Below are 56,376 nucleotides of genomic sequence, written 5' to 3' on the forward strand. Positions count from 1 at the left end.
CATCCTGATCCATCGATAAAGCCGCGGGGCCGGTCTCGGCCCCGTCAGGCCTTTTCGACGAAGCCGTCGAGCACGCGCTTCTGGCCGGCACGGTCGAAATCGATTGTCAGCTTGTTGCCCTCGATCGATGCGATATTGCCGTTACCGAATTTGAGGTGGAAGACGCGGTCGCCGATGGCGAATTTCGACGGCTCGCTGGTCGCCGACTTGGCGATCAGTTCTCCTTCTATGGTGCGGCCGCGGGGGCCGCTTTCGCCGTAGCCGATACGTTCCACGGCGTGACCGGAGCGCGAGCCCCAGTTGTCGCGCGTCGCGTCGGTGCGGTTTGCCTGCGCACGCCGCCAGCCGGGCGTCGAATAGGCGTTCTGGAACGGCTCCTGCTTGTCGAAGCGGGACTGGCCATAGCCGCCGCCGCGGCCATAACCGCCATAGGACTGCTCGACCTCCGCAACCTCCACATGGCTGTCCGGCAGTTCGTCGAGGAAGCGGGATGGCAACGTCGATTGCCACAGGCCGTGAATACGCCTGTTGGAAACGAACCAGATGTGGCAGCGGCGCTTGGCGCGCGTGATGCCGACATAGGCGAGGCGGCGTTCTTCCTCGAGCCCGGAGCGGCCGCCCTCGTCGAGCGAACGCTGGTGCGGGAACAGACCTTCCTCCCAGCCTGGCAGGAACACAGTCTCGAATTCGAGGCCCTTGGCCGAGTGCAGCGTCATGATCGAGACGGCGTCGAGATCGGCATTCTGCTCTGCATCCATGACCAGCGAGACGTGATCGAGAAAGCCGCGCATGGATTCGAACGCTTCCATCGAGCGGATGAGTTCCTTGAGGTTGTCGAGGCGCCCCGGTCCTTCCGCCGACTTGTCGGCCTGCCACATCGCGGTATAGCCGCTCTCGTCGAGGATCTGCTCGGCAAGCTCGGTGTGCGGCATCGTCTCCAGCAGCGATTGCCAGCGGCGGAAATCGGTGACGACGTCGAACAGCGACTTGCGGGCCTTCGGTTTCAGCTCGTCGGTCTCGATGATATCGGCGGCGGCGGCAAGCATGGGGATGTCGCGGGCGCGGGCATAGTCATGAAGGTTGCGGATCGTCGTGTCGCCGAGGCCGCGTTTGGGCGTGTTGACAATGCGCTCGAAGGCGAGATCGTCTGCCGGCTGGCTGACAAGGCGGAAATAGGCGAGCGCATCGCGGATCTCGAGCCGCTCGTAGAAGCGCGGGCCGCCGATGACACGGTAGTTGAGGCCGAGCGTGACGAAACGATCTTCGAATTCGCGCATCTGGAAGGAGGCGCGCACGAGGATGGCCATGTCGTTCAGCTTGTGCTGCTTGCGTTGAAGCTGCTCGATTTCCTCGCCGACGGCGCGCGCCTCTTCCTCCGAATCCCAGGCCGCGTGGACCACGACCTTGTCGTCATCGGGGTCATGCCGGTCGGTGAAGAGGGTCTTGCCGAGCCGGTCCTCGTTATGGGCGATCAGGTGGCCGGCTGCACCGAGGATATGGGCGGTGGAGCGGTAGTTACGCTCCAGCTTGATGACCTTGGCGCCGGGGAAATCCTTCTCGAAGCGCAGGATGTTGTCCACCTCCGCGCCGCGCCAGCCATAGATCGACTGGTCGTCATCGCCCACGCAGCAGACATTCTGCGGCGTGCCTTTCGGGCGCTGGGCGAGCAGGCGCAGCCACATATATTGCGCCGTATTGGTGTCTTGGTATTCGTCAACGAGGATGTAGCGGAACTTCTGATGGTACTCCGCCAACACGTCCGGATTGGCGCGGAACATGCGGATCGGATGCAGGAGAAGGTCGCCGAAGTCGCAGGCGTTCAGCGTCTTCAGACGGTTCTGGTAAGCGGTGTAGAGTTCGCGGCCCTTGCCATTGGCGAAGGCGCGAGCGTCCCCTTCCGGGATCTGCGCGGGGTCGAGGCCCTTGTTCTTCCAGCCGTCGATCATGCCGGCGAACTGCTTGGCCGGCCAGCGTTTGTCGTCGATGTTCTCCGCCTGGAGCAGTTGCTTGATCAGCCGCACGACATCGTCGGTGTCGAGAATGGAAAAGTCCGAGCGCAGGCCGACGAGCTCGGCATGCCGGCGCAGCAGCTTCACGCCTATGGAGTGGAAGGTGCCGAGCCACGGCATGCCTTCCACGGCGCCGCCCACGAGCAGGCCGATACGTTCCTTCATCTCGCGCGCGGCCTTGTTGGTAAAGGTCACCGCCAGAAGCTGGCTCGGATAGGCGCGGCCGGTCGCAAGGATATGGGCGATGCGGGTCGTCAGCACCCGCGTCTTGCCGGTACCGGCACCCGCAAGCACCAGAACCGGCCCGTCGAGGGTCTCGACAGCTTCACGCTGTTCCGGGTTGAGGCCGGAGAGGTAATCGGGCGCACGGTTGGCGTCGCGCGCCGCCAGGGCGCGCGCGGCGATGCCAAGACCCGATCCGCCGCCGGCTTTCGGCGCGGGTGCGGCCGCAGAGGGGCCGAGCTGCGGGTCTTCATCGAAGAAGGGAATATCGTCGTAACCGCTCATCATGCGGCTCAATGTAGTGATTCGGGACCGAAAGGCCAGTTTTGCGTTCTGCTTTTATTCCGCGGGGAAAAAGATCGGCCCGAATATTGTGGAAATGGCGGCTGGTCAGGCTCTCGGAGCGTTTGCTTCGATTGGTGTATCCCCGCGGCTTATCGACCTGTCGCGGGCCCGCCGTTAACAAGGCCGTCGCGTGTTCACAGGAGGGCGCGCCACGTCCGTTCCGCAGTCCTGTCTTACGTTTCTGTAACGAACCGGCCGGGCAATCTTACAATTCCGTAATGATCGGATTCTTTCATTGCCGGTTCATTTCCAAACCGGGATACTCCCCCTATGTCGCGATGCAACATGTCGCGGTTTGCTTTTCATCGGAGAAAGAGTGCATGCGGGTTTGGAAACAGCTCCTTCTTGGCGTTGGCGTCATTTCGGCCGGCGTGCTGCTATGGGGCCGTTTCGTGCCGGGCGCGAACGGTGTTCTGGAGGCTGCCGGCCTGCCGGAGACGGTTGTCGCCGCGATTGCGCCGGCCGGTAATGGCAACGAGCAGGCTGGCGGCAACGGTGGTGGCGGGCGTGGCGGCTTCGGCGGCGGCCCGGCCCTCGTGGTGACCAAGCCCGTTTCCATGGCGCTCGTCAACGACCGGCTGAATGCGATCGGCGACGGCGAGGCGATCCGCTCGGTGACGGTGACGCCCTATGCCTCCGGCAATCTTACGGAGGTTCTCGTCCAGTCCGGCAGTCGCGTCGAGCAGGGGCAGGTTATCGCCCGCCTTGATAATGACGAGCAGAAGATCGCGGCCGATCAGGCGCGCGTGGCCCGTGAAAGTGCCGAGCAGAAGGTAACCCGTCTGACGAATCTGCGCTCCTCGACCAGCGCGGCCGATCTGCAGGACGCCGAGACGGCGCTGAAGGCGGCGGAGCTGGCCTTGCGCAATGCGGAACTGATGCTCAGCCGCCGCGATATCACCGCGCCCTTCGGCGGCACGGTCGGCATCATCTCCGTCAATCCCGGCGATTACGTCACGACCACCTCGGCGATCGCGCGTGTCGACGACCGTTCGAAGATCCTTGTCGACTATTGGGTGCCGGAGCGCTTTGCGACGAACATTCGCGTCGGCGGGGAAGTGACGGCCACCGCCGTCGCGCGTCCGGGTGAAACCTTCACCGGCACCATTCAGGCGATCGACAACCGCATCGACCAGGAGAGCCGCACATTGCGCGTGCGTGCCCAGATCGAAAACCCGCAGGACCTTTTGCGCGCGGGCATGTCCTTCCAGGTGACGATGCATTTTGCCGGCGACCGCTATCCGAGCGTGGATCCGCTTTCCGTGCAATGGAGTGCGGATGGGTCCTTCATCTGGCGCGTCAGCGGCGACAAGGTCGAGCGCGTGCCCGTGCATATCGTCCAGCGCAATCCCGATATGGTTCTCGTGAAGGCTGACCTTGCCGATGGCGATGCCGTTGTCGTCGAAGGCGTGCAGACGCTACGGCCGGGCGGGACGGTACGCACCGCCGCCGAGCGACAGGCCCCCGCCGGCGCGGAGGGCTCATAATGTCGGGTGATCCGGTGGAGGCCAACGGCGGCGGCAAGGCGGGCTTTACCGCGCTCTTCGTCCGCCGGCCGATCTTCGCGCTCGTTCTGAACACGCTGATCGTGGTCGCGGGTCTTGCCGCCTTCAACGGCGTTGAAATCCGCGAGCTGCCGTCGGTCGACCAGCCTGTCATCAGCGTCACCACCGATTTCGACGGCGCATCGCCCGAAACGGTCGACCGCGAACTGACCGATATCATCGAGGGCGCGGTCTCGCGCGTGCAGGGCATCAAGGATATTTCCTCGACGTCGTCCTTCGGCCGCAGTCGTGTCACCCTCCAGTTCTCCGACACCACGGATGTCAACCAGGCGGCAAACGACGTGCGCGATGCACTCGGTCGTGTGACGAACCGCCTTCCCGATGGCGCCGAGGAGCCGCGCGTCGTCAAGGCGGATGCGGACAGCCAGCCGATCATGCGGCTTGCGCTTACCTCCGACACTCAGTCGCTGGAAAACCTGACACTGCTCGCCAATAACGAGATCACAGACCGGCTCGCCTCCGTGGAAGGGGTTGCCGACGTTGTCGTCTACGGTGACCAGGAAAAAATCTTCCGCGTCGATGTGGACCAGTCGCGGCTTGCCGCGCGCGGCCTGACCGTGGCCGATCTGCGCAATGCGCTGGCGACGGCTGCCTTCGACGTGCCTGCCGGTTCGCTGAAAAGCCAGAGCCAGGACATCACGGTGCGGGCAACGGCAGACCTTGCCACCCCCGCCGATTTCGAGAACCTCATCCTGAAGAACAGGGTGCGCCTTGGCGATGTCGCAATGGTGACGCTCGGCCCAGACGATGGCTCCACTGCGCTGCGCTCGAACGGCCGCGCGGGCATCGGCCTCGGCATCATCCGCCAGGCGCAGTCCAACACGCTCGATATCTCCGTCGGCGTGAAGACCATGATCGGGCAGTTCGGTGATGTGCTGCCGCCGGGAACCGAACTCAAGGTGACGAGCGACGATGCTGTCTTCATCGACGGCGCCATCCACGAGGTCGAGATCGCACTGGTGGTCGCCGTCCTCATCGTGACGCTCGTGATCTATCTCTTCCTGCTCGACTGGCGCGCAACGCTGATCCCCACGATCAGCATGCCGATCGCATTGATCGGTACGATCGCGGCGATCTACATGGCCGGGTTCTCCGTCAACATCCTGACCCTGCTCGCCATCGTGCTGGCAACGGGACTGGTCGTGGATGACGCGATCGTGGTGCTGGAGAACATCGTGCGCCGCCGTGCCGAAGGCCTGAAGCCGCGCGCAGCGGCCGTTCTCGGCACGCTTGAAGTGTTCTTCGCCGTCATAGCGACCACGGCGACGCTCGCTGCCGTCTTCGTGCCCCTGTCATTCCTGCCCGGGCAGGCGGGCCGGCTGTTCCGCGAATTCGGCTTCGTGCTTGCGTTCGCTATTCTGCTCTCGTCGTTCGTCGCGCTCACGCTGTGCCCCATGCTTGCCTCGCGCATGCTGACGAAGGACATGACGCACGGGCACACGGGCCTGCTCGCGCGCATCGGCGGGGCTGCTTCGCGCTTCTATCGCTCCACGCTCGGTGCCTGTCTGAGCGCACCCGCCATCGTCTTCGTCGTCGCGCTGCTCTTCACGGCTGCGGGCGCCACGTCGTTCTTCACCATCAAGTCCGAACTCACGCCCACCGAGGACCGGTCCATGGTGATGCTGCGCGTGAACGCGCCACAGGGCGTGTCGCTGGAATATGCGCAGGACCAGATGCGGCGCATCGAGGGCAAGCTGCGCCCGCTCTACGACAAGGGCGAGATCGTCAACATCTTCTCCATCTCCGGCCAGGGCGGCTCGACCAACAGCGGCTTCATGGTGCTGACGCTGGCGCCGTGGAGTGAACGCGACCGCAGCCAGCAGCAGATCGTGCAGGACATCAACACGGCGGTCGCCGAGGTGCCGTCGGTCCGCACCTTCGTCATGCAGCCGAACAGCCTCGGCATCCGCGGCGCCGGCAACGGTCTTCAGGTCGCGCTCATTGGCAACGACTATACCAAGCTTGGCAATGCGGCAGCCGAACTGGTGCGCAAGATAGAGGACAGCGGGCGCTTCCAGAACGTTCGCCTCAACTACGAGGCCAACCAGGCGCAGCTCTCCGTGACCGTCGACCGCGAGCGTGCGGCCGATCTCGGTATCGAGATCACTGGCCTGTCCGCCGCCCTGCAGGCCATGCTGGAGGGCACCAGCGTTGTCGATGTCTATGTCGAGGGCCAGTCGTATCCGGTCAAGCTTTCCTCGACCACGACGCCGATCAACGATCCGATGGACCTGGAGAACATCTTCCTGAAGACCGCAGACGGAAAGATCGTTCCGATGTCGTCCATCGCCACGCTGGAGGAGAAAGCCGTCGCGCCGCAGCTTTCACGCGAGCAGCAGCTGCGCGCCGTGTCGCTTTCGGCCGGTTTGAAGGATGGCCTGGCACTCGGCGAGGCGCTCCAATTGGTGCGCGAGATGGCCGAGCCGCTGCTTCCGGAGGGTTCGCGCGTACTGCCGATGGCGGAAGCCGCCACGCTTCAGGAAAATTCCAACGGCCTCTTCATCACCTTCGGCTTCGCGCTGATCATCATCTTCCTCGTGCTGGCCGCGCAGTTCGAGAGCTTCGTGAGCGCCATCATCATCATGGTCACGGTGCCGCTCGGGCTCGCCTGTGCGGTGTTCGCGATGATCGCGACGGGTACGTCGCTCAACATCTACAGTCAGATCGGACTGGTGCTGCTTGTCGGCATCATGGCCAAGAACGGCATTCTCATCGTGGAATTCGCCAACCAACTGCGCGACCGCGGGCAGGATATCCGAAGCGCCATCGAGAATGCCTCGAACACCCGCCTGCGCCCGGTTCTTATGACGATGATCGCGACAGTCGTCGGTGCCGTGCCTCTCATTCTGGCGAGTGGAGCGGGCGCCGAGGCGCGCATCTCGCTCGGCTGGGTTCTGGTGGGCGGGCTTGGCCTTGCGACCGTTGTGACGCTCTATCTGACGCCGGTCGCCTATCTTGTCATCGCGCGGTTCACGAGCCCGCATGCGGACGAGGAGCGCCGCCTTTCCGCCGAGTTGCAGCATGCCGCCACGGTGGAGCGCCGCGAGGAGCCGCCATTGACGCAGGCGGCGGAATAGGCGCTGCGAAAGCCGTCGATGAGCCGCGATTGGCGCTGGACAGGGCAGCGGCAATTTGCACAGTAACGCCTCACGGATGTGAGGGCATATTATGGCACTGGCGGATATCAGGGGCGGCACACGCAACGACACGGGCATCGCCGCGGCGCTGTCGCAACTGGCGGCGCGCTTCGGCCAGCGCTTCCAGATGGGCGAGGCGATCCGCGCCCAGCATGCGCATACCACCACCTACATCCCGGCCCAGCTTCCTGATGGTGTGGTTTTTGTGGAAAATACCGAGGACGTGAAGGCAGTCGTGACGATCTGCGCGGCGCTGAAGGTGCCGGTCATTCCTTTCGGCACCGGCTCCTCGCTGGAAGGCCAGGTGAATGCGCCCGAGGGCGGCATCTCCATCGATTTCAGCAACATGAAGCGCGTGCTTTCGGTCAATGCCGAGGACCTCGACTGCACGGTCGAGCCCGGCATCACGCGCGAGGAACTGAACACGTATCTGCGCGATACCGGACTTTTCTTTCCAATCGATCCGGGCGCCAACGCCTCGATCGGCGGCATGGCCTCGACGCGTGCTTCCGGCACCAATGCGGTGCGCTACGGCACGATGAAGGACAATGTTCTGGCGGTTACGGCGGTGACGGCGACAGGTGAGGAAATCCGCACTGCACGGCGTGCCCGCAAGTCCTCGGCCGGTTACGACCTGACCCGGCTTTTCGTCGGTGCGGAAGGCACGCTAGGTGTGTTGACCTCAGTCACGTTGCGCCTCCAGGGCATTCCCGCCGTCATTGCCGGTGGGATCTGCGGCTTCCCGACATTGAAGGACGCCTGCAATGCGGTGATCATGACGATCCAGCTTGGCATTCCCGTGGCGCGTATTGAACTGCTGAACACCCTGCAAATCAAGGCCTGCAATGCCTATTCAGGCCTGAGCCTGCCCGAACAGCCCACCCTTTTCGTGGAGTTCCACGGCAATGAGGAGAGCGTGGGCCTGCAATCGGAAGAATTCGGCGCCATCGTCGCCGAGTGCGGCGGTGGAGCGTTCCAGTGGAGCGCCGATGCCGACGAGCGGGCGAAGCTGTGGAAGGCGCGGCACAACGTCTATTGGGCGTCGAAGGCGCTTCGGCCCGGCTATGAGGCGATTGCGACCGATGTCTGCGTGCCGATCTCCCGCTTGGCCGACTGCGTGGCGGAAACGGAGCGCGACATCGAGGATCATGGCTTGCTTGCGCCGATCGTCGGACATGCCGGGGACGGCAATTTCCATGTCTGCGTCGTGTTCGACGACAAGGATCCTGTGCATATCGAACGGGTCGAGGCCTTTGTCGACCGGCTTGCCGCACGCGCACTCTCCATGGATGGCACCTGCACGGGCGAGCATGGAATAGGGCAGGGCAAGCAACGCTTCCTGCCGCAAGAGCTTGGCGGCGCCGTCCACCTGATGCAGCAGATCAAGCACGCCCTCGATCCTGATAACATAATGAACCCCGGCAAGATTTTTTCGTCACCTCCGGCGATTTAGACGCTATCCTCTGCGCGATTGAAGGACATTCGAGGCATGCGGCGTGCTTTCTAGGATTGGGCTAATCGTTGGCGGCTTGGTGGTCGTGGCGCTCTTCGTGGCGCTTCTCGCGCCCCTGTTCGTCGACTGGACCAGCTTTCGGCAGGATTTCGAGCGTGAGGCGAGCCGCATCATGGGGCGGCCCGTCACCGTGCATGGCAGCGTCGATGCCCGGCTGATCCCCTTTCCATCCGTGACGCTCAACGACGTGCGGGTCGGCTCGCCCGAGGACGGCCAGCCGCTGGTGGAGGTCGCGCGCTTCTCGATGGATGCGGAACTTGCGCCGTTCCTGTCCGGCGAAGCGCTGATCTTCGACATGCGCATCGAGGAGCCGAAGGCGCGCATCAAGCTTTTCAAGGACGGCACGCTGGACTGGGCGCGTGGTCGCAAGTCGGATATCCCGGCCCGCACCGTCATTCTTGAAAATGTCTCCATTACCGATGGCGAGATCGAGTTTGTCGATGAGCAGACCGGCCGCACCCGCCATGTGACGGGCCTCGATGCGCAGATTTCCGCGAAGTCGCTCGGTGGCCCATGGCGTATCGACGGGCGCGGCGCGCTCGATGGCGAAGCCGGTGCCTTCCAGCTTTCAAGCGGTCAGGTGGAGGATGGCGCGCTCTCGCTGCGCACGCGCATCGTGCCCGACCGGTTGTCCTTCACAGCCGATCTGGACGGCGCCCTGAAACTCGTCGATTTCCGCCCGCAATACGCGGGCGGGTTCACCCTGTCGGAAAAGCCGCGCGCCAAGGGTGAGAAACCCGCCGATCCGATCCAGGTGGCCGGCAAGTTCGAGCTTTCCAACGAGCGCATCCGCGTGCCGGAATATCGTCTCGAGGCTGGCGCACAGGCTGATCCCTATGTGGTGACCGGCGAAGCGACGCTCGATACGGGCCGTGTGCCGGAATTCCTGCTTGTTGCCAATGGCCAGCAGATCGATGTCAACCGCATCGGCAACAGCGGCGAGGCGGGCAAGACGGGGCGAAATCCGCAAGTGTCCGCCCGCCAGCGGCTTCAGGCACTGCTGGCGATTGCCGCCGACATTCCCATCCCGCAGGTGCCGGGGCGCGCCAGCCTGCTGCTGCCGGCAATGGTCATCGGCGATACGACGGTGCGCGAAATCCGGCTTGACGTGAAGCCGGATGGCGATGGCTGGCTCATCGACCAGGCGAACGTGCTTCTGCCCGGCCGTACGACGCTGGAGGCCAAAGGACGGCTGACGCTCAAGGAAAACCGCGGCTTTGTCGGCGATCTGCTGGTCGCGTCTAACCAGCCGTCCGGGCTTGCAACGTGGCTCACGGGCTCCGTCGATCCCGAAATTCGCAAGTTGAAGACGGCCGGTTTTTCCGCTCGTGTGAACCTTGCCGACGAGTTGCAGCGGTTCGAAAACCTTGAAATCGCCATTGGCGGCGCGAGCCTGTTGGGGCGGATGGAGCGTGAATCGCGCGCGGATGCCGTGCCGGCGCTCTCGCTGCAACTGCAGGGCAACGAGGTGCGGCTGGAATCGCTTCAGGCGCTTGTCGGCCTCGTTGCTGGTGATGCCTCGCTTTCCAGCATCGCCAGCAACGCTATCGCGCTCGACCTCAAGGCTGACAGGCTCATTGCCTTCGGCGAGACAGCATCCGGCGTCAATGCCGTCCTCTCTGCCAAGGATGGAGAACTCACGCTCAACCGTTTCAACGTGGCCTCACTGGCGGGCGCGGCGATTTCGGCAAAAGGCACGCTCGGCGGATCGCTGGATGCGCCGGACGCCGGGCTCGACATGACCGTCAAGGTCGAAGCAATGGAACCGCTCGCGGCCCTGCTGGCGCGCCATCTGCCGGCGCATCCGCTGCTCTCGCGCTTTGCCGAGAATGCCGGCTATTACGACAACGCCGATCTTGCTGTGCGCATCGCCGCTTCTGTTCGGGAGGCGAGCCCTGCGACAGCCACCATTTCGGGGCCGGTCAATGATGGACGGGTCGATGTCACGCTGTCGGCCGCGAGCCTTTCGGACTTGCTGGCGGGTCGCAATTTCGAACTGAACGGCAGCCTGTCCAATCCGCGCACCGTGGTTCTCGCTGGCCAGGCGGGTCTCGTCCCGCTTCCGTTCGATGCCGATCCGGATGGTCGTATTACAGTCGATGCAAAGCAGCCCGCTGAGGGTCCTGCTGCCGTGTCCGCTACTTTCAAGGCTGGCAACACGACGGTATCCGCCAAGGGTACGGCGGCGCTTTCTGCGGCTGATTTCCTGAAGGGTTCACTCGAGCTTTCGGTCGCCAGCGATGACATCGAGCCCTATCTGATGATGAACGGCATCGCCATGCCGCAGGCGGGCACCGGGCTGCCGCTGACAGTGCAGGCCAAGCTGGACACCGGCGCTGAGAGCGTCGCGATCACCGATATTGCTGGCAAGGCCGACCGCAATGCATTTTCAGGCACCCTGGTCTTCGATCGCACAGCGGCCGCGCTGAAGGGCACGGGCTCGCTGCGTTTCGACACGGTTGATTTCGCTTTCCTCGCCGAGGCGGTGGGCGGGCCAGTGACGGATGTGGCCGATGGCGGTCTGAACAGCGCGCCGCTGACGCAGCCCTTGCTGGACAACGCCGATGTCGCGGTGGCGCTGGAAGCCGGTGCGTTCTGGCCAGGCCTTTATGGCGCCGTTGAAGGTTTCAAGGCAAACCTTGCCTGGAAGGGCAGCGAGTTCACGCTGACAGATATGGAGGGCGACTGGCTGGGTGGTCAGCTTTCCGGCCGCGTGAAGGTCTCTAATGCCGAGGAGAACGGCCTGTTCGAGGCGCGCATGGACCTTGCCGGTGTCGATGTCTCCAAGGCGGTCTGGGCCGGAGCCGACGGTGCGGTCGCAGATGGCAGGGCGGACGTGACACTGGCGGTCGATGCCTCGGGAAAGAGTGTGCGCGGCATGGTGGAGGGGGCCAGCGGCTCAGGCAAGGCGAATATCTCCGACCTCGTGCTGCAAGGCATCAACACCGCGGCCTTTCCCGCGCTGCTCGCTGCGGCCGACGCGATTGAGGGTGACATAACGCCGGAGCGGGTGGCGGGCTTTGCCGCCGATACGATCCTGAAGGGTGAGGCATCGCTCGGTGCGGTGCGCGTCCCGCTTGCGCTTGCCAGCGGCAGGCTGCGTGCGCAGAGCGTTGCCGCTGAAAACAGCGCCGCGGCGCTGTCCGCCGACGCGGATATCGATCTTGCCGGCGATGCGATGACGGGCCGCCTCTCCGTCACCTTCAAGGCGGGTGAGGATGCGCTGGCCGGTGCCGCGCCCGAGGTGTCGCTCGATTATCGCGGTCTTGTCGAGGCGCCCGGCGTCACATTCGATGCGCAGCCTCTGGCCAACTATCTCTCCCTGCGCCGTTTCGAGACGGAGCGCCGGCGCGTCGAGACACTTCAGGCCAATGTGCTGGAAAAACAGAGGTTGCGGCGCGAGGCGGCGCTTTACCGCGCACGCGCCGATGAACGCGCGGCCCGGGCCGAGGCCGAGCGCCTGCAGATGGAGGAAGAGCAGCGCCGCCGCGTCGAGGCCCAGGAGCGCGCCGAGCAGGAGCGTTCCACCCGGGCGGCAGCCGAAGAGGCCGAGCGGGCGCGGCGCAACGCGGAAGAGGACGCCCGGCGTATCCTTGCGGCGCAAGAAGAAGCGCGCAGGCTTGCCGAGCAGCGCGCCGCGCAGGAAGCCCGCAAGGCGGAGGAAGAGGCGCGCCGCCGCCGGCTGCCGGTCACGGGCGGGGAGGCGGTGGAGCGTGGCGGCGAGTTGCCGCCGGCCGGCGGCGGGCGCAGCCTGAACTTCGAAAGCCTGCCGGGCGTCAACTGATCGCGGCGTCCCGGACCTTCTTCTTCAGCCATTCCAGCACGTGAAGCCGCAGTGCGGACGACAGGTTGTCATCGACCGCACGCGCATCGTCGATCTCGCGGATCAGTGCGGCGACAGGCACCGCCCGTTCGTCTGCGATAGCTTTAAGCTCGTCGTGGAAAAGCGGCTCGAGCGAGAAGCTCGTACGGTGGCCATGTAGCGTGGTGGAGTATTTTCTGATCATACCGATCGTGATGTCTGGCAGGGGATTGGCAGATCGAATCCGGTTTTGACGGCAAGTCTTTGAAAGATCACTCTTTCGTCTCGTCGGGCCGCTCGATGCGGCCCTGATCGAGCGTGCGCCTCGCCTTGTCGTTGAGGGCATCCGTCAGCGTCTTCTCGGCCTTGGTGCGGCCGAAGGTCAACCGGTTCTGCTCGGCCTGCCGCTCCTTTTCGGAGCGGGCCTTCTGTTTGCGGAACTGGCGAAGGTTGACGACGTCGCCGCTCATGCCGCTGCTCAGTTCTTCTTGCGGAAGGAATCGAGCGAAACTACGGAGCCGCCCTTGTCGCCGCCACCGCCCGTGGGGGGCGTGGGTTCCTCGACGGGCTCCTCAGCCTTTTCCGCGACGGGGTAGGCGGTGATTTCGGCCGAGTGCTCGTCCTCGCCCTCTTCTTCAGCGGCGGGAACGTCGAATTCCAGCTCGAAGCTGACCGAGGGGTCATAGAAGCCGCGAATGGCGTTGAAGGGGATGACGAGCTTTTCCGGTGTGTCGGAGAAGGACAGACCGATCTCGAACAGGCTCTCGGTGACCTTGAGGTCCCAGAACTGGTGCTGCACGACGATGGTCATCTGCTCGGCATATTTCGCCTTGAGGTGCTGGGAGATGCGCACGCCGGGCGCATTGGTCAGGAAGGTAATGAAGAAATGGTGCTCGCCCGGCAGGTGGCCGGTGACCGCGACTTCGGACAAAACCTTGCGAATGACGCCGCGCAGAGCGTCCTGGGCGAGAATGTCGTAGCGAATGTGGTCTTGCGCCATCCGTTCCTGTCTTTCTTTCTGATGCCTTTGTCTTCAGGCATTGCACTTCTTCTCGTGCCTTCCGACGCGAGTCATCTGGGACAGCTATAGACCATTTCAAGAGATTGGAGAAGGTGAAGGCTTCTGTTGCCAGGTGCCTTCGGACCCCGCCTGCCGGTGCGACCCGTCAGGACTTTGAGTGAAGTGTCACACCGCCATTAGGCAGCGAGACGAGCTTCCGCATAGTTGTCGTTTGCAACTACAAGTTTAGCCCGATAACGGTGGTACAATGCCGAGCAAAAAGTCGATCTTTACGCCCTTGTCGATCCTATTTCGCCCCCATCAAAAGCCGGTCGGTCGCGTTTGACCGGTTTTTGGTGGAGGCGCCGGGTACCGCCCCCGGGTCCAATGGGTTTATTACACCGCTCATTTATTGCCATAGCTGCCGAAGCAGCACTTCACATATAGGCATTCCCTGCGCCCAAGGAAAGGGGTTTGTCGCAGGGATTCGACGGAAGGCGGATCAGGCGGATAGCGCAGCCGGTGCGACGGGATCGTTCGTCCACCGCGTCTGGAATTCGCCGAGCGGTACCGGGCGCCCGAAATAATAGCCCTGGAAGGCGGTGCAGTCGAAGGAGCGCAGGAGCCTCAGCTGCTCAAGCGTTTCCACCCCTTCGGCGACCACGACAAATTCCAGCATATGCGCCATGTCGAAAATGCTCTTGAGCAACACGCGGTTTCGTCGGTTCTCCACGATATCCTGCACGAAGGAGCGGTCGATCTTGATTTCCTGCACCGGCAACCGGCGAAGATGGCTGAGGGAGGAATAGCCGGTGCCGAAATCGTCGAGTGAGATGAACAGGCCGGCCGTCCGCAGGTCGCGCATCTTTTCGCTGATCGCATCGATATCGTTGGCCATCATGCTTTCGGTGAGTTCGAGCTTGAGGAGGGCGGGATCGATCTCAAGCGTGCGGAGGCAGTCCAGCACCGTCTCGACGAAATCGAGCTTCATGAAGTGGTCGGCGCTGACATTGATCGCCAGTTTCAGTCCGCTGGTCGCCGGGTCGTGGCGCCATGCCGCGAGCGTCTCGCAGGCCTGGGTTAGGACCCATTCGCCGATGGCCGGCATCAGTCCGGCCTGTTCTGCCGCGGGAATGAATTCGGCGGGCGGAACATGGGTTCCGTCGCCGCGTCGCCAGCGCAGCAGGGCTTCGGCGCCCGTCAGCCGGCCGGTCTCGTCGACCTGCGGCTGGTAGAACAGCTCGAATTCCCTGTTTCTCAGCGCTGCCTTGATGGCGCGTGCCTTGTCGAGATCGCGAGCCAATTCCAGCTGCATGACATAGACGCCGATGCAGAGCAGGCCGACGGCGACAATGGTGTTCACCCAGGAGCCATAGATCTGGAATGTCTCCGGTATCGGCTGAGCGAAGGAGGGTGCCGCTGTGGTGCTGGCGAAAACGACGAAGGCGATTACGCAGAGTGCAACGATCGCAAGCTGCGGCCTGGATTGCTCGCGCCGGTAATTGATGTAGCCGAGCAACGCCAGCACGAGCAGGAACAGATGCGATACCCTCGGCGCCGCCTCGCGCGGCACGTCGAAGATCAAGCAGAGGGTGGTGATGATGACCAGAAATGCCGATTGGGAAAACAGAAGCGCGGCCGAAAGCTGGTTGCGACGGGCGAGGACGAGGCTGAGGAATGCCACGAAAACCACCGCGACATCCATCGCCACCAGCGGCCATGCTCCCATGATCGCAAAGGCGATGCCCCATCCGCTGGCCGTCACGCCAACGGCAAGCGCCGCGAGGCCGTAGGTCAGCCGGAACCGGTTCGAGTAGTTTTCCTTCGGTTTCACGGATGACCCGCCCAGTGAGATGAGTGATCATGATCGCAGAAATTCGTTCAGAAATTGCAAAAGGCGTTCAGGTCCACCTTATGCAACCATGCGGATGGGGCGTGGGCCCTGTCGCACCGAAAGTCGGGGATATTCCATTTGCCGTTTGGCGGCTGCGGCGGCTGCCCGTAATATACCGCGCTGGACCAAGAATCGGCGGCGACCATGCAACAATATCTCGACCTTCTCGCTCATGTGATGGAAAACGGCAGCGACCGCGGCGATCGCACGGGCACCGGCACGCGCGGCGTCTTCGGCTATCAGATGCGCTTCGATCTTGAGGAAGGCTTCCCGGTGCTCACCACCAAGAAGCTGCACCTGCGGTCGATCATTCATGAACTCCTGTGGTTCCTGAAGGGCGAGACCAACATCGCCTATCTGCACGAAAACGGCGTCACCATCTGGGATGAGTGGGCCGACGAGAAGGGCGAACTCGGGCCGGTCTACGGCTACCAGTGGCGCTCGTGGCCGACATATGACGGCCGCCATCTCGACCAGATCGCTGCCGTCGTCGAGAGCATCCGACGCAATCCCAATTCGCGCCGCCATATCGTCTCCGCCTGGAACCCGGCGCTGGTCGATGAAATGGCGCTTCCGCCGTGCCACTGCCTGTTCCAGTTCTACGTGGCTTACGGCAAGCTCTCCTGCCAGCTCTACCAGCGCTCGGCGGATATTTTCCTCGGTGTGCCCTTCAACATCGCGTCCTACGCGCTGCTGACCATGATGGTCGCGCAGGTGACGGGACTGCGGCCGGGCGATTTCGTGCACACGCTGGGTGATGCGCATATCTATTCGAACCATTTCGAGCAGGTGCGCACCCAGATGACGCGCCGGCCCAAGCCCTTGCCCTTCATGAAGATCAACCCGGACGTGAAGGACCTTTTCTCCTTCAAATTCGAGGACTTCGAGCTTGTCGGCTACGAAGCCGATTCAACCATCAAGGCACCCATCGCCGTCTGATTTATCGAAAGCCTGTCCCGCATGAATGAACCCCGGATCGTGCTCGTCGTCGCCGTCGCAAGCAATGGGGTCATCGGCCGCGACGGTGACCTGCCGTGGCGGCTGCCGTCCGACCTCAAGCGCTTCAAGCAGCTGACCCTTGGAAAGCCGGTCGTGATGGGCCGCAGGACCTGGGATTCCATCGGCCGTCCGCTTCCGGGCCGCCCCAACATCGTCATTACCCGCGATCCGGCGTTTTCCGCGCCCGGCGCCTCGGTGGTTTCCTCGCTCGATGACGCACTGGTCGCCGCAGCACGCGAGGCGGAAACGCTTGGCGTGGACGAAATCTGCGTCATCGGCGGCGGGCAGATCTATGCGCAGGTCTTCGGCCGTGCGGATATCCTGCATGTCACCCATGTCGAAGCAGATGTGGAAGGCGATACGCGCTTCCCGGAAATCGACCCTGCCACCTTCGAAAAGGTCGAGGAGGAGGAGATTCCCCGCGGCGAGAAGGACAGCCATGCCATGCGCTTCGTCACCTGGCGTCGAAAATCGGCCGTTTAAGCCGTAAATCCCATCGATCACGAACTATTTTGCCGCAAGGGCACCCAAGCCGACCGGGATTTGTTGAAAGGTGTCGGTGGGATACCTATAACGGGTTCACATCGCGTTGCGCGGCGAAACAATCCGCGACATGCGCCTATGGGGATTTAAAGAAAGAGGTATTGATGCCCTGGAGCAATCAGAATGGCGGCGGCGGCCCTTGGGGCGGCGGCGGCGGTGGCGGAAACAATCAGGGGCCATGGGGGCAGGGACCGAACCGTCCTCGCGGCGGTGGCGGCAGCGGTAACGGTGGTCCGCCTGATATCGAGGACATCATCCGGCGCGGCCAGGACAAGCTGAAGACCGTCATGCCCGGCGGTTTCAACGGTGGCGTCGTCGTCATCGCGCTGCTTCTCGTCGGCGTCTTCTGGCTGATGAACTCCATCTATACCGTCCAGCCGGACGAGCGCGGCGTCGAACTGCGCTTCGGCAAGCCCAAGCAGGAAATCTCCATGCCGGGCCTGCACTTCCATCTCTGGCCTTTCGAGACGGTCGAGCTGGTCAAGATCACGGAGCAGCAGCGCAATATCGGCCGCCGTTCGGCCGCGTCGAACTCCGAAGCGTCGGGCCTGATGCTCACGGGCGACCAGAACATCGTCAACGTGCAGTTCTCCGTCCTCTACACGGTCACGGATCCGCAGTCTTACCTCTTCAACCTTGAAAACCCGGCCGAAACGCTGCAGCAGGTCGCCGAAAGCGCCATGCGCGAAGTCGTCGGTCGCCGTCCGGCACAGGATATCTTCCGCGATAACCGTCAGGCCATCGCCGAAGGCGTGAAGACGACGATCCAGGCGACCATGGATGCCTATGGTGCCGGCATCTCGATCAACACGGTCGCCATCGAGGATGCGGCTCCGCCGCGCGAAGTGGCCGATGCATTCGATGAAGTGCAGCGCGCCGAACAGGACGAAGACCGTTTCCTGGAAGAAGCCAACCAGTACGCCAACCAGAAGCTCGGTGCCGCACGTGGTCAGGCCGCGCAGATCCGCGAAGAGGCAGCCGCCTACAAGGATCGCGTCGTCAAGGAAGCGGAAGGTGAGGCGGCACGCTTCATCTCCATCTATGATCAGTACAAGATCGCGCCCGACGTGACGCGCAAGCGCCTCTTCCTTGAAACCATGGAAGGCGTGATGAAGAACTCCAAGAAAGTCATCATCGATGAAAAGCAGGGCGGACAGGGCGTCGTTCCCTTCCTTCCCCTTAATGAACTCGGTCGTACGACCGGTCAGCAGGCAGGAGGTTCGCAGTAATGGGTAACCGTTTGCCAGCCGTTTTGATCGCCCTCGGCGTTCTTCTCTTCATCGCCTATTCGTCGGTGTTCGTCGTCAACGAGCGCCAGCAGGCGATCGTCATCCGCTTCGGCCAGATCCAGGACGTGAAGACCGAGCCGGGCCTGTACTTCAAGCTGCCCTTCGGCTTCATGGATGCCGATAGCGTCCAGTATATCCAGGATCAGGCCCTGCGCTTCGATCTCGACGATATCCGTGTCCAGGTCTCGGGCGGCAAGTTCTACGAGGTTGACGCCTTCGTGGTCTACAAGATCACGGATGCCCGTCGCTTCCGCGAGGCCGTCTCGGGTGACCGGGAATCGGCCGAGGCCCGCCTCAGCACCCGTCTCGATTCGGCTCTGCGCCGCGTCTACGGTCTGCGCGGCTTCGAATCCGCTCTTTCCGAAGAGCGCGCATCGATGATGCGCGAAGTTCGCGGAGAACTGACCGCCGACGCCTCCAACCTCGGCCTTACCATCGAGGATGTCCGCATCCGTCGTACGGACCTCACGCAGGAAGTCTCGCAGCAGACCTACGAGCGCATGAAGGCCGAGCGTCTGGCGGAAGCCGAACTGATCCGCGCCCGCGGTAACGAGGCCGGACAGCGTCGCCGCGCCATCGCCGATCGTCAGGTCGTCGAGTTCATCGCCGCCGCCCAGCGTGATTCTGAAATCCTTCGCGGTGAAGGCGACGGTGAACGTAACCGCGTCTTCGGCGAAGCGTTCTCCCAGGATCCGGCCTTCTTCGACTTCTACCGGTCGATGAGCGCCTATCGGGACTCGATGGGCTCGTCGGATACGACGCTCGTGCTCTCGCCGCAGTCGGAGTTCTTCCGCTACTTCGAGGATGCGGCGGGCACACGACCGGCGCCCACGGGCAACGGCACGGGCACGGGCACGACGAACGGTGCGGCCACGACGCCGTCCACCGCAAACTGAGAACGCCATGTCCGATTTCCTGACGGGGATCGCGTTCTTCCTGATCATCGAGGGGCTGGTGTACGCACTGGCCCCTTCGGTTTTGAAGCGCATGGCGGAATTGCTGCCGCAGATTCCGGAGAACCAGCTCAGACTTTCGGGGCTGTTTGCCGTGGCGCTCGGCGTGCTGATGGTGTGGTTCCTCCGCACGGCCTGAAGGCTGCCCTTGCGAGTGGCGGCGAAGACAGGCAAAAGTTCAGACAAATCATCGTGGCAGACTGATTTTCGCCGTATCCGCGGCGAACACTCGCCGCAGCCGAACAGACCCGAGAGGATGCCGAATATGGCTTTGAAGATGAAGTCCAGCGTTGCCAACGCGGCGCTCACGCTTGCGATGAGCTTTTCGCTGGCCGCCGGCCCGCTCGCAGCACCAGCGATGGCTCAGGCGCGTCAGGCCGGACCGGAATCGGTGGCGGATCTTGCCGAGGGCCTGCTGGATGCCGTGGTCAACATCTCGACCTCGCAGAACGTGAAGAGCGAGGACAAGGCGCCCATGCCGCAGGTGCCGGAGGGCTCGCCTTTCCAGGACTTCTTCGATGAATTCTTCAAGGGTGACGGTGGCGAAGGCTCTAACCAGGGGCAGACGGTCAATTCGCTCGGCTCGGGCTTCGTCATCGATCCCGCGGGTTACATCGCCACGAACAATCACGTCATCGAAGGCGCCGACGATATCGAGGTGAATTTCGCCAACGGCTCCAAGCTGAAGGCCAAGCTCGTCGGAACCGACCCAAAGACCGACCTCGCGTTGCTGAAGGTGGAGCCGAAAGCGCCGTTGAAGGCCGTTCCGTTCGGCGATTCCCGCGTCATGCGCATCGGCGACTGGGTTATGGCCATCGGCAACCCCTTCGGGCTCGGCGGCTCCGTTACGGTCGGCATCATTTCCGCGCGCGGCCGCAATATCAATGCCGGCCCTTACGACAACTTCATTCAGACCGACGCGGCCATCAACCGCGGCAACTCGGGCGGCCCGCTTTTCAACATGAAGGGCGAGGTCATCGGTATCAACACGGCCATCATCTCGCCGTCCGGCGGTTCGATCGGCATCGGCTTCTCGGTTCCGACGGAGCTTGCGCAGAACATCTTCTCGCAGCTTCGCGAATTCGGCGAGACCCGCCGCGGCTGGCTTGGCGTGCGCATCCAGCCGGTTACTGACGATATCGCCGAAAGCCTCGGCATGAGCGAGGCCAAGGGCGCGCTCGTCGCCGGCATCATCAAGGGCGGTCCTGTCGATAACGGCGTGATCCAGACAGGCGATGTCGTCATCCGTTTCGACGGCAAGGATGTGCATGAAATGCGCGATCTCCCGCGCGTCGTCGCCGAAAGCCCCGTCGGAAAGGCCGTCGATGTCGTGCTGCTGCGCAACGGCAAGGAGATGACGGTGAAGGTCACCCTCGGCCGCCTCGAGGATGGCGAGAAGCAGGTCGATGCCGAGGATGCCGCAACGCCGGACGAAGGCACGACCGAAGAGGATACGACGACCGACAGCGAGGAGCAGGCCGAGCCGCAGAACACCGAGCTGGTACTCGGCATGGGCATCGGCGATCTCGACGAGACGGCCCGCAAAACTTTCGATATCGCGGAAAGCGTCAAGGGTGTCGTCATCACCGAGGTCACCCCTGACACGGCGGCCGCCGAGCGCGGCATTGTGCCGGGTGACGTGATCGTCGAGATCGGTCAGGAGGCGGTCACCACGGCCGAAGAGGTCAAGACCCGCGTTGCCAAGCTCAAGTCGGAAGATCGCCGCAACGCGCTCCTGATGATCGCAGACCGCACCGGCGCGCTGCGCTACATCACAGTGCGCATCGACTGAAATGCGAGTCCCGCCAGGGACTTGGCGACGTCAATGCAAAGATTGATTCAGGCCGCTGGAGCATTGCTTCAGCGGCTTTTCTACGCCGTGACGAAGTCGCTCTTGCGGTAGCCCTGCAGGTAGAGCAGCGCGGTGAGGTCGCCGTGGTCGATGCGGATCTTCGCTTCGGCCGCCACGGCGGGCTTGGCGTGCAGCGCGACACCGGCACCGGAAAGGTGCAGCATGCCGAGGTCGTTTGCGCCATCTCCGACGGCCATCGCCTCTTCGGGGGAAATGCCGAGGCGGGCGGCGATCTCGTTGAGGGCGTCGACCTTGGCCTGCTTTCCGAGGATGGGTTCGGCGACCTCGCCGGTCAGCCTGCCATCGGCGTCGAGAAGAATATTGGCGCGGTTCTCGTGGAAGCCGAGCGTGGCGGCGATGCGGCTGGTGAAGACGGTGAAACCGCCGGAGACGAGGGCGGTGTAGTAGCCCTTCGCCTTCATGGTGGCGATCAGCTCGCGACCGCCCGGCGTCAGCGTGATGCGCTTTTCGATCACCTCGTCGATGACGGAGACCGGCAGGCCCTTGAGCAGGGCGACACGCTCGCGAAGCGCGGGTTCGAAGGCGATCTCGCCGTTCATGGCACGGGCGGTGATGGTGGCAACCTTGTCCTTCAACCCGACTTCGGCGGCCAGCTCGTCGATGCACTCCTGGCCGATCATGGTGGAATCCATGTCGGCGATCAGCAGCTTCTTGCGCCGCGTTTCCGCCGCCTGCACGGCGAGGTCCACCGGCGCATCGCCGATGACCGTTCGTAGCGCCGCGCTCGCGGCCTCGATATCGCTGTCGTCGCGCAGGGCGATATCGCAGGCGATGCCGTCCGCCAGCCAGTAGAGACCGGAAGCCTTGACGGCATCCGCGGCCTTCTCGGCAAGCGATGGCGTCAGAACAGGATTTGACGGATTGGCGACAAGCGTGGCAACGAAAGCCATGATGAGAAACCTTGATCGAATGCAGGACGCGATCCTGATAACGGGCCCGACGGCGAGCGGCAAGTCCGCGTTGGCCATGCGCCTTGCCGCCGAACAGGACGGGGTCGTGATCAACGCCGACAGCATGCAGGTTTACGACACGCTAAGCATCCTCACGGCACGGCCGCAGCCGCAGGATCTGGAGGGCGTGGAGCATCGGCTTTACGGTCACGTGCCGGCCGCAGCCGCCTATTCGACGGGCGAATGGCTGCGCGAGGCGACCGCTCTTGTCGCCGAACTGCGCGAACGGCAGAAGCTGCCTGTCTTCGTCGGGGGCACCGGGCTTTATTTTCGCGCGCTGACCGGCGGTCTCTCGGATATGCCTGAAATCCCCGATGATGTGCGGGAGCGGCTGCGCGCGCGGTTGGCGGCGGAAGGGGCCGAAGCGCTGCACCGGGTGCTCGACGAGCGTGATCCCGAAACGGCCGCGCGCCTGATGCCCGGTGACGGCCAGCGCATCCTCCGCGCGCTGGAGGTGCTGGACGCGACGGGGCGCTCCATCTCCACATTCCAGGCGGGGTCGGGGCCGGCGGTGATCGATCCGGCGCGCGCGCGAAAGATCGTCGTCCTGCCGGACCGCGCCGTCCTTGCCGCCCGCATCAACCGGCGCTTCGGCGAGATGCTGAAGACCGGTGCGGTGGAGGAGGTGAAGGCGTTGATGGCGCTCGATCTTTCACCCGCCATGCCGGTTATGAAGGCGATCGGCGTGCCGCAGATCGCGGCCTTGCTGGCGGGCGAGTTGAGCGAGGCCGAGGTCATCGAGCGCGGCGCGGCCGCGACACGGCAATATGCCAAGCGTCAGATGACGTGGTTCCGCAACCAGCTCGATGAGAGCTGGCAACGCATCGATCCTAGCGCCTGATCAGGCTGCTCAGCGGCTTTTTCAAAAGCTGCTCGCGGATGGAGCCTTCGCGGCGCGGTTCCTGCTGTTCGCCGAAGGCGGGGCGCGGCGGTTGGCGGTAGAGATCGGCCTCCGGGCGGCGCGGTTCTGGCGCAAGTTCGCGGCGAATGGAATCGAAGCGCTCGTTTGCCGGCGGCTGGTATGCGCTTGCGGCACCGGGCAGCATATCAGGCCGATAGGGTTCGTGGGCTGCCGGTTGCGGCGCCTTCTGTGCCGCGGCTTGCAGCGTATCGATATAGTCTTCCTCGTCCTCGTAGGGCGCGTCCTCGTATCCGCTTGTTGCGGCAGCGCTTGTATTGCGCGCCGCGAGATATGAAGACTGGAAGCCGGAAATATCAGGACCTGCGACCGAGCGCATACGTGCCACGATGGAGCGAAGATCGACGCTTTGCGGCGTTTCCTCAGTGTGTATGTTGCCCGTGCCGTTGGCCTTGGGCAGGCGGTTCATATCGACGCGGGTGAAGCGCATGCGCATCGGCACCGCCACCGCCTCGCCGAAGGCGATCGCCTCGCCATTGCCGATCGAGGAGATGAAGCTCGTCGTGGAGGACGACGAATTGGGGATGGCCGAGCGGATGATGTCCTGGTCGCGATCGTTGGCAAGCCGCATGGCGAAGATCGTCGAGCATTGCGACAGGATCGTCGGATCGAGTTCGCCCGGGCGCTGCGTGATGATGCCGAGCGAGACGCCGTATTTGCGGCCTTCCTTGGCGATGCGGGCAATGGCCTGCCGCGTCGGCGTAAAGCCGAGATTGGGATCGGCCGGCACGTAACGGTGCGCTTCCTCGCACACGACGAGCATGTGCACGCCGCCGTGGCTCCACAGGCCGATCTCGAAGGCCATGCGGCAAAGAACCGATGCCACCGAGTTCACCACTTCCGAAGGGATGCCGGCGAGCTGGAAGGTCGTCACCGGCTGGCCGTCGCCGGGAATGCGGAAGATGCGGGCGATGGTGTCGAGGATGGTGTCGGTGATCGTGTTCGAGGAGAACATGAAGTGGTAGCGCGGATCGTTGATCGCCGACATGATCTTGCTCTTGAGCGAGCGCAGATGCGGCTTTTCCGCCCGTCCCTCGAGGCGGCCGATCCGTTCGTCGACCAGCGCCAGAAGGTCGGCCACACGGAAAGGCACCGGCGTATCGGCGGTGATCGAGCTTTTTTCGCTGGTGCGGCGCATCAGGCCGCTTTCGGGCGAACCGCGGAAGGCGCGCTTGGCCTCCGGAATCAGGTCGCGCAAGATGTCCATTTCCTCCGGCACGGGCGGACGGCCGCGGAAGATCACCTCGGCGAACTCCTCCAGCCGGAAAAGCCAGAACGGCAGGTCGAGCGTGTCCGTATCGATGACCATGGCAAGGTCGCCGAAGGCGGAGGCGAATTCGTTGTGCGGGTCGAGAATGAGCACGCGCAGCTGCGGGTCGGCCTGGATCGCCTTGTGAAGCAGGAGGGTGACGGCGGTGGACTTGCCGACGCCCGTCGTTCCGACGATGGCGAAGTGTTTCTCAAGCATGGATGGCACATGGATGGTGGCGTCGATCTGCTCGTCCTGCGTGAGCTTGCCGATGGTGCAGACATCGTCCTTGCCGGTATCGTAGACTTTCGCCAGATCCGAGGAGCGAATCCTGTGGGCGATGGCCCCGAGATAAGGATATTCGCTGATGCCGGCTGAAAAGTCCTCGCGACCGTCGGCGCTGACGCGCACCTCGCCCATCAACTCGACTTCGACATGGAACGTCGTGTCCTGGTTTTCGATCCAGCCCTGCTGGTTGGTGGCCATCGAATAGACGAGTGCGACGATACGGTTGCGCCCGACGGAGATCGAGACAAGGCGGCCGACAGCCCACAGTTCCGTAAGGGAGGTTTCTCCGCCTTCGGCTGTGGCGCAGATGGTGGCGCGCGACCCGCTGCAAGCAACGACACGGCCCAGCATCCGGTTTCCGGCGGCCATCTCATCCCGGCGTTCCTGTTCGCCGGCGGTGATCGACATCTGAAAATCGTTGTTCAGCAAATCCGGCGCTCCTTGCCTCCGATCTCTTACTTTAGGGAATCCGGCTTAATAACCCGTTTCCGGTTGTGGCCGGTTTCAATGGCTTTGGCGGCGCCGTTGTGCCTGATCGTGGCAGTCGAGTGGGGGGAAAGGCGTTGACGTGCATTCGATTTGCCGTTAACACTCCGCACCATGAATAACTTCACGACGATCATTCTTGTGGTGGGAAGGCGCATGGGCAGGATGGTGTAACCATCCGGCGAAAGCACCCATGCGCGGTAAGAAGGCTCCTCCAGGGGCCTTTTTTTATGCCCGAAAATTCTATAAGCACCCCGACAATACGAAAGAAACGGACGGAAACATCCGATGAGCGGAACAGAAAATCAGATGACGGGCGCCGAAATTGTCTTGCAGGCCCTGAAAGACAACGGCGTTGAACATATCTTCGGCTATCCGGGCGGTGCCGTCCTGCCGATCTATGACGAGATCTTCCAGCAGGACGACATCGAGCATATCCTCGTGCGTCACGAGCAGGGTGCCGGTCACATGGCCGAAGGCTATGCCCGCTCCACTGGCAAGGTTGGCGTCATGCTCGTCACCTCCGGTCCCGGCGCGACCAATGCCGTCACGCCGTTGCAGGATGCGCTGATGGATTCGATCCCGCTCGTCTGCCTCACCGGCCAGGTTCCGACCACGCTCATCGGATCCGATGCCTTCCAGGAATGCGACACGGTCGGCATCACGCGCCCCTGCACCAAGCACAACTGGCTGGTCAAGGACGTCAACGATCTCGCCCGCATCATCCATGAGGCCTTCCGCATCGCGCAGTCCGGCCGCCCGGGCCCTGTCGTCGTCGATATCCCGAAGGATGTGCAGTTTGCGACCGGCATCTACACGCCGCCATCCGCAGCGCCCATCCAGAAGAGCTACCAGCCGAAGACCTCCGGTGACGCGCGCGCCATCGAGGCGGCGATCAGCTTGATGAAGGGGGCCCGCCGTCCCGTCATCTATTCCGGCGGCGGCGTGGTGAATTCCGGTCCGGAAGCCTCGCGCCTGCTGCGCGAACTGGTCGAGATCACTGGCTTCCCGATCACGTCGACGCTGATGGGCCTGGGCGCCTATCCGGCATCGGGCAAGAACTGGCTGGGCATGCTCGGCATGCATGGTTCCTACGAGGCGAACATGGCGATGCATGACTGCGATGTCATGGTCTGCATCGGTGCGCGTTTCGATGACCGCATCACCGGCCGCCTCAACGCGTTTTCGCCGAACTCGAAGAAGATCCATATCGACATCGACCCGTCCTCGATCAACAAGAACGTCCGCGTTGACGTGCCGATCCTTGGCGATGTCGGCGCCGTTCTGGAGGACATGGTCCGCCAGTGGCGCGCCGGTTCAAAGAGTTACGACAAGGCCATTCAGGCCGACTGGTGGACGTCGATTGCCAAGTGGCGTGCCCGCAACTCGTTTGCCTACAAGGCGAGCGACGACGTGATCATGCCGCAATATGCCATCCAGCGTCTCTACGAGCTGACCAAGGATCGCGACACCTACATCACGACGGAAGTCGGCCAGCACCAGATGTGGGCGGCGCAGTTCTACGGCTTCGAGCAGCCCAACCGCTGGATGACCTCGGGCGGCCTCGGCACGATGGGCTACGGCTTCCCGGCGGCGATCGGCGTGCAGGTCGCGCACCGTGACAGCCTCGTCATCGACATCGCCGGCGATGCCTCCATCCAGATGTGCATTCAGGAGATGAGCTGTGCGGTTCAGTATAACCTGCCCGTCAAGATCTTCATCCTGAACAACCAGTATATGGGCATGGTACGCCAGTGGCAGCAGCTGCTGCACGGCAACCGTCTGTCGAACTCCTATACGGAGGCGATGCCCGATTTCGTCAAGCTGGCGGAAGCCTATGGCGGCGTGGGCATTGCCTGCGACAAACCTGGCGATCTGGATGCGGCCATCCAGGAAATGATCGACGTCAAGCGTCCGGTCATCTTCGATTGCCGCGTAGCCAACCTCGCCAACTGCTTCCCGATGATCCCGTCGGGCAAGGCGCATAACGAAATGCTGTTGCCCGATGAAGCCACGGACGAGGCGGTTGCCAACGCGATTGACGCCAAGGGCCGCCAGCTCGTTTGATGAAGAGGTAGATTCCATGAACGCACACCTACAGCCCACCGGTTCCGCCTACTTCATCGCCGCCGAGACCCAGGTTGCGGAGAGCCACACGCTCTCCGTCCTGGTCGATAACGAGCCGGGCGTGCTTGCGCGCGTCATCGGCCTGTTTTCGGGCCGCGGCTACAACATCGAGAGCCTGACGGTCTCCGAGACCGAGCACGAGGCGCATCTGTCGCGCATCACCATCGTGACGCGCGGCACGCCCGGCGTGCTGGAGCAGATCAAGTCGCAGCTCGAGCGCATCGTGCCGGTTCACCGCGTGGTCGATCTGACCGTGCGGGCCAAGGCCATGGGCCAGGAACGGCCAATCGAGCGTGAAGTCGCGCTGGTGAAGGTCGGTGGCTCCGGCGAAATGCGGGCCGAAACGCTGCGCCTCGCCGATGCCTTCCACGCCAAGGTCGTCGACGCCACCGTCGATCACTTCATCCTGGAGATCACCGGCAAGTCGTCCAAGGTCGACCAGTTCGTGGCCGTCATGAAGCCGCTCGGCCTCATCGAAGTGTGCCGCACGGGCATTGCCGCGATGAACCGTGGCTCCCAGGGCATGTAATCGCCGCCGCGCTTCGCTTAGGCGAGCGCGGGAGAACGTCGAAAAATGAAAAGGCTTTCCGGTCGAACGGAAAGCCTTTTTCGTTTCAGATCATCTCCAGCGGCCGCTTGCGCGTCGGTGGCGGAAAAGCCTCGTCGAGCAGGCGCAGGTCTTCCGATGTAAGACGGATCTCCGATGCCTTGAAATTCTCGCGCACGCGCTCCGGTGAGCCGGATTTCGGAATGGCGATCACGCCGGCCTTGGTGAGCAGGAAGGCGAGCGCGATCTGCGCGCTGCCGGCATTGTGAATGCGGCCGATTTCTTCCAGCACCGGATGCCCGAGCAGACGGCCCTCGTCCAGCGGCGAATAGGCCATGACGGGGATGCCCTGCACTTGGCTCCAGCGCAGCAGATCATACTCTATGCCGCGGCGGGCGAGGTTGTAGAGCACCTGGTTTGCCATCGGGCGCGCGGGTTCAGCGACGCCGAGCAATTCCTTCATGTCCGATTCGTCGAAGTTCGAAACGCCCCAGGCGCCGATCTTGCCGTCTGCCCTCAGGCGTTCGAACGCCTCGACGGTGTCGGCGAGCGGATACCGCCCGCGCCAGTGCAGCAGGTAGAGGTCGATATGGTCGGTCCCGAGCCGCTCAAGGCTGGCCTCGCAGGCCGCGATCGTGCCAGCGCGGCTGGCATTGTGTGGCAGGACCTTGCTGACGAGGAACACTTCGTCGCGCCGGCCCCGGATGGCCTCGCCGACAACCGTTTCGGCGCCGCCATCGGCATACATTTCCGCCGTGTCGATGACCGTCATGCCAAGATCGAGCCCGGCGCGCAGGCTTGCCGCTTCTTGCGCCGCCGATGCCCGGCTTTCACCCATGTGCCACGTCCCGAGGCCGAGGGCGGGCACCTGTCGTCCGCCGGGAAGGGTCACTGCCGGTAGTTCCGCTTTCATTTCGCGCTCCATCTGCCGTACCGCGTGCAATTGTATGCATGACAAGAATTGGCTGGTCGTTGCAAGGAGATGGACTATCAATCTGAAAAAACAATCCGGATTCCCAGAGTTCTGCCATGCAGGTCGAAATCTTTCTCGCGCTTCTCGTCTTCGCTTTTACCACGTCCATCACGCCGGGGCCGAACAACATGATGCTCTTCGCGTCGGGCGTGAACTTCGGCTTCGTGCGTACGATTCCGCATATGTGCGGCATTGGCCTGGGCTTTCTCTCGCTACTGCTTGCCGTCGGCTTCGGGCTCGGCGCGCTGCTGGAGACGGTGCCGCTCGTCTATACGGTGCTGAAGTTTGCAGGCGGGGCCTATCTGCTGTGGATCGCCTGCAAGATCGCGACGTCGCGCACGCTTGGCGAAGGCAAGGCCGGCGCGCGGCCGATGAGCCTGCTGGAGGCGGCCGCCTTTCAATGGGTAAACCCCAAGGCGTGGGTGATGGCCGTTTCCGCGATGGCGACCTATACCGATGCGGCGAACTATACGACGAGCGTCCTGATCGTCGGCGTCGCCTTTGCGCTAGTGAATTTCCCGAGCGTTTCCACCTGGGCCGGTTTCGGCTCGGCGCTGCGGCAATGGCTGTCCCATCCGGTGCGGCTGAAATGGTTCAACATCTCGATGGCGCTGCTGCTCGTGGCGAGCCTCTGGCCGATGCTGCGATAGTCTGGGAGCCGGCAACGCGATCTGGTGGTACACGATGCCGGCGTCCTGGGAGCGGCCCAACGTTGGGCTTTGGTGGTAGAGCGGTCGGCCGTCACCGAACGGCCATGGTCAGTTCAGTCTTGCCGCGAAATGCGAATGCGCTTTGCAACGTTCTTTTCTTCAACGTCCATCCATTGCGGTTCCGGTGAGGGGGTAGCACCATATAGCAATGCATCGATGTCGAGGCCGTGCTGAAGCAACTCGCGTCGTGCTCTGGCGGGCAGAAGCCCTGCAACGAAGCGGAGCGGTGCTGTGGGGAGCTTCAACTCCTCCACGCGGATGCCATCGACATATTTTTCAATGGTTATGGTGCTCATAGACTTGCCTTTCTGTTTGATGACGGAGCGTAGCCTGGAAAAAGTGGACCGGGCGGTGACGGATCATGGGGATCATGCTGGCGGCTCATGTCGGCCTATTCCAAGGGCGGTAAACCGCTCGACAAGTTTCCCGGGCTGTATGCCCAAGGACCGCTCGATGATAACGAAGGTCGCGCGCAGTCGTGCCGCATGCTCTTCAGGTGACCAGTTGAAGCGCCCGCCGCCCAGCAAGGCGGCCTGCCCGGCGAGCAGGAATTCGAGCGTCGACCGGGCGTCCTCGACGTCAAAGGCCCCATCCTGCTTGCCCTGCTCGACGATCACGGCGAGGACAGGTGCGACCTCACGCACGAGCGCCATGTTGGCCAGATCGTGCAAAGCGCTATTTTCAGGGTGGTTAAGCGCATCCGCCAAATAGTGCTGACTTCGGTCAATGCTCTGCATCGCAAGTACCGCGGCGACGAAGCGGTCGATAGCTGCGCCTTCCTTTCGGCCCGCTTCTTCGACGGCAAGCACCATCTGTTGGACCAAGGCTTCCGCCAGCTTCTCAAGGAGACCGTCCTTGGACTTGAAGTAGAGGTAGAAGGTACCTTTGGCGATGCCGACATCCTGTACAATGTCATCAATCGAGACTGCCTTGACGCCTTTTTCCCTAAAGAGGCGGGCAGCACTGGCGACGATCTCGCTTGCCCTGTCGGGATCCGCTACGCGACGTGGCGACATGTAATCTCCAATATGACTGACCGTCAGTCATTTATTGAGGCCGCCGCTTTCCGTCAAGACGTTGTTGTGCGTTTTGTTGCCAAGCTACCCTTGGTCTTTTCTTCGGGCCAATCTAGGCGCGGTCGGCTACGAAGCGCGCGAGCCAGGGGCCGATGATGGTCACGAGGATGAGACGCGCCGTCTGGAGGGTCATCACGAAGGCGATATCCACATTGCTGGATGCGGCGATGACGGCGATCGAGTCAAGACCGCCCGGGCTGGTTGCCAGATAGGCCGTCAGCGGATCGATGCCGAGCAGCAGGATCAGCGATCCCGCAAGCAGGCCGGAAAATCCGATCAGCGCGAGGATCGACAGTATCGTGGGCACCAGCGCGCGGCGGGCGTGCATGAGAATTGCGCGGCTGAAGCCGAGGCCGATGTTCCAGCCAAGCAGGGTAAATGCGATGACGAGGAGCCAGTCCGGCAGCTCGATGGTGACGGTGCCCGAGGAATTCAGCACCGACGCCAGCGCGAAGGGTACGAGGAAAGCACCGGCGGGAACGCGCAGTCTCTGACCAATCAGGCCCGCGACGACGCCGATCGCCAGCATTGCTGCGAGCGGCAGCATCGGGACGGGCGCAAACCAGGCATGCGGCGGCACGGAGGCGCCGTCATGGCCGCCGAAATGGGCGACGAGCGTCGCAAAGCTCGCGACGAAAACGACGCGCAGATATTGCATGAAGGCCACGAGGCGGGCGTCCGCGCCATAGGCCTCCGCCATTATCATCATGGTGGAAGCCGCGCCGGCCGAGGAGCCCCAGATCGCCGTCGTGCCGGGAAGGATGCCGGTGCGGGTGATCAGCCAGCCGGACAGTGTGCTCATGCCGATGACCGACGTCACCACGAGCAGGATCAGCAGCCAGTTATCGAGGAAGGTGCCGACGAAATCCTTCGAAACGATGGACGCGATCATCAGCGCCAGCACGACCTGCACAAAAAAGAAGAAGAGGCGGGGCAGGCGGATCGTGCTGCCCGCGAGCGCGACAGCTATGCCGGCCAGCATCTGGCCGATCAGCAGGGCAGCTGGCAGGCCGGCAATTTCGAGCGGCACCGTGGTCAGCACGGAAAGGCCGGCGACGAAGCCCCATTGCAGCCAGGATGGCAATCGGCCGATACCGGTCTGTCTGAGAGCGACTTCTTTCTGGTTTCGGGAAGGCACGTGGCGGCTCCGGGAAGATCGGCCTTCCATACCGCGTGATCTCCGACGAAGACAGGGCGAAATATGGGGAGGGGTATTTTATACCTGCTTGTGAACTCATCGGCGTGCCCCTTGCTTCGCCGCCGCGAATCCTGCCAAGTCCCGCCATGGAATTCGCACCCCAACAAGATGAAGCGCTGAAGGCCGTTTCGCGGTGGCTGAAGGAAGGACGCGAGCCCTTGTTCCGGCTGTTCGGCTATGCCGGCACCGGCAAGACGACGCTCGCACGCCATTTCGCCGAGAATGTCGATGGTGAGGTGCTGTTTGCGGCTTTCACCGGCAAGGCTGCGCAGGTGCTGCGTTCCAAGGGCGCCTCCAATGCGAAGACGATCCACTCGCTGATCTATCGCCCGCGCGGCGAGGAAGAGGTGTCCGACGAGGAGACTGGCAAGACCTCGATCTCGCCCATGTTCTCCATCAACCGCCAGAGCCCCGTCGCCAAGGCGGCGCTGGTCGTGGTGGACGAGTGCTCCATGGTCGACGAGGCGCTTGGCCGCGACCTCATGAGCTTCGGCACGCCGATCCTTGTGCTCGGCGACCCCGGTCAGTTGCCGCCGGTGAGCGGTGGCGGATACTTCACGAACCAGGAGCCGGATTACCTGCTGACGGACATCCATCGTCAGGCGCGCGACAACCCGATCATCCAGCTTGCCATGCAGGTGCGGGAAGGCAGCGACATCGATTACGGCGATTATGGCGCGGCCCGCGTCATCGGCCGCAACGAAGTCGACCAGTCGCTTGTGCTGGATGCCGATCAGGTTCTCGTCGGCACCAACCGCACGCGCCGCCGCTACAATCAGCGGCTCCGCGAGCTGAAGGGCTTCACCACGGACTATCCGCAGTCGGGCGACAAGCTGGTGTGCCTGCGCAACGATCCGGCAAAGGGGCTGCTGAACGGCTCGCTCTGGCAGGTGATGAGTTCGTCCAAGGAGACGGTGAAGCCGGGCATCAACCTGATGATCCGGCCCGAAGACGACGACATGGATCGCGGCGCGGCCAAGATCAAGCTTCTGAAGGCGGCCTTCGAGAATCTCGACGAGGAAATCCCGTGGTCGACGCGTAAGCGTTATGACGAGTTTGATTTCGGCTATGCGCTGACCGTGCACAAGGCGCAGGGTTCGCAGTGGAACAATGTCGTGTTGTTCGATGAAAGCTTCGCGTTTCGCGATACGCGCGAGCGGTGGCTCTATACCGCCATCACGCGTGCCGCTGAAACGCTGACGATCGTTCGATAGGATCGTCGCTCGTCGGCCTCAGTGGCCGACGATCCCGAGCATGACGGCCTTGGCGATCGCCTGGAAGCGGTTGTTGCCGTTGAATTTGCCGATGATGGTCTTCTCCATGACCTGCACCTCACCTGGCTCCATGTCCAGTGCGCGGGCGATCCTGCTGGTCGGATAGCCTTCCGTCATCAGCTCCAGGCAACGCAGTTCCACGGACGTCAGATGAGCCGGCGGGGCATTGTCGTTGACTTCAATTTCCGGCGCGGAGGCGAAGTCGAGCAGTTCGTTGATCTGCTGCATCTGCCGGCGGATCGTCGATTGCTGGGCGGCCAGTTCGCGTTTGCGCGCAAGCATCGCCGACTGGAAGACGAAGTCTGCCTCGTCCTGTGTCTGGGCGGCGGAAAGCTGCTCCAGAAGCTCCTGGATCACGGCGACCGGCATGCCGGTTTCGCGGCAGGTATTGACCACCGCCATCTGGTGGATCTCGCCCTGACCATAGACCCGCATGGGGCCGACGCGCGTAGCGGTCAGCAGGCCTTTTTCCTCGTAGAAGTGCAGGGTTCGGTGGGTCACGCCGAAGGCATTTGCCATGTCGGCGATGGCAAGGCGGCCCTCCGGCAGGTTGTCAGGCAGCGGCATTATCGGCAGAAAACGGATGGATTTGCGTTCGCCGTCCCGTGCTTCGGCTTTCTTCGACGCCCCGGCCATCATGATAGCCTTCCACATGAAAGAAGAGTGGTCATAGATTACCCCCGGTTGCCAGTGCGGACCTGCTTTCGGAAAAGCCGGCGGTCGCGATGGCGCATAGTGTCGTGTGGCGTCCCGTCATCCGGCTGGTATGTGCATTGCCGTTGCCGGGACATGATTGCGACAGCAATTCCGACCGTGGCCCCTGCAAGGGAAGGCAGGGCGGAATCCTATCGACGTGCTTGTTATACAAAAATAGCTGCACGGCGTGCGAATGCCTATCGCTACATCTAGGGATGTATGTTTCGTGACCAGCTGCACGGGAAAGCGGCAGCGCCTTCACTGCGAGGAGGGCGCGTCGTTCGGCGGCGCGATCTCGGCGAGCGTGCTCGGCGGCGTCGTGCTGCACGCCGTCGATTTTGCGCGCAAAGACGCGCTCGACGAGAGCCGGGAGGTCCGGTGGATCAGGCACTCCATGAGGCTGCTGGCAATGCCGGTGCGTGCGGCATGGCGATAGAGCGGACCGTTCACGGAAAGGGCGCGCGCTGTGAAGTTCACCGCCTCGTAGGCGACGGCCTCGGCACTTCCCAATTGGTCGCGAGAAAAATGCCGCGTATCGACCGCCACGCCCGAGCTTTCGTGGAAAAGGCGGATATAGACGCCGTTTCCATCCGGCTGCGTTTCGATGCGGATGGCATAGGACAAAGCAACGGGGTCGTTCTCGCGCGATCCGGCGACACGTACGGTCCTGTGATAGCCCGCTGCCTTTTCGATGGCGTCGGCCAGAACGTGACATTCACTGCCGGCCGGCCAGCAGCGGAGAATGCGTAGGCGCGGCAGGGCCAAAGTCTGGCTGGGAAACCGATTCTGGGCTGACAGCGCGAACTGGGCCTTGCCGATCGCCGCATTGGTTGCGCCCTCATAGACTGATGGAGCGAGAAAAAAGAGCGGGAGCAAGGAGAAGAGCGCCAGGTGAGATGAGACGGGCGCTGGAAGCCAGGAGCGCGAGGGCGTGTCGGGTACGGAGCGGGGCCGGTGTGTCTCGATGTCGCGGATCGCTTTTACCGACGCGCCCATGCCGACGAAACTGTATTCCGGAACATAGCTGCCGAGCGGCACGCGAATGCGGATGGGATCGGGCGCACCTTCCGTGTTGTAATACTGCTCCAGAAGCTTGCGCAGCTTTCCAGCCTGTACGCGCACCAAGGGGTCGCTCCCCGCATCGAAGCCGGGCGGGCGCCCGAAAACATCGACGCCAATGCTGTAACCCTTGAGGTGACTTGCCTTGCCGGACAGATCCATTTCGACGATGTAGGCGAGGAACGAGCGGAGGCGCTCCGAGCGGGCGAACGTCTCGCTGGCGATGATGGCCGAAAGGGCCAGCCGAACGCGCTCGCACGCCGGCCTTTCGATCCCGCTCATCGTGTCGCCATAAAGGAGACCATCGTTGTTGCGACGTCCTTCCCGTTCCGTCGGGCGCTTAAGCATGCCCTAAAATTTCAGGGGTACTTTACCGGTGATTCCCAAGGTGCGGCAAGGGGGCTGCGCGCACTGTATACAGATGAGTCGCAAGCACCGCCAACGAGCGGGTTGCGGGTGATTGCTCTTGTGGAAACAACCGGCTAGACCTTTCTTTTGAAAGGGAGACCATGTCGCTATGCCTGCAAAACTGTCGGTCAATCTGAACGCAATCGCCATGCTGCGCAACCGCCGGGACCTGCCCTGGCCGAGCGTCACCGATCTCGGCCGGATCGCGCTCGAGGCAGGCGCGAGCGGGCTGACGGTGCATCCCCGGCCTGACCAGCGGCATGTACGTTTCAGCGATCTGGCGCCGCTCCGTGCGTTGATCGACAACGCGGCTGCGGGCGCAGAATTCAATATCGAGGGTTTCCCCGAAGAAAACTTCATGCGGCTCGTGGAGGAGCATCGCCCCGAGCAGGTGACGCTGGTGCCCGATGATCCCTCACAGGCGACTTCGGACCATGGCTGGGACTTCCGCAAGAGCCACAATCTGCTGGGCAATATCATCGGCCGCCTGAAGAAGCTTGGCCTTCGCGTCTCGGTCTTCGCCGATGGCGATCCTGACCGCGAGGCGCTGACCATTGCAAGGGAGGTCGGCGCCGACAGGATCGAGCTCTATACCGGCCCCTATGGCGGTTGCTACGACAATCTTGCGGAGGGCGAGCGCATTCTGAAAACTCTCGGCGAGACCGCGGATATCGCCTTCGATCTCGGCCTCGGCGTCAATGCAGGTCACGACCTGACGGTCGCCAACCTGCCGCCGCTCGTTGCCCGGATACCGCGCCTTGCAGAGGTCTCGATCGGCCACGGCCTGACGGCCGATGCGCTGCAATATGGCATGACCGAGACCGTACGCCGCTTCTGCCGCGCCTGCGGGCAGGATGTCTGAGGCGATGCGGCGCGCCCGACGGTACGCCGCATCCTGATTGTCAGCCGAGCAGAGCTGCCTTGTTGGCGGCAACGAAATCCTCGAGCGTGGTGAGGGGACGACCGGACAGGGTTTCTGCGTCCGTCGTCACCATCGCGATCTTGCCTTCGCGCGTGTTGGCGTCGAAGGATACGACGGTCGGGATGACGGCCTCGGGCAGGCCGGCACCCTTCAGGCCCTCGGCAAGCTGCTCATCCGTGACATGGACGACATTCAGGGGCTTGCCCGTGGCGGCCGAGACGACGGCGGCGATTTCATCCGCCGTGCGGCCCTTCGGGCCTGTCAGCGTGTAGGTCGTGCTTTCCGAGCCTGCCTTCAGGATCGCGCCGGCAAGGCACGCTGCCGTATCCGCGCGCGTGATATGGGCGATCCTGCCCTGGCCGGTCGATGTGTACCAGGAACCGGTCTGCAGCGCGTGCGGCAGCGACATGAAGAGATTTTCCGCATACCAGCCATCGCGCAGGATCGTGTAGGGGATGCCCGTCGCCTTGATGGCCTTTTCGGTGCCGAGATGATCGGGCGCGAAGGTCACAAGCGAATCGTCCGGCTGCGGCATGGACGTGTAGAGGATGTGCTTTGCGCCGGCCTTCTTCGCAGCGGCGACGGCCGCCTCATGCTGGGCGAGGCGCCGGCCCGGCTTGTCAAGCGCGTCGGTGGAAATGATGAGGACCTTGCCGGCGCCCGCGAAGGCTGCGTCGAGCGATGCCGGATCGTCGAAATCGGCGGCACGCACGGTGACGCCGCGGGCGGCATATTCACTCAGCTTTGCGGTATCGCGGCTGGTCGCGATGAGGTTTGCCGGCGCCACCTTGCCGGAGGCCAGAAGCGTGTCGAGCACCAGCCGGCCCAGATGGCCCGATGCGCCGGTGATGAGGATGGTTTCGGACATGGACTTTGCCTTTCTCTCGATATCGTGGGGGAAGGCAAAGCGCCTGCTGACCCGATGGAATAAGGTCTCAAATTGAGACTATCTCTAATTTGGTGATATGCTAGGATAAGTAAAGGAGGCAGTTTTTCCTGCCGTGGTTACCTGGAGGGAACCTGCCATGAACAAGATGATCGACCGCGCCGACGGCGAACGCGTCATTCTCATCGACGGTGTCGCAATGTCGATGAGCGACTGTCCCGTGCGTGACGTGCTGGACAGCGTGGGCGGCAAGTGGACCTCGCTGATGATTCTTGGCCTTGCCGACGGTCCGCGCCGTTTCTCGCAGTTGCGCCGCTTAATTCCCGATATCTCGCAACGCATGCTGACCCAGACGCTGCGCGACCTCCAGCGCGACGGCTACATCACGCGCACCGTCTATCCCACGCAGCCGCCGAGCGTCGAATATGCGCTCACGCCGCTCGGGCACTCCTTTCTTGCACTTCTGCGTTCCCTGGTGCACTGGTCGACGGAGAACCACGGCGCGATCCGCGCCGCGCGATCGGTCTACGACGCTGAACAGAACTGAGGTCTCGGCGGGGAAAGCATGAAGCCATTGGATATCGGTATTCCCGGAGCGGGGCCTGCGGGGCTTGCCGCTGCACTCTTTCTGGCGCGTGCCGGCCACCGGGTCGAAATCATCGAACGTTTCGAGCAGCCATCCCCAGTCGGTTCAGGCCTTTTGATGCAACCGACAGGACTGACGGTGCTCGACGCGCTCGGCCTGTCCACAGCGATCCATAGTCTCGGAAACCGGATCGAGCGGCTGCACGGTGCCGATGCGCGCAGTGGCCGCACCGTGCTCGACGTTCGTTATGATGCGCTTTCCGGCGGGCGTTACGGTCTTGCCGTGCATCGCGCTGCTTTGTTCTCGACCCTGCACGACGCCGTGGTGGCGGAACGAATTGCGGTTCGCACCGGCACCGCGCTCGCGAAGGCCGAGACGCGGCAGGCGCGCACGGTGCTGCACGACATGGATGGCGAGATCGTCGGCGATTATGATCTGGTGATCGATGCGACGGGCGCGCGTTCGCAGCTTGTGGCGGCGTCCGTCGTCGCGCCCGCAATCCGCGAACTGCCATGGGGCGCGTTCTGGGCGACGCTCGATTGCGACGGGATCGACCATGACCCGCGCGCGCTGACGCAACGCTACGATGCGGCGAAAGTGATGATCGGCGTGCTGCCGGTCGGCCGTGCACATCGGGCGGAAGGCAGCAAGGTCGCCTTTTTCTGGAGCCTCAAGATTGCTGATGCCGATGCCATAAGACAGGCCGGGCTTGCGCGCTGGAAGGCGGGCATTGCCAACTACTGGCCGCAAACGGTGCCGTTCCTCGACCAGATCACGGACTGGGATCAGCTGACGCTGGCGCGCTACGCCCATCGCACGGCGCTTCCGCCGCATGCCGACGGCATCGTCTTCATCGGCGACAGCGCGCATTCCACCAGCCCGCAACTCGGGCAGGGCGCGAACATGGCGCTGCTCGACGCGGCCGCACTCGCGCATGCGCTGTCATCGGCCCGCAGCGTCGAGGAAGCGCTCGCATCCTACGCTGCGGCGCGTCGCAATCACGTGCGGCTCTTTCAGTTGCTATCCTATGTCTTCACGCCGTTTTATCAGTCGGATTCGCGGGCAATCGCCTGGCTGCGCGATCGGCTGGTCGCGACCGTCGCAAAGATCCCGCCGGCCCCGCAGCTTCTGGCATCCATCGTCTCCGGCACGCTCGCCGACCCGTTCGCTCGGGCCGGCTTGCAGGAATGCCGCTGGCTGGAGGCGGCGCTCCGCGAAGCCTAGTCGTCAGGCCGCCCGGCTGGCAACGTCTGAGCCGAGAGCGAAATCGACGGCGGCCTTCGCGTGGATGGCGGTCGAATCGAAACCCGGCAGCGGCAGAGCATCGGGATCGAGCAGCATGCAGATCTCCGTGCAGCCGAGGATGACACAGTCGGCACCGTGAAGGCGGGCAGTTTCGATCAGCGCGAGCATGCGCGCATGGGAGCTTTCCAGCACCTTGCCCTGGCACAATTCGTCGAAGATCACGTCATGAACCAGCGTGCGCCCCGCCTCGTCGGGCACCATGACGTCGAGGCCCGTCATCTTCATACGGTCGGCATAGAAGCCGTGTTCCATCGTGTAACGCGTCGCGAGCAACAGAGGACGACGCTTGCCGGCGGCGAGAATGCTGCGGGCGGTTTCGTCGATGATGTTGAGGAGAGGAGCCTTCACCGCGCTCTGGACCGCGTCGGCCACGAGATGCATCGTGTTCGTGCAGATCAGCACACAGTCCGCGCCGGCCTTTTCCAGCCCCTGCGCCACCGCGCCGAGGTGCGCGCCGGCTGCGTCCCAGCGCCCGGATTTCTGTAAATCGACGATGGACTGGAAATCGACGGAGTGCACGATGACCTCGGCGGAATGCAGGCCGCCGCGCCGCGCGCGCACGGCCTCGTTGATCATGCGATAATAGACCGCTGTGCTTTCGAAGCTCATGCCGCCTATAAGGCCGATGGTTTTCATGGTCGTTTCCTCGTCACTTTCCCGTTGTCTTCAGACTGAGGCCAGACGCGCGGAGATTGTTTGCAAAGTTGCAGCGGTTATTCGGTCTTTGCGGCATCTTCCTCTTGCGTAGATCGAATATTACGCGAATAATTTGCGCTCAGATTGATTGTATCGAGGAATCCGCGCGTGCTTGACGATCGTGACCGGAAATTGCTGGCCTTGCTTCAGGAGGATGCGGGCGCGTCGGTGGCGGTGCTCGCCGAGAAGGTGAGCCTCTCGCTGTCGGCCTGTGCCCGGCGCATCCAGCGGCTGGAGGAGAGCGGCCATATTGCGGGGCGGATCGCGCTGCTGGACCGCGAGAAGATGGGCGTGCCGACGACGGTCTTCGCCCTCATCAAGACGGCGCATCATTCCGATGACTGGATCGAACTGTTTGCGCGGGCGATTGCCGATATACCTGAGGTGGTCGAGGCGCACCGGCTGACCGGGAATTACGATTATATCCTGAAAGTGGTGCTGCCGCGCGTCGAGCATTATGACGTCGTCTACAAGCGCATCGTGCGGCGGGTCGAGCTTTTCGACGTGTCGGCCTCCATATCCATGGAGGTGTTGAAATCCGGGGCGAGGCTACCCGTCGAGCACGCGCAGTAGCCCAAAGAAAAAGGCCGGTCGAAACCGGCCTTTCCCATCTGTCAATTCAATCGCGGATCAGGCTGCTGCGAGCTGATCGGCCGACATCTTGCCGGACTTGCGGTCGCGGACCAGCTCGAAGCTGACCTTTTGACCTTCGTCCAGGCCAACGAGGCCAGCGCGCTGTACAGCGGAGATGTGGACGAAAACGTCCGGTTCACCGCTGTCCTGCTGAATGAAGCCGTAGCCCTTGGTCGTGTTGAACCACTTTACAGTGCCAGTTGCCATGACGAAACCTTTCCTAGCCGTCAAATCAATCTTCGGCCGCCGGGAGGCGGCCTTGGGTGGTCGAATTTGAAGGGGAAGTTCGTGAAGCTGCAGGCAGAGCCGGCAAAAGCAGAAGACAACGTTCAAATCTCGATGCGGGAGAAATAAGTGCTTCGCCGCAAGCGGTCAAGACGCGCCGTTGCGCATCTGGCCATTCGTTTTGCGCAGCGAATTTTGTTCCCGAAGAGAGCAGGCCCCGCTGATGACGGGGCCTGTCCGGAATCAGGCGGGGCGCCGCTTGTCGACGCGGTGCTGGTTCAGAAAAGCCGCGATGGCGGTTTCCCCATAGAGCCTGCGTTGCGCGACGCTGACGGCGGCGAGGCGGGCGGCGTCGCCGAACGTGACGATCTCCGTTTCGGATGCCGTCGGGTCGTGGGCGAAGGCCGTTGCGACGATGTCGACCAGCGTGCGCGGGAGGATATCAGTGCAATCACGCATGTTTTCGAAAACGATGCCGATCGGGAGGAGCTGATCCTCGTAGATCACGGTGGGTTCGGCACGTTCATCTTCCCAGGAATCGAAGGCTTCCAGGGCGTCACCGAACAGTTGTTGCAGGGTTATGGGAGCATGTCCTTCGTGCAGGTCTGGCAGGAAATTCATCATTCTCTGTCTCCTTGGCGTAAGGGCGTTTTGCTTCGTACTCCTGACTGAGTACCCGGGGCGAGGCGTGCCGACACATTGCGCATCGGTGTGCTGCACCGCAGGCCTCACAAATCTTAACAAGCGGAAATCGATTGGGAAGCGAAAAATATTGTGCATCGCCGGTCATCCGGAGGTGTCTGGCAGAGTTCTGTTTCTAAACAGCAGGATAGCGGGAAGAATATTTTTTGCGGCGTTGTGCGTTGCGGCGTGTTTTGTGTGTCGCAGCGCAGGAAATGGCGCGACTCTCTGCATGTCGCTGATAACTGATCACTTTCAACGCACAGAAGACGATTGACCGGAAACGCGCATATCGTTAGAAGATGCGAACCGTACCGTACGGTACGCATAATTTCGACAGGTGATGAACGTGCAGGCGATAGAACAGGGCAGGGCAGGTGCAGCCGCCGCGGGACTGACGGAACGTCAGGGCGCGGTGCTTGAGCGTGCGCTCGGCCTGCTCGTCGAGGGCGGCGAGCGGGCGCTGACGACTGCCGGTGTCGCCCGCGCGGCGAACTGTTCCAAGGAAAGCCTCTACAAGTGGTTCGGCGATCGCGATGGGCTCATCGCCGCGATGATCACCTACCAGGCAGGCAAAGTGCGTACGGTGGAGGCGAGTGCCGGTGCGCTGACGGCCGAGACGCTGCGCGCGCACCTCGTGGCCTTCGCCGTCGATCTCATCGATGTCCTGTCGGGCGACGTGTCGCTGGCGCTGAACCGGCTTGCCATCGGCCAGGCGAGCCGAGAGGGCGCCGGGCTCGGCCGGCTGTTGCAGGAGCGTGGCCGGCGCCAGATCGGCAAGCGCGCCGCAGCGCTGCTTGAGGCCGGGCGCAAGGCGAAGCTGCTTGCATTCGACCGGGCGGACGAGGCATACGGCACGCTCTACGGTCTCATCGTCTCCGACATGCATCTGCGCATGTTGCTGGGCGAGGATGCCGCCGCACTCAGAAAAGAATTCTCGCCACGCGCGGAGAAGGCGGTTGATGCCTTCCTGACGCTTCACGGCGCGAAACGGTAAAGCCGGCAGGAAACCGCCGGTCCAGTTCAAACAGACAAGCAAGGGAAGGAACCATCGATGCGCGTCTATTACGATCGTGATGCCGATCTCAACCTCATCAAGGCGAAGAATGTCGCCATCGTAGGCTATGGCTCGCAGGGCCGTGCTCACGCCCTCAACCTGAAGGATTCCGGCGCCAAGAACGTCGTCATCGCGCTCAAGGCCGGCTCGCCGACCGTCAAGAAGGCCGAAGCCGACGGCTTCAAGGTCATGACCGTCGCCGAAGCCGCCAAGTGGGCCGACCTTCTGATGATGGCGACGCCGGACGAACTCCAGGCCGACATCTACAAGGCCGACATCGCCGGCAACATCCGCGACGGTGCCGCCATCGCCTTCGCCCACGGCCTAAACGTGCATTTCGGCCTCATCGAGCCCAAGGCTTCGCTCGACGTCGTCATGATCGCGCCGAAAGGCCCGGGCCACACGGTTCGCGGCGAATACCAGAAGGGCGGCGGCGTTCCCTGCCTCGTTGCCGTTCACCAGAACGCTTCCGGCAACGCGCTTGACCTCGCACTGTCCTACGCCTGCGGCGTCGGCGGTGGCCGTTCGGGCATCATCGAGACCAACTTCAAGGAAGAGTGCGAAACCGACCTCTTCGGCGAACAGGTCGTTCTGTGCGGCGGTCTCGTCGAGCTGATCCGCGCCGGCTTCGAAACGCTGGTCGAGGGCGGCTACGCGCCGGAAATGGCTTACTTCGAGTGCCTGCACGAAGTGAAGCTCATCGTCGACCTGATCTATGAAGGCGGCATCGCCAACATGAACTACTCGATCTCGAACACGGCCGAGTGGGGCGAATACGTCACGGGCCCGCGCATCATCACGGAAGAGACCAAGGCTGAGATGAAGCGCGTCCTCAAGGACATCCAGACCGGCAAGTTCACCTCGGACTGGATGCAGGAATGGAAGGCCGGCGGCGCCCGCTTCAAGGGCATCCGTCGCAACAACGACGCCCACCAGATCGAGGAAGTCGGCGCCAAGCTGCGCGGCATGATGCCCTGGATCGGCAAGAACAAGCTGGTCGACAAGACCGTCAACTAAAGGCTTGGCTCCGGCCAAGTAATCGCCCGGCACCCTGCGCCAGGCGATCGACCGGGCGGTTTTCCGCCCGGTCTTTTATTTAAGCGTTATCAAAATAATGCGGCGCAGCTATTCTCTATATTGCGACGCAGCAAGTAATATGCTTGCGAAAATCCTCCGGCGGGAACAAAATACACCAGTGTTTCGTTCGGCTATCAGGAGGATGGTGCGATGACCACGATTATCCAATACTTCGCCTGGTTCGATCTTTTTATCCTGGGCAGTATAGCGATGCTTGTCCTGCTCAGTCTTTACGGCGACCGAACGACCTGAACGCTGCGGCGCGGGTCGCGGTATTTCGGCGGTGCTTGCCGGCGATGACATTACGCATGGTTTCGGGCCGTGAACGTCTTTTTGGTGCTAAAAATTAGGTCAGTATTATTGACATAAAAACAGCGCCATGATGAGGTGCGTTCAAACAACAAGCCCGAGGAAACATCCATGTTCAAATGGGAACAAGCCTTCGCGACGCGCGCGTCGCGTATGAAGGCATCCGAAATCCGTGAATTGCTGAAGCTGCTGGAGCGTCCCGATATCATCTCCTTCGCCGGCGGCATTCCGGATCCGGCGCTGTTTCCCAGAGAGGCGTTCGCCGCCGCCTATGCGGATGTGCTGGCGGGCGAGAACGCCGCGGCCGGCCTGCAATATTCCGTTAGTGAAGGTTACAAGCCGCTGCGTGACTGGCTTGCCGGCGAGATGGGCAAGATCGGCATTCCGTGCACCGCCGACAATGTCTTCATCGTCTCTGGCTCGCAGCAGGGTCTCGATTATCTCGGCAAGCTTTTCCTGTCTCCGAAGGATACAGCCCTTGTCACATGGCCGACCTATCTGGGCGCGCTGCAAGCCTTCAACGCCTATGAGCCGACCTATGACCGGCTGAACCTTTCGGGTAACCGCACGCCGGAGGCTTATCGCGCGACGGCGACGGAAGCTGGTGGCCGTGTCAAATTCGCCTATCTCTCCGCCGATTTCGCCAATCCGACCGGCGAAACCGTCGATCGCGCGGGTCGCGAAAAGCTGCTGTCGCTGGCGGTGGAGCTGGATATCCCCGTCATCGAGGATGCCGCCTACCAGTCGCTGCGGTATGACGGTGAGGCCGTTCCGCCGATCCTGGCGTTGGAAATCGCCGAAAAGGGCGATATCGACGCCACGCGAACCATCTATTGCGGCAGCTTCTCCAAGACGCTCGCGCCTGGCCTGCGTGTTGGTTACATCGTCGCGGCCGCGCCTGTCATCCGCAAGCTGGTGCTGATGAAGCAGGCGGCCGACCTGCATTCCTCGACCATCAACCAGATGGCCATCGCCCATGTCGCCGAGCGCGGCTTCGACGCGCAGGTCGCGAAGATCAAAGCCGCCTACAGTGCGCGCCGTGACGCCATGCTGGCGGCACTCCAGAGGTATATGCCGGAAGGCGTGAGCTGGACCAAGCCGGAGGGCGGCATGTTCATCTGGGTCACGCTGCCGGCCGGCATGGACGGCACGACGCTGCTCGCACGCTCCATCGAGACCGAGAAGGTCGCCTTCGTGCCCGGTCAGGCGTTCCACGCCGATGGCAGCGGCGCCAACACGCTGCGTCTCAGCTTCTCCTGCGCCGACGCCGCGACGATCGAGGAGGGCATCTCCCGCCTCGGGCGCCTGCTGAGCGCGGAGCGGCTGGCAGCTTGATTGATCGGGCAGTTGCTTGCCTCTCGCCCTAACCTCTCCCGGTGAGCGGGAGAGGGCACAAGGCCCTGCGAATAGCTGTTATTTAAGGTATGCGGTGCGGCTTATCCCTTCGCCGCGCTTGCAGGGAAAGGTGGCCGGCAGGCCGGATAAGGGGCTATTTCCTGCTACTCGGCCATGCATGCCAGCGCCGCTTCGAACACCAGATCCGGAAGCACCCCGAACGTATAGGGCGCATGCACGCGCTCCCATTTCTGATGGTAGTCGCGTCCCCATGGTCCGATATTGACGGTCGGAAAGGACAGCAAACCCTCAGGTGCCACGTCGGTGAAGGCCGCTGACGGGGTATTGGCGGCAAGGATTCCGGTCTCGCCGGTGTCCGGCCGATGGCCGAAGAAACTCATGTCAGAAATGCCGGCGAAGATCTGCTTGAACTTGATCGACGTACCGTGCTGCTTTGCGGTGTCTGCCATCACGGACTGCAGGCGGCTCTGCATGGTGTGGCCGATGTCTCCCGTCTGATCCAGGTGAACCAGCGGATAATGCAGGCTGCCAAAGCCGATGATGACCGCCGGGCCCTCGATGCCCGCTTCCGCCGCCGCGGCTGCGACGATCTCTCGGCTTACCTTGAGGGGATCGTTGCCGCCTGAAAGCGAGCGGTCAAGGGCTTCCAGTCGTGCCAGTGCATCGCCGCCCTGCGCTTTTAGCCGCGCTATAAGCTCCGCATAGGTCAGCACCACGCCGTGCGTCTTCGCGACCGGGCCACCACGGAAACGCGCGTGATGCGCGTCCTGCGTTTCAAGCGCCGTGTGGAGCGCCCCGGCCACGATCGCACGGAAATCATCCATTATGTTCGCGGCGCGGCGGCGGTGGGTCAGCCAGTTGAAGGAGAGCCAGACACGATCCGGTGTCGTGACGTCGTAGCCGTCCCTCACGTCGCGCGCCTCAAGGCAGACCGGTGGCGGGGCGCGTTCGCCGAAAGCCTCGTCGCTTAGCTCCGGCACGGTGTCCATAGCACGCACGATCTCGGCGCCGATACGGGAGGCGCTTGTGCCGTCGAAGGGATAGCCGGCATGGGTCGGCCGGCCGATGACGAAGGCGAAGGGCGCAAACTTGCCGACAGAGCCCAGATAGACCGCGCGGCCTTCTTCCCCATCAAGCTCACAACTGGACGCATCGAGGTTGATGCCGGCGACGATATCGAGGTCGAAGCGACGCGCGATGGCTGGCAGGGCATTGCGCAGGCTGCGCATGCCGCGCGAGCGGTTTTCCTCATCGGGCGTTGCGACGAACAGGATGTTGCCCTGAGGCGCTTCCATCGCCACGAAGCGCTCGAGTGCAGCAATACCGGCAGCCAGCCCGCTCTTCATGTCGAGAAGCCCGCGCCCGGCGATGAAGTCGCCGCTTTCGAAATCTGTGAGCGCTTTCTCCTCGGCGCGGTTGCGACGGCGGCCGCGCAATTCGGCGATGAGCGCTTGTGTAAGGGGTTCCGGATCACAGCCAAGCGCTGCCAGCGCCCCGTAGTGTGCGATGGAGACCGTATCGAAATGCCCGGCCAGCACCACGGTGCGTCGGCCGCTGCCACGCGCCAGCGCCACGACGGTGCGGGTCATCGGTTCTCCGTGGCTGTCGACGGTGAAAAGCTGATCCGGGTAGCGCCTGAAATAGGGCGTGTCGGCCAGATGCGCGCGCAGGCGCTCGCAAAAGGCTGCCTCGTCGGGCGAGCCCGTCACACTCGGCCAGCGCGTCATTTGCAGCGAAAGATCCCGTGCGCGCCGGGCAGCAGACTGAACAGCGGTATCGGTCGTCATCGGAGTGCCTGTCGCCAACGGTTGAAATCGCCAGAACGCTAGCCCAGGACAGTGGCAGGCAAAACGCCAAATCCTTGTATGAATTGTGCGAATTTCTGCCATTCTGGCATCAAGGATTGTCATTTCGTCAGAGTGCACATGGATAGTATCGATCAGAAGCTTCTCGCCCTCCTGCGCAAGGATGGCCGCGCATCGCTGTCGGCGCTGGCCGCGTCACTTGATGTCTCCCGTGGCACGGTACAGAACCGCATCGACCGGCTGACGCGTGCCGGCGTCATCTCCGGCTTCACGGTGCGGGTATCTGAGGCGGACGATCCGCACGCGGTGCGCGCCGTCATGATGATCGAGATCACCGGGCAGAAGACGCTTGCCGTCATCAAGGCTCTGCGTGGTATCCCGGAAGTGCATGCCCTGCACACCACCAATGGCGCGTGGGACCTCGTCGCGGACCTTCGCGCGGAAAACCTTGTCGCCTTCGAGCGCGTGCTGCGCGGCATCCGGGCCATGGACGGGGTTTCGAAATCGGAAACCAGTCTGCTTCTGACGACGCTCTAGCCGTCAGCGCCGGGCGCGTGACGACTGTGCAAGGGAGCGAAAAGACACTTTCCATTGCCGTTCAGGCGGTTACACTCCGCCGGCATTGCCGAAAGGACCCCATGTCGCTCCGCCTCGCCACCTTCAATATCGAGAATCTCCTCACACGCTTTGATTATACCGGCTTCCGCAATCAGGTCCGGCAGGATCGCGTCCTGCGGCTGTTCGACATCCGCAACGAGGCCGAATACCAGCGGCTGGAGGAGGCGCGCACCATCGCGCTCACCGACGATGCGCGCCAGCATTCGGCACTGGCCATCGCGGATGCTGATGCCGACATCCTCTGCCTGCAGGAAATTGACAACATGGCCGCGCTGCAGGCCTTCGAATACGGCTATTTGTTCCGCATGGTGGGTAACGGCTACCGGCAGAAATACCTTATCGAAGGCAATGACAGCCGCGGGATCGACGTCTGTGTCCTGATGCGGGAGGAAACGCGTGACGGGCAGCGTATCGAATGTGTGAACGTCCGCAGCCATGCCGGCGTCACCTATCGCGATTTCGATCTGCACACGGCCGATCCCGCCGCAGGCTTCAATCCCGACGACAGGGTCTTCAAGCGCGACTGCCTGGAACTTGACCTGCGTATCGGCGGGCGTCCGCTGACGCTTTACGTCGTGCATTTCAAGTCGATGGGGCCGGGGCGTGACGGCATGGATGGCCGGCAATCGACCATGCCGGTCAGGATCGCCGAGGCGCGGGCCGTGCGCCGCATCATCGAGGACCGCTTCGGCGTCGGCAAAACCGCTGACAAGGCCTTCGCCATTTGCGGCGACATGAACGATTATCAGGAAAAGCTCTCCATTGAGGGTGACCGGCGCAGCGGCTACAGCTTTATCCCGCAAAAGGAACCGCTCAGCGCACTCGACACGTTCACCGTGGATGGTTTCGCTGTAAATCCCATGTTGCGACGCCCTGTCGATGATCGCTGGACGCTCTATCACAGCCGGGGACCGGAAGAGCGCCATCTCTGCCAGCTCGATTATATCTGGCTTTCGCCGTCGCTTGCCGAGCGCAACGCCCATCGCGTGCCGGAGATCATCCGGGCCGGCCAGCCGTTCCGCACGCTGTTTCCGCCGGGGCAGGAGGTGGAGCGTTATCCGCGTGTTGGCTGGGACCGTCCCAAGGCATCCGATCATTGCCCTGTCGTCATGACGCTCGATGTCTGACGGGCGGCGGCATCATTTCCGCTTGCCCGCAATCGGAAGCTCGGGCAGGTTTGGGCCTATGTCTTCAGGCAAAAAATGAACAGGGAGAACGCCTTGTCCCGTCGCTACGCCCTTTACGACGTCTTTACCGATACACGCCTTGCCGGCAATCCGCTTGCGGTTGTCTTCGACGCCGACGATCTGGACGACGGCACGATGCAGCGCATTGCCGGCGAGTTCAATCTTTCCGAAACGGTGTTCGTGAAGACGGCGGAAAACCCGGCGCATACGGCGCGGCTGCGCATCTTCACGCCGGGCCGCGAACTGCCGTTCGCCGGCCATCCGACGGTCGGCGCGGCCGTCGCCATCGCCGAATCGGTCGGGACGACCGCTGAACAGCGTGATCAGGTCTGCGTGCTGGAGGAGAATGTCGGGCCGGTGCGCTGTGCGGTACGGCTCGGCGGCGGCAAGGCGGCCTTCGCCGAATTCGACCTGCCGCGCAAATCCGCGCAGATCGAGGCTGCTCTCGACAGGCAGGCCCTTGCCGATGCATTCAGCCTCAAGCCCGGGCAAATCGGTTTCGAAAACCACGTGCCCTCGCTCTGGAGCGCCGGCGTCGCCTTCGTCATGATCCCCGTGCACGATCTGGCTGCGGCCGGGGCCGTGGAGTTCGATCCTGCACTGTGGGAGCGTTGCGTTCCCTTCGCGGAAGGACGGCTCGCTGCGGCCTATCTCTATTGCCGCGGTGGCGTGAACCACAATGCGAAATTCCACACGCGCATGTTCGCGCCCGATATGGGGATTGCGGAGGATCCGGCGACGGGCGCCGCTGTGGCGGCGATGTCCGGTGCGATCCATTTCTTCGACGGGCTGATGGACGGCCATCATCCCTACCTGATCGAACAGGGTGTCGAAATGGGTCGCCCCTCTCATATCCATCTGCATCTCGACGTGGCGGGTGGCGCAATCGCCGGCGCACGCATTGGCGGAGAGGCCATTCGTATCGCGTCGGGAGCGCTGGATTTGTGACGTTCGTTTTGCGCTGCGGAAGAAATTTGCGCCCGGACGCAGATTTTTTCCGATGCGGTATAGACAAGGTCGGAGAACGTCTTTATACGCCCCGTCAGACCGCTGGAGCGGTCAAGTGGGTGATTAGCTCAGTTGGTAGAGCAGCTGACTCTTAATCAGCGGGTCCACGGTTCGAGCCCGTGATCACCCACCAAATTCAATTACTTAGCGCATTTCTACCAACGCGCTTCCTTTTAAAATGAACAAGTCCAAGGCGCCTTAGGGCGCCTTTGTCGTTTATGCTCTTGACTACCTGGCGGGTGGGGAGACGGACGCGTCGTGGCTGTCAAATCTGTTTCAAAAGCCGTGACAGATGTGTGCCTGAAAAGGACGGAACCTCGCGCCGGATTCCGCGCTGGTCGTCGAATTTACCATGCTACCTGGCATTTCCCGTTGGTTGTGTAATTTCACTTGCCTGAAACGGGAAGGCGAACAATCTGACGTTCTGGCCATTGCGGCGCTGAACAATCAGGATTGTGTTTTATGTCGAACGAGCTTCGTTCTATTCAGTATCTGCGAGCCGTTGCCGCGCTGATGGTCGTGATCGTTCACTATCAGGCACCGTTGATCCGCCTTGGTTATCACGGATGGTCGCCGCAGGTTTTCGGCTCGGGCGTGGACATCTTTTTTGTCATTTCCGGCGTGGTGATGTGGCTTTCGACGGTGGACAGGGATCTGACGCCGGGCGATTTTCTGCTAAAGCGAGCGGTGCGCATCGTGCCGATGTACATCCTGATCACGCTGTTCATCGCGACCATCATGTTCGCGTTTCCCTGGGCGGTGAACAACGGGCACTTCGATGGACCGCACCTTGCAGCGTCGCTGCTGTTCATTCCGTGGGAACATCCCGATCTGAGGGGACATCTCTACCCGGTCTTCGTGCCTGGCTGGACGATCAATGCGGAGATGTTTTTCTACCTGCTGTTCAGCGTCGCGCTCTTGTTTGCGGTGCGTCTGCGGATCCTAGCGGTTGCCGTTGTCTTCGGGGTGCTGGTCCTCGCAGGAGCGATCCTGCGGCCGACCGGGCCCTTGTCGTTCTACACGGAGCCCTATCTGCTTGAGTTCCTGTTCGGCCTGGTGATCGCGGCAGGCTACAGGACTACAGGGCGGATCGGCATCCTGCACTCGGCACTGCTGGTTGCCGGTGGCCTTGCAGGGCTGGTGCTTTCAGCCGCATTCGAGCCTTATGTCCAGGATGTCGATCGCACCGTCATCTGGGGTATTCCCGCCGCCATGATCGTTTGCGGCAGCATGTATCTTGAGCGCGCGGGTGCCCTGCGTCACAGCCGGATCATGCATTTTCTCGGTAACGCCTCCTATTCGATCTACATGACCCACACGATCGTGCTGTCCGCCTGTGGTTTCGTGCTGTCGCGCATCCCGCTCTCGCCGATTGCTCAGCAACTAATCTATCGTCCGTTCGCCATGGCTGCGGTGGTGACGGCGGGCTGTCTGACCTACGTTCTGGTCGAGAAGCCAATGACGAAGGGGCTTCGCGCACTGACTGGCCGCAGGCAGAGAAGGCAGCAGATCGCCTAGTGCTATCGTGCCGAAGACCAGTAACGCTCTTGCCTCTGAGGGCTTATTCACCATATTGCCTCCTCAACCGAATGGAGGATCTGGCATGAATGATATCCGGCGACCGGAAGAGGTGGTTTCGTACTGGTGCGATACGCTGACGGCCGAGAACTGGTGGAACTCGACGCCGGAACTCGATGCATGGGTCCACGAGCAATTCGCCGCGACGCATCTGGCGTTGTCGCGGGGCGTCGGGCCTGAATGGCGTGCGAGCGCCGAGGCGCGGCTGGCCGCCATCATCGTGCTCGACCAGTTCCCGCGCAACATGTACCGCGCATCGCCTATGGCCTTCGCGACCGACTGGCTGGCGCTCAGGGAAGCGCAGCTGGCCCTTGAGGCCGGGGCGGACCAGGCGGTCGATTACGGGCGCCGCCACTTCTTCTACATGCCGTTCGAACATTCCGAAGCGCTGGCCGACCAGGATCGCTCAGTGCAGCTGTTCGAGGCGCATGGCGATGCGATGTATCTCGACTACGCCATCCGCCACCGCGATGTCATCGCCGAGTTCGGCCGCTTTCCCCATCGCAACGCCTATCTCGGTCGTGCCTCGACGCCGCAGGAGGAAATCTATCTCGCCCAGCCGGATGCGGGTTTCTAGACGCCGGGGCATGCCCATTTAAAATGGCCGCATTCATGGCTAGAAGGGTGTTCGTTCGCGCGCCTGCGAAGTCGCCTGTTTCCGTTCAGTGAGGATGGCCCGTTGCCGATCTCCCGTCTTCTGTCCGTTCTTCTTGCGGTTTTCGTGCTGGCCGTTTCCCCGGCCGGTGCTCAGACGGCCCCGGCGGTCGCGACGGATGTGGGCACGCAGCTGGATCAGGCGAATGACAGCCTCAACACCGCCGGCAAGCAGCTCGACGATATCCGCAAGCAGGTGGACGCCTACCAGGCCGACGATAACCGCCTTGTCGACCTGAAGGTCGAGGCGGAGACGCTCAACCGTTCGATTCTGGCGATCTCGGTGGCGCTGCGTCCGCGGCTGGACGCCATCAAGGCCCGGCAGACAGAGCTCGGCGACCCGCCTGCGGAAGGCGAACCCGCCGAAGCGGGGGTGGTGGTCGATGAGCGCAAGAAGCTCTCGGCCGAACGCAACCAGATCAACGCGTTGACGGGAGAGGCTGAAAATCTCTCCATCGAGGCGACCAAGCTTTCGAACCGGATTACCGAAATCCGCCGGCAGCTGTTCAGCGAAGCGCTGCTGAAGCGCACGGAAATCACCCCCGAGCTTTTCAGCGATGCGGCCACCGCCATCGATGCGGAAGCACGCACGTTGCAGCGAACGGTAACGGCCTGGCTCCAGTTCGTGTGGAAGTTCAAGCGTTTGCAGCTGCTCGCCGCAGTGTCGCTCTCGCTGATGGCGGCCCTTGTGCTGCTCACGGGCAGTTACCGGCTGTTTTCGCCCTACATTACGCGCGTCGCCCAGCAGGAGAAGCCGCACTACATCACGCGGCTTTCCGTGGCCTTCTGGTCCACGGTCCTTCCAACGGCCGCCGCCGGCGCTTTCGCCGGCACCAGCTATTTCTTCCTGGATGCGTTCAAGGTCCTTCGCCCTGATACAGCTCCTATGCTTGCCGTGGCTCTCGCCGTCATGGTCGCGATCTTTTTCGTGGCCCAGCTTGCCAACGCCGTGCTGTCGCCCGGCGACGGGAACTGGCGGCTGGTGCGGGTTTCCGATCACGGCGCGCGTCTTCTCTGGCTGCTGATCTTCAGCATGGCCATCGTCAACGGTGCCGACTACTTCCTGGGCGCGATCAGCGAAACGCTTGGCTCCCCGGTCATCCTGACCGTGGTCAAGAGCTTCTTCGCCTCCATCATCATCGGCTTGCTGCTTCTCGTCACGGCCTTTGTGCAGCCCGTCCTGCGGCGCGGAGAAGCACCGGAGACGCAAGGCCATCAGTGGCCGCGTTCGGTTTTCGTGCTGCTTGTCCTGACTGGCCTCGGCCTCATCCTGGCATCGCTGCTTGGCTATGTGGGCCTGGCGCGTTTCGTGGCGGCGCAGATCGTCGTGACGGGCGCGATCATCGTGACGATGTATATCGGCTTTCTCTCCGGCCGCGCCGTATCCGCGACCAATGCCTTTGGTGCGACGGCCGTCGGCAAGCGGCTGGAGGAGCGCTTCGGGCTTAGTCCGATCGTGCTCGACCAGATCGGGCTGGTATCCGGCTTGAGCATTTACCTGCTGATCATCGTCCTCTTCCTGCCGATGATTTTCCTGCAGTGGGGCTTCCAGATTGCCGATATCGAGTCCTGGGCCTATCGCATCTTCACGGAAATCCGCATCGGCAGCATCACGATATCGCTGGTCGGCATTCTTGCGGGTATCGTGCTCTTCGCGGTCGGCTTCGTCGTCACGCGCTGGTTCCAGAAGTGGGTGGACGGCAACGTGCTTGCGCGAAGCCAGGTGGATGCGGGCGTGCGCAACTCCGTGCGCACCGCGGTTGGCTATGCGGGCGTGGCGCTTGCCGGACTCATCGGCATATCGGCGGCGGGGATCAACCTCTCCAGTCTCGCGCTCGTCGCCGGTGCCCTCTCGCTCGGTATCGGTTTCGGTCTGCAGAACATCGTGTCGAACTTCGTCTCAGGCCTCATCCTGCTGGCCGAGCGCCCGTTCAAGGTGGGGGACTGGGTGGTGGCGGGAACGACGGAAGGCTTCGTGCGGCGCATTTCGGTGCGTGCGACGGAGATCGAGACGTTCCAGCGCCAGACCGTGATCGTTCCCAATTCGGTGCTGATCAACGGTCAGGTCGGCAACTGGACGCATCGCAACAAGCTCGGCCGTATCGATATCGCCCTCAGCGTCCACGCCGGCAACGATCCCCGCCAGGTGCAGGAGGTCATCGCCGATGTTGTCCGCGGCCAGCAGGGGCTTTTGCGCAACCCCGAGCCGGTGGTCGTCTTCCAGGCCTTTTCCGCCGCAACGCTGGATTTCGAGGTCCGCGCCTTCCTTGCCGACATCCTCAACGGAACGGCCGTGAAATCCGAGTTGCGTGCCGCCATTCTCGAGCGCTTTCGCGCCGATGGAATCGCGATGTCCGGGCCCGCAGCCCCCGAGGTGCCGGTCAAGATTTCGCCGGAGGGCGCTCTCCTTCTTTCGACGCTTCTCGAACAGGCGACGGAGAAGCTGGCGAAACCGGCTGGAGCCCGCAACCGCAAGCCGGCTCAGGATACGCCCGACGCCTGATTTGTGGCACATGAATGCCGCATTCACGCTGCATTCAGCCGTCCCCGCATAAAACACATGCAAATCCCGCCGGGGAGCGATAGTGTTCTCTAGGGCGTGTGAAGAGGGGCGGCGCGTTGCGCCGGGCAAAGATGAAGCGAATGATCATGATGCTGCTCGTGTCGGCCGCAATGACCGCGCAGGCCGTTGCCGCCTCCGTGACGAACAAGGACGCCGAGACGCAGGTGCTGGTGGTCGTCGAGGACGGCAGCCGCATGGAGATCGCGCTGGAGCCGGGCGCGACGGAAACGATCTGCCCGGCCGGCTGTTTCGTCACCATGCCGAACGGCGACCGCATTGCGCTCGGCGGCGGCGAAGAGGTCGAAATCAAGGGCGGCGAGGCGCTGGTCAAATAGACCGCGACTGTGGTTTCCCACGACGATAATTTAACGCTTTCTCAAAGGGATGCATCTACGCCTTAACGTGGGGAAAATCTACGTAAGAAGGCAGATCATGGGGTTCATCGGCATTTCCGGGATGCAGTATTCCGGCGCGTCTCTCTCGCATCATCGCATCATCGTTGCCGAGGATTCCAACGTCTTCACATCCATGATCTCGAAACGGCTCAAGGAGCTGTTCGATATCGACGTGGAGATCTGCCGCAGCTTCGAGGAACTCGAGCTTGCCTATGACAAGTCCAGCGAGAAGATCACGCTGGCGATCTCCAACATCAACCTTCCGGGCGCGGAGAACGGCGAGGCGCTGAATTACCTCGTCGACCTCTCCATACCCACCATCGTGTTTACCGGCACCTTCCAGCAGACGACGCGCGACCAGCTCCTGTCCAAGGAGATCGTCGACTACATCCTGAAGGACAACATCTTTGCGGTGGACATGCTGGCCGAGTCGGTCTGCCGCTTCCTGACCAATCACAATCATCACGTGCTGATCGTCGATGACAGCGCAACGGCGCGTGCGCTCCTTTCCACGCGCCTCAAGCGCTACAACTTCCGCGTCAGTGTGGCGGAGAACGGCGCGGTAGCCCTCGCGCTCCTCAAGGCGAACCCGGACATCGGGCTGATGATCACCGATTACAACATGCCTGACATCGACGGTTTTGAGCTGACGCGGCGAATCCGCAGCACCATCGGCTCGCATCAGCTGCGCATCATCGGCATCTCGTCATCGACGGACAGGCTGCTTTCCGCGCGGTTTCTCAAGGCCGGCGGCAATGATTTTATCATGCGGCCCTTCATCGACGAGGAGTTCTACTGCCGCGTGAACCAGAACCTCGACACGCTTGCGCAGATCAAGAGCGCGCAATTCAAGATGGCCGGCTGAGCCTGCATTTTGCCGGCGGTTTGCCTCACGTAACGTGAGATATTTATGGCCGGATTAACGACTTGGTAAAGCGTGTGGGTTGTAATACCCGCAGATGAAAGTGTCATCGGGGTAGGGGAAGCGTGGACGTGGATTCGAATCCGCAGCGAGGACCGGCATTTCTGCGTCATACCGGCCAGAAGGTGCTGCTCGTCGAAGATTCGCGCATGTTTTCCACGGCCCTCAAGTACCGGCTCGAAAAGGAGCTCGGCCTCGATGTAACCCACTGCTCCAGCATGGCGGCGGTCCGGTCCATCTTCCAGGGCGATGCGCCGGAATTCGCGCTCGCCGTTCTCGATCTCAACCTTCCTGATGCGCCGAATTGTGAAGCGCTCGACTATGTGATCTCGAAGGGCATCGCCCCGCTCGTCTTCACCGGCTCTTTCAGCGATGCAACGCGCGACCAGATCCTCGCCAAGAACGTGCTGGACTATGTCGTGAAGGACAATCCGGCGGCGATCCAGCAGCTCGTTTTGGCGGTCGATCGTATTCTGACCAGCGGCAAGACGCAGGTTCTCGTTGTCGATTCCGATCCGGAAAGTCTGGAGAAGCAGGTCAGCCTCATCGCCAAGCAGCGTTTCCAGATCATAGCCGTCGAAACGGGCGCCGCCGCGCTGGAGGCGCTTGATACGCATGGCGGTATCGACATGGTGGTCTGCGACATCGCGCTTTCCGACATGAGCGGGTTCGATCTGCTCAGCGAAATCCGCAAGCGCCACGGCGACGATACGGTGCGTGTGGTGGGGCTCGCCCAATCCGAAGACCGCATGGTTGCCGCACGTTTCCTGCGGGCCGGCGGCGACGAATATATCCAGAAGCCCTTCCTT

At 62.7% G+C, this 56,376-nt stretch carries 50 protein-coding genes, 1 tRNA gene and 1 other RNA gene (2 of these 52 cut by a window edge); 33 read left to right on the top strand and 19 right to left on the bottom strand.

The window, feature by feature from the left end; translation table 11 throughout:
- On the top strand, positions 1-8 hold the 3' end of the coding sequence (locus MKI86_RS05755) for a methyl-accepting chemotaxis protein (protein ID WP_241599276.1). It extends 1,696 nt beyond the left edge of the window; the window shows 8 of its 1,704 coding nt (coding positions 1,697-1,704); its start codon lies off the left edge, out of view; the stop codon is at positions 6-8.
- A 36-nt stretch (positions 9-44) separates the two neighbouring features.
- On the opposite strand, the gene MKI86_RS05760 is transcribed toward MKI86_RS05755, so the two are convergent.
- The gene (locus MKI86_RS05760) at positions 45-2,519 is read right to left on the bottom strand and encodes an ATP-dependent helicase (RefSeq protein ID WP_241599278.1); all 2,475 of its coding nucleotides are present in this window, start codon (positions 2,517-2,519) and stop codon (positions 45-47) included.
- 377 nt (positions 2,520-2,896) lie between these two features.
- Between MKI86_RS05760 and MKI86_RS05765 the strand changes: the two genes are divergently transcribed.
- The 4 genes from MKI86_RS05765 to MKI86_RS05780 all read left to right on the top strand — a co-directional run bounded on the left by MKI86_RS05765 (position 2,897) and on the right by MKI86_RS05780 (position 12,575).
- A complete protein-coding gene (locus MKI86_RS05765) occupies positions 2,897-4,063 on the top strand; it encodes an efflux RND transporter periplasmic adaptor subunit (RefSeq protein WP_241598526.1) in 1,167 nt (388 codons plus the stop codon).
- Complete coding sequence (locus tag MKI86_RS05770; RefSeq protein ID WP_241598528.1) at positions 4,063-7,218, top strand: efflux RND transporter permease subunit; 3,156 nt, start codon at positions 4,063-4,065, stop codon at positions 7,216-7,218. The genes MKI86_RS05765 and MKI86_RS05770 overlap by 1 nt, the downstream gene beginning before the upstream one ends.
- A gap of 91 nt (positions 7,219-7,309) precedes the next feature.
- The gene (locus tag MKI86_RS05775) at positions 7,310-8,731 is read left to right on the top strand and encodes an FAD-binding oxidoreductase (RefSeq protein ID WP_241598542.1); all 1,422 of its coding nucleotides are present in this window, start codon (positions 7,310-7,312) and stop codon (positions 8,729-8,731) included.
- A 43-nt stretch (positions 8,732-8,774) separates the two neighbouring features.
- The gene (locus MKI86_RS05780) at positions 8,775-12,575 is read left to right on the top strand and encodes an AsmA family protein (RefSeq protein ID WP_241598544.1); all 3,801 of its coding nucleotides are present in this window, start codon (positions 8,775-8,777) and stop codon (positions 12,573-12,575) included.
- Here the strand turns inward: MKI86_RS05780 and MKI86_RS05785 are convergent.
- The 5 genes from MKI86_RS05785 to MKI86_RS05805 all read right to left on the bottom strand — a co-directional run bounded on the left by MKI86_RS05785 (position 12,568) and on the right by MKI86_RS05805 (position 15,427).
- Entirely contained in the window at positions 12,568-12,798 is a 231-nt protein-coding gene (locus MKI86_RS05785; protein WP_241598546.1) for a ribbon-helix-helix domain-containing protein, read from the bottom strand. The two genes, MKI86_RS05780 and MKI86_RS05785, sit on opposite strands and share 8 nt — an antisense overlap.
- 67 nt (positions 12,799-12,865) lie before the next feature.
- Positions 12,866-13,063: a DUF4169 family protein gene (locus MKI86_RS05790; protein ID WP_134649520.1), complete on the bottom strand. Its 198-nt coding sequence runs from the start codon at positions 13,061-13,063 to the stop codon at positions 12,866-12,868.
- Between the two features lie 8 nt (positions 13,064-13,071).
- A complete protein-coding gene (locus tag MKI86_RS05795) occupies positions 13,072-13,593 on the bottom strand; it encodes an SspB family protein (protein ID WP_241598548.1) in 522 nt (173 codons plus the stop codon).
- 112 nt (positions 13,594-13,705) lie between these two features.
- Positions 13,706-14,066, bottom strand: a transfer-messenger RNA (tmRNA) gene (ssrA, locus tag MKI86_RS05800).
- Positions 14,067-14,095: 29 nt separating this feature from the next.
- On the bottom strand, positions 14,096-15,427 hold the full coding sequence (locus tag MKI86_RS05805) for a putative bifunctional diguanylate cyclase/phosphodiesterase (RefSeq protein WP_241598550.1): 1,332 nt from the start codon (positions 15,425-15,427) through the stop codon (positions 14,096-14,098).
- A gap of 204 nt (positions 15,428-15,631) precedes the next feature.
- On the opposite strand from MKI86_RS05805, the gene MKI86_RS05810 reads away from it, so the two are divergent.
- The 6 genes from MKI86_RS05810 (at position 15,632) to MKI86_RS05835 (ending at position 21,063) form a co-directional block, all read left to right on the top strand.
- Positions 15,632-16,426, top strand: a complete 795-nt coding sequence (locus tag MKI86_RS05810) for a thymidylate synthase (protein WP_241598552.1) — start codon at positions 15,632-15,634, stop codon at positions 16,424-16,426.
- Between the two features lie 21 nt (positions 16,427-16,447).
- Positions 16,448-16,969, top strand: a complete 522-nt coding sequence (locus MKI86_RS05815) for a dihydrofolate reductase (RefSeq protein ID WP_241598554.1) — start codon at positions 16,448-16,450, stop codon at positions 16,967-16,969.
- Between the two features lie 164 nt (positions 16,970-17,133).
- Complete coding sequence (gene hflK / locus MKI86_RS05820; protein WP_241598556.1) at positions 17,134-18,258, top strand: FtsH protease activity modulator HflK; 1,125 nt, start codon at positions 17,134-17,136, stop codon at positions 18,256-18,258.
- Positions 18,258-19,214, top strand: coding sequence for a protease modulator HflC (gene hflC / locus MKI86_RS05825; protein WP_241598558.1), 957 nt, complete (start codon positions 18,258-18,260; stop codon positions 19,212-19,214). The genes hflK and hflC overlap by 1 nt, the downstream gene beginning before the upstream one ends.
- A gap of 7 nt (positions 19,215-19,221) precedes the next feature.
- Positions 19,222-19,410 (top strand): DUF2065 domain-containing protein, encoded by a 189-nt coding sequence (locus tag MKI86_RS05830; RefSeq protein WP_241598560.1) that lies wholly within the window; start codon positions 19,222-19,224, stop codon positions 19,408-19,410.
- Between the two features lie 177 nt (positions 19,411-19,587).
- Positions 19,588-21,063 carry a DegQ family serine endoprotease gene (locus MKI86_RS05835; protein ID WP_241599280.1) on the top strand — a complete coding sequence of 492 codons (1,476 nt, stop codon included), beginning with the start codon at positions 19,588-19,590 and terminating at the stop codon, positions 21,061-21,063.
- A gap of 80 nt (positions 21,064-21,143) precedes the next feature.
- Here the strand turns inward: MKI86_RS05835 and serB are convergent, their stop codons facing one another.
- Positions 21,144-22,034, bottom strand: coding sequence for a phosphoserine phosphatase SerB (gene serB, locus MKI86_RS05840; RefSeq protein ID WP_241598563.1), 891 nt, complete (start codon positions 22,032-22,034; stop codon positions 21,144-21,146).
- Between serB and miaA the strand changes: the two genes are divergently transcribed.
- Positions 22,033-22,935 (top strand): tRNA (adenosine(37)-N6)-dimethylallyltransferase MiaA, encoded by a 903-nt coding sequence (miaA, locus tag MKI86_RS05845; RefSeq protein WP_241599282.1) that lies wholly within the window; start codon positions 22,033-22,035, stop codon positions 22,933-22,935. The genes serB and miaA overlap by 2 nt on opposite strands.
- Here miaA and MKI86_RS05850 read toward each other — a convergent pair.
- Complete coding sequence (locus MKI86_RS05850; RefSeq protein ID WP_370879910.1) at positions 22,925-24,958, bottom strand: ATP-binding protein; 2,034 nt, start codon at positions 24,956-24,958, stop codon at positions 22,925-22,927. The two genes, miaA and MKI86_RS05850, sit on opposite strands and share 11 nt — an antisense overlap.
- A 366-nt stretch (positions 24,959-25,324) precedes the next feature.
- Between MKI86_RS05850 and MKI86_RS05855 the strand changes: the two genes are divergently transcribed.
- Positions 25,325-27,103, top strand: a complete 1,779-nt coding sequence (locus tag MKI86_RS05855) for an acetolactate synthase 3 large subunit (protein ID WP_241598572.1) — start codon at positions 25,325-25,327, stop codon at positions 27,101-27,103.
- 16 nt (positions 27,104-27,119) lie between these two features.
- Positions 27,120-27,692 carry an acetolactate synthase small subunit gene (ilvN, locus tag MKI86_RS05860; protein ID WP_134649507.1) on the top strand — a complete coding sequence of 191 codons (573 nt, stop codon included), beginning with the start codon at positions 27,120-27,122 and terminating at the stop codon, positions 27,690-27,692.
- Positions 27,693-27,777: 85 nt separating this feature from the next.
- Here the strand turns inward: ilvN and MKI86_RS05865 are convergent, their stop codons facing one another.
- Positions 27,778-28,623: an aldo/keto reductase gene (locus tag MKI86_RS05865; protein WP_241598573.1), complete on the bottom strand. Its 846-nt coding sequence runs from the start codon at positions 28,621-28,623 to the stop codon at positions 27,778-27,780.
- A 116-nt stretch (positions 28,624-28,739) separates the two neighbouring features.
- Here MKI86_RS05865 and MKI86_RS05870 point away from each other — a divergent pair, with 116 nt between their 5' ends.
- Complete coding sequence (locus MKI86_RS05870; RefSeq protein WP_241598574.1) at positions 28,740-29,333, top strand: LysE family translocator; 594 nt, start codon at positions 28,740-28,742, stop codon at positions 29,331-29,333.
- Positions 29,334-29,446: 113 nt separating this feature from the next.
- Here the strand turns inward: MKI86_RS05870 and MKI86_RS05875 are convergent, their stop codons facing one another.
- From MKI86_RS05875 to MKI86_RS05885, 3 genes are all read right to left on the bottom strand, one after another.
- Positions 29,447-29,689: a hypothetical protein gene (locus tag MKI86_RS05875; RefSeq protein ID WP_241598575.1), complete on the bottom strand. Its 243-nt coding sequence runs from the start codon at positions 29,687-29,689 to the stop codon at positions 29,447-29,449.
- 72 nt (positions 29,690-29,761) lie between these two features.
- Positions 29,762-30,409, bottom strand: a complete 648-nt coding sequence (locus MKI86_RS05880) for a TetR/AcrR family transcriptional regulator (protein WP_241598577.1) — start codon at positions 30,407-30,409, stop codon at positions 29,762-29,764.
- Between the two features lie 112 nt (positions 30,410-30,521).
- Positions 30,522-31,637: an AbrB family transcriptional regulator gene (locus MKI86_RS05885; protein WP_370879896.1), complete on the bottom strand. Its 1,116-nt coding sequence runs from the start codon at positions 31,635-31,637 to the stop codon at positions 30,522-30,524.
- Between the two features lie 116 nt (positions 31,638-31,753).
- Between MKI86_RS05885 and MKI86_RS05890 the strand changes: the two genes are divergently transcribed.
- Complete coding sequence (locus tag MKI86_RS05890; RefSeq protein WP_241598581.1) at positions 31,754-32,881, top strand: ATP-dependent DNA helicase; 1,128 nt, start codon at positions 31,754-31,756, stop codon at positions 32,879-32,881.
- Positions 32,882-32,899: 18 nt separating this feature from the next.
- On the opposite strand, the gene MKI86_RS05895 is transcribed toward MKI86_RS05890, so the two are convergent.
- Together MKI86_RS05895 and MKI86_RS05900 are read right to left on the bottom strand one after the other, a co-directional pair.
- Entirely contained in the window at positions 32,900-33,577 is a 678-nt protein-coding gene (locus MKI86_RS05895; RefSeq protein ID WP_370879911.1) for a MerR family transcriptional regulator, read from the bottom strand.
- A gap of 318 nt (positions 33,578-33,895) precedes the next feature.
- The gene (locus tag MKI86_RS05900; RefSeq protein ID WP_241598585.1) at positions 33,896-34,978 is read right to left on the bottom strand and encodes a hypothetical protein; all 1,083 of its coding nucleotides are present in this window, start codon (positions 34,976-34,978) and stop codon (positions 33,896-33,898) included.
- 235 nt (positions 34,979-35,213) lie between these two features.
- Here MKI86_RS05900 and MKI86_RS05905 point away from each other — a divergent pair, with 235 nt between their 5' ends.
- Positions 35,214-35,966 carry a pyridoxine 5'-phosphate synthase gene (locus MKI86_RS05905; RefSeq protein WP_241598587.1) on the top strand — a complete coding sequence of 251 codons (753 nt, stop codon included), beginning with the start codon at positions 35,214-35,216 and terminating at the stop codon, positions 35,964-35,966.
- A gap of 40 nt (positions 35,967-36,006) precedes the next feature.
- Here MKI86_RS05905 and MKI86_RS05910 read toward each other — a convergent pair whose 3' ends face one another.
- Positions 36,007-36,894: an SDR family oxidoreductase gene (locus MKI86_RS05910; protein ID WP_241598589.1), complete on the bottom strand. Its 888-nt coding sequence runs from the start codon at positions 36,892-36,894 to the stop codon at positions 36,007-36,009.
- 157 nt (positions 36,895-37,051) lie between these two features.
- Here MKI86_RS05910 and MKI86_RS05915 point away from each other — a divergent pair, with 157 nt between their 5' ends.
- The gene (locus tag MKI86_RS05915; protein ID WP_241598591.1) at positions 37,052-37,459 is read left to right on the top strand and encodes a winged helix-turn-helix transcriptional regulator; all 408 of its coding nucleotides are present in this window, start codon (positions 37,052-37,054) and stop codon (positions 37,457-37,459) included.
- Positions 37,460-37,477: 18 nt separating this feature from the next.
- Entirely contained in the window at positions 37,478-38,722 is a 1,245-nt protein-coding gene (locus MKI86_RS05920) for an FAD-dependent oxidoreductase (protein WP_241598593.1), read from the top strand.
- Positions 38,723-38,725: 3 nt separating this feature from the next.
- Here MKI86_RS05920 and MKI86_RS05925 read toward each other — a convergent pair whose 3' ends face one another.
- Positions 38,726-39,439, bottom strand: a complete 714-nt coding sequence (locus MKI86_RS05925; protein WP_241598595.1) for an aspartate/glutamate racemase family protein — start codon at positions 39,437-39,439, stop codon at positions 38,726-38,728.
- A 168-nt stretch (positions 39,440-39,607) separates the two neighbouring features.
- On the opposite strand from MKI86_RS05925, the gene MKI86_RS05930 reads away from it, so the two are divergent.
- Positions 39,608-40,072 (top strand): Lrp/AsnC family transcriptional regulator, encoded by a 465-nt coding sequence (locus MKI86_RS05930; RefSeq protein ID WP_241598597.1) that lies wholly within the window; start codon positions 39,608-39,610, stop codon positions 40,070-40,072.
- 57 nt (positions 40,073-40,129) lie between these two features.
- Here MKI86_RS05930 and MKI86_RS05935 read toward each other — a convergent pair whose 3' ends face one another.
- Positions 40,130-40,339, bottom strand: a complete 210-nt coding sequence (locus tag MKI86_RS05935) for a cold-shock protein (RefSeq protein WP_241598599.1) — start codon at positions 40,337-40,339, stop codon at positions 40,130-40,132.
- Positions 40,340-40,600: 261 nt separating this feature from the next.
- Positions 40,601-40,981, bottom strand: a complete 381-nt coding sequence (locus MKI86_RS05940) for a BRA0787 family protein (protein ID WP_241598601.1) — start codon at positions 40,979-40,981, stop codon at positions 40,601-40,603.
- A 400-nt stretch (positions 40,982-41,381) separates the two neighbouring features.
- On the opposite strand from MKI86_RS05940, the gene MKI86_RS05945 reads away from it, so the two are divergent.
- The 3 genes from MKI86_RS05945 to MKI86_RS05955 all read left to right on the top strand — a co-directional run bounded on the left by MKI86_RS05945 (position 41,382) and on the right by MKI86_RS05955 (position 44,816).
- Positions 41,382-42,035 (top strand): TetR/AcrR family transcriptional regulator, encoded by a 654-nt coding sequence (locus MKI86_RS05945; RefSeq protein WP_241598603.1) that lies wholly within the window; start codon positions 41,382-41,384, stop codon positions 42,033-42,035.
- A 57-nt stretch (positions 42,036-42,092) separates the two neighbouring features.
- The gene (gene ilvC / locus MKI86_RS05950) at positions 42,093-43,112 is read left to right on the top strand and encodes a ketol-acid reductoisomerase (protein WP_241598605.1); all 1,020 of its coding nucleotides are present in this window, start codon (positions 42,093-42,095) and stop codon (positions 43,110-43,112) included.
- Between the two features lie 480 nt (positions 43,113-43,592).
- Entirely contained in the window at positions 43,593-44,816 is a 1,224-nt protein-coding gene (locus MKI86_RS05955; RefSeq protein WP_241598607.1) for an aminotransferase-like domain-containing protein, read from the top strand.
- Positions 44,817-44,980: 164 nt separating this feature from the next.
- On the opposite strand, the gene MKI86_RS05960 is transcribed toward MKI86_RS05955, so the two are convergent.
- Entirely contained in the window at positions 44,981-46,624 is a 1,644-nt protein-coding gene (locus tag MKI86_RS05960) for a M20/M25/M40 family metallo-hydrolase (RefSeq protein ID WP_241598609.1), read from the bottom strand.
- 138 nt (positions 46,625-46,762) lie between these two features.
- Here MKI86_RS05960 and MKI86_RS05965 point away from each other — a divergent pair, with 138 nt between their 5' ends.
- The 10 genes from MKI86_RS05965 to MKI86_RS06010 all read left to right on the top strand — a co-directional run.
- Positions 46,763-47,179, top strand: a complete 417-nt coding sequence (locus MKI86_RS05965) for an Lrp/AsnC family transcriptional regulator (RefSeq protein ID WP_241598611.1) — start codon at positions 46,763-46,765, stop codon at positions 47,177-47,179.
- A 101-nt stretch (positions 47,180-47,280) separates the two neighbouring features.
- Positions 47,281-48,387 carry an endonuclease/exonuclease/phosphatase family protein gene (locus MKI86_RS05970; RefSeq protein ID WP_241598616.1) on the top strand — a complete coding sequence of 369 codons (1,107 nt, stop codon included), beginning with the start codon at positions 47,281-47,283 and terminating at the stop codon, positions 48,385-48,387.
- 75 nt (positions 48,388-48,462) lie between these two features.
- Entirely contained in the window at positions 48,463-49,395 is a 933-nt protein-coding gene (locus MKI86_RS05975; protein ID WP_370879897.1) for a PhzF family phenazine biosynthesis protein, read from the top strand.
- A 117-nt stretch (positions 49,396-49,512) separates the two neighbouring features.
- Positions 49,513-49,588, top strand: a tRNA-Lys gene (locus MKI86_RS05980).
- Positions 49,589-49,917: 329 nt separating this feature from the next.
- Positions 49,918-50,973 carry an acyltransferase family protein gene (locus MKI86_RS05985; protein WP_241598621.1) on the top strand — a complete coding sequence of 352 codons (1,056 nt, stop codon included), beginning with the start codon at positions 49,918-49,920 and terminating at the stop codon, positions 50,971-50,973.
- A gap of 85 nt (positions 50,974-51,058) precedes the next feature.
- On the top strand, positions 51,059-51,610 hold the full coding sequence (locus MKI86_RS05990) for a DUF924 family protein (protein WP_241598622.1): 552 nt from the start codon (positions 51,059-51,061) through the stop codon (positions 51,608-51,610).
- A gap of 102 nt (positions 51,611-51,712) precedes the next feature.
- On the top strand, positions 51,713-54,190 hold the full coding sequence (locus MKI86_RS05995) for a mechanosensitive ion channel family protein (RefSeq protein WP_241598626.1): 2,478 nt from the start codon (positions 51,713-51,715) through the stop codon (positions 54,188-54,190).
- A 140-nt stretch (positions 54,191-54,330) separates the two neighbouring features.
- Positions 54,331-54,585, top strand: coding sequence for a hypothetical protein (locus MKI86_RS06000; RefSeq protein WP_370879898.1), 255 nt, complete (start codon positions 54,331-54,333; stop codon positions 54,583-54,585).
- A 97-nt stretch (positions 54,586-54,682) separates the two neighbouring features.
- Entirely contained in the window at positions 54,683-55,510 is an 828-nt protein-coding gene (locus MKI86_RS06005; RefSeq protein WP_241598628.1) for a response regulator, read from the top strand.
- A 128-nt stretch (positions 55,511-55,638) separates the two neighbouring features.
- A protein-coding gene (locus MKI86_RS06010; RefSeq protein WP_241598643.1) for a GGDEF domain-containing response regulator crosses the window boundary here: on the top strand, positions 55,639-56,376 show its 5' portion. Its footprint extends 585 nt past the window's final position; only the first 738 of its 1,323 coding nucleotides appear in the window; it begins with the start codon at positions 55,639-55,641; the stop codon falls past the right edge of the window.

Source organism: Shinella sedimenti (assembly GCF_022601905.1).
GTDB classification, from domain to species: Bacteria; Pseudomonadota; Alphaproteobacteria; order Rhizobiales; family Rhizobiaceae; genus Shinella; species Shinella sedimenti.

What these genes read in the sequence shown, in the direction of transcription:
- MKI86_RS05760 (WP_241599278.1), bottom strand. Translation starts at nt 2,519, where the DNA reads ATGATGAGCGGTTACGACGATATTCCCTTCTTCGATGAAGACCCGCAG.
- MKI86_RS05765 (WP_241598526.1), top strand. Translation starts at nt 2,897, where the DNA reads ATGCGGGTTTGGAAACAGCTCCTTCTTGGCGTTGGCGTCATTTCGGCC.
- MKI86_RS05770 (WP_241598528.1), top strand. Translation starts at nt 4,063, where the DNA reads ATGTCGGGTGATCCGGTGGAGGCCAACGGCGGCGGCAAGGCGGGCTTT.
- MKI86_RS05775 (WP_241598542.1), top strand. Translation starts at nt 7,310, where the DNA reads ATGGCACTGGCGGATATCAGGGGCGGCACACGCAACGACACGGGCATC.
- MKI86_RS05785 (WP_241598546.1), bottom strand. Translation starts at nt 12,798, where the DNA reads ATGATCAGAAAATACTCCACCACGCTACATGGCCACCGTACGAGCTTC.
- MKI86_RS05790 (WP_134649520.1), bottom strand. Translation starts at nt 13,063, where the DNA reads ATGAGCGGCGACGTCGTCAACCTTCGCCAGTTCCGCAAACAGAAGGCC.
- MKI86_RS05795 (WP_241598548.1), bottom strand. Translation starts at nt 13,593, where the DNA reads ATGGCGCAAGACCACATTCGCTACGACATTCTCGCCCAGGACGCTCTG.
- MKI86_RS05810 (WP_241598552.1), top strand. Translation starts at nt 15,632, where the DNA reads ATGCAACAATATCTCGACCTTCTCGCTCATGTGATGGAAAACGGCAGC.
- MKI86_RS05815 (WP_241598554.1), top strand. Translation starts at nt 16,448, where the DNA reads ATGAATGAACCCCGGATCGTGCTCGTCGTCGCCGTCGCAAGCAATGGG.
- hflK (WP_241598556.1), top strand. Translation starts at nt 17,134, where the DNA reads ATGCCCTGGAGCAATCAGAATGGCGGCGGCGGCCCTTGGGGCGGCGGC.
- hflC (WP_241598558.1), top strand. Translation starts at nt 18,258, where the DNA reads ATGGGTAACCGTTTGCCAGCCGTTTTGATCGCCCTCGGCGTTCTTCTC.
- MKI86_RS05830 (WP_241598560.1), top strand. Translation starts at nt 19,222, where the DNA reads ATGTCCGATTTCCTGACGGGGATCGCGTTCTTCCTGATCATCGAGGGG.
- MKI86_RS05835 (WP_241599280.1), top strand. Translation starts at nt 19,588, where the DNA reads ATGAGCTTTTCGCTGGCCGCCGGCCCGCTCGCAGCACCAGCGATGGCT.
- miaA (WP_241599282.1), top strand. Translation starts at nt 22,033, where the DNA reads ATGATGAGAAACCTTGATCGAATGCAGGACGCGATCCTGATAACGGGC.
- serB (WP_241598563.1), bottom strand. Translation starts at nt 22,034, where the DNA reads ATGGCTTTCGTTGCCACGCTTGTCGCCAATCCGTCAAATCCTGTTCTG.
- MKI86_RS05850 (WP_370879910.1), bottom strand. Translation starts at nt 24,958, where the DNA reads ATGTCGATCACCGCCGGCGAACAGGAACGCCGGGATGAGATGGCCGCC.
- MKI86_RS05855 (WP_241598572.1), top strand. Translation starts at nt 25,325, where the DNA reads ATGAGCGGAACAGAAAATCAGATGACGGGCGCCGAAATTGTCTTGCAG.
- ilvN (WP_134649507.1), top strand. Translation starts at nt 27,120, where the DNA reads ATGAACGCACACCTACAGCCCACCGGTTCCGCCTACTTCATCGCCGCC.
- MKI86_RS05865 (WP_241598573.1), bottom strand. Translation starts at nt 28,623, where the DNA reads ATGAAAGCGGAACTACCGGCAGTGACCCTTCCCGGCGGACGACAGGTG.
- MKI86_RS05870 (WP_241598574.1), top strand. Translation starts at nt 28,740, where the DNA reads ATGCAGGTCGAAATCTTTCTCGCGCTTCTCGTCTTCGCTTTTACCACG.
- MKI86_RS05875 (WP_241598575.1), bottom strand. Translation starts at nt 29,689, where the DNA reads ATGAGCACCATAACCATTGAAAAATATGTCGATGGCATCCGCGTGGAG.
- MKI86_RS05880 (WP_241598577.1), bottom strand. Translation starts at nt 30,409, where the DNA reads ATGTCGCCACGTCGCGTAGCGGATCCCGACAGGGCAAGCGAGATCGTC.
- MKI86_RS05885 (WP_370879896.1), bottom strand. Translation starts at nt 31,637, where the DNA reads ATGGAAGGCCGATCTTCCCGGAGCCGCCACGTGCCTTCCCGAAACCAG.
- MKI86_RS05890 (WP_241598581.1), top strand. Translation starts at nt 31,754, where the DNA reads ATGGAATTCGCACCCCAACAAGATGAAGCGCTGAAGGCCGTTTCGCGG.
- MKI86_RS05895 (WP_370879911.1), bottom strand. Translation starts at nt 33,577, where the DNA reads ATGGCCGGGGCGTCGAAGAAAGCCGAAGCACGGGACGGCGAACGCAAA.
- MKI86_RS05900 (WP_241598585.1), bottom strand. Translation starts at nt 34,978, where the DNA reads ATGAGCGGGATCGAAAGGCCGGCGTGCGAGCGCGTTCGGCTGGCCCTT.
- MKI86_RS05905 (WP_241598587.1), top strand. Translation starts at nt 35,214, where the DNA reads ATGCCTGCAAAACTGTCGGTCAATCTGAACGCAATCGCCATGCTGCGC.
- MKI86_RS05910 (WP_241598589.1), bottom strand. Translation starts at nt 36,894, where the DNA reads ATGTCCGAAACCATCCTCATCACCGGCGCATCGGGCCATCTGGGCCGG.
- MKI86_RS05915 (WP_241598591.1), top strand. Translation starts at nt 37,052, where the DNA reads ATGAACAAGATGATCGACCGCGCCGACGGCGAACGCGTCATTCTCATC.
- MKI86_RS05920 (WP_241598593.1), top strand. Translation starts at nt 37,478, where the DNA reads ATGAAGCCATTGGATATCGGTATTCCCGGAGCGGGGCCTGCGGGGCTT.
- MKI86_RS05925 (WP_241598595.1), bottom strand. Translation starts at nt 39,439, where the DNA reads ATGAAAACCATCGGCCTTATAGGCGGCATGAGCTTCGAAAGCACAGCG.
- MKI86_RS05935 (WP_241598599.1), bottom strand. Translation starts at nt 40,339, where the DNA reads ATGGCAACTGGCACTGTAAAGTGGTTCAACACGACCAAGGGCTACGGC.
- MKI86_RS05940 (WP_241598601.1), bottom strand. Translation starts at nt 40,981, where the DNA reads ATGATGAATTTCCTGCCAGACCTGCACGAAGGACATGCTCCCATAACC.
- MKI86_RS05945 (WP_241598603.1), top strand. Translation starts at nt 41,382, where the DNA reads ATGAACGTGCAGGCGATAGAACAGGGCAGGGCAGGTGCAGCCGCCGCG.
- ilvC (WP_241598605.1), top strand. Translation starts at nt 42,093, where the DNA reads ATGCGCGTCTATTACGATCGTGATGCCGATCTCAACCTCATCAAGGCG.
- MKI86_RS05955 (WP_241598607.1), top strand. Translation starts at nt 43,593, where the DNA reads ATGTTCAAATGGGAACAAGCCTTCGCGACGCGCGCGTCGCGTATGAAG.
- MKI86_RS05960 (WP_241598609.1), bottom strand. Translation starts at nt 46,624, where the DNA reads ATGACGACCGATACCGCTGTTCAGTCTGCTGCCCGGCGCGCACGGGAT.
- MKI86_RS05965 (WP_241598611.1), top strand. Translation starts at nt 46,763, where the DNA reads ATGGATAGTATCGATCAGAAGCTTCTCGCCCTCCTGCGCAAGGATGGC.
- MKI86_RS05970 (WP_241598616.1), top strand. Translation starts at nt 47,281, where the DNA reads ATGTCGCTCCGCCTCGCCACCTTCAATATCGAGAATCTCCTCACACGC.
- MKI86_RS05975 (WP_370879897.1), top strand. Translation starts at nt 48,463, where the DNA reads ATGAACAGGGAGAACGCCTTGTCCCGTCGCTACGCCCTTTACGACGTC.
- MKI86_RS05985 (WP_241598621.1), top strand. Translation starts at nt 49,918, where the DNA reads ATGTCGAACGAGCTTCGTTCTATTCAGTATCTGCGAGCCGTTGCCGCG.
- MKI86_RS05990 (WP_241598622.1), top strand. Translation starts at nt 51,059, where the DNA reads ATGAATGATATCCGGCGACCGGAAGAGGTGGTTTCGTACTGGTGCGAT.
- MKI86_RS06000 (WP_370879898.1), top strand. Translation starts at nt 54,331, where the DNA reads ATGATCATGATGCTGCTCGTGTCGGCCGCAATGACCGCGCAGGCCGTT.
- MKI86_RS06005 (WP_241598628.1), top strand. Translation starts at nt 54,683, where the DNA reads ATGGGGTTCATCGGCATTTCCGGGATGCAGTATTCCGGCGCGTCTCTC.